The following is a 51,401-nucleotide window of genomic DNA, read 5'->3' as shown; positions in this document are numbered from 1 at the left end:
GTGCAGTGATGTATTGAGCTGAGCGATACTAATAGCCCGAGGCTTTGGACAATTATGCACTAGTGAGTTAGTTATTAGGGGTGAGGATAATGAGATGGGACACACCCAGATCCATTCCGAACCTGGCCGTTAAGCCAACTCATGCCGATGGTAGTACACTTATTGTGTGCAAGAGTAGGTTTCGCCCCTTCAATACTTCAAGAGTCAACCCACAAGGTTGACTCTTTTTTGTTGTTTGTTGATAGTTGTTAAGATTTTTCTTTCAGAAAAATCGTTGTTAGTAAACTGGGCCCCTCTTAATGAGGGGTGCTGCTTTTTGCAGGGTGTTTAGGGTTTTAGCTTTTAGCAAGTAGGTTTTCAGATTTTTTACTTCCAACAACCAACAACTAACAGCCAACAACTAACAACTAGCAACTAACAACCAACAACTAACAACCAACAACTAACAACCAACAACTAACAACTAACAACTAACAACCAACAACTAACAACTAACAAATAGCAACAGAAATCTCTGATTTCTATTCTTCCATCTGAAATTGTGAAACAATTCATGATATTATAGATATAATATGTTAAAAGTGTAATTTTTTTTAGAAAAATGTTAAAATCAATTTTTAACTCATTTTATGTTAAAATATAAAAGCAAAGGAGTTGATTTTTTCTGAAAATTAATATTTTATCAATTGCTGAAAAATATCCTGGACAAGGTGTTTATTCTGCTACAAAAGATCATAAATTTATTTTAAAAAAATATGGTAATTTTGATATATTTCAAAATAAAATATTTGGAAAATATGACATTATACACGCACATACAGTTAATATAAAGACTTTTTTTTCTTTACTTTTTAACAGAAAAAAGTCAGTAAAAATATTTTCAGCTCATATTGTACCCAATTCTTTAAGGGGAAGTTTAAAATTTAGTTTTATATGGTTACCAATTTTTAGAATTTATTTAAAAATGATATATAATATGTCAGATAGAGTTTTAGCAGTTAGCGAAGAAACAAAAAATGAACTTATAAATGATTTAGGTATAAAAGAAGAAAAAGTAGTTATATTTCGTAATTTTGTTAGAAGAGATATGTTTTATACTGAGTATTCAAAAAAAGAATCTATGAAGAATGATTTAAGAAAACAATATGGTTATTCTAAAGATGATTTTATAATAATTGGTTCAGGTCAAATTCAACCGAGAAAAGGGATTGAAGATTTTTATAAATTAGCAAAAGAGCAAAGAAATAAAAAATTTATTTGGGTTGGGGGGATGCCTTTTAAAAAGGCTACCGAAGGTTATGAAAAAATGAATAAGATTATAAATTCTAACCTTAGTAATTTGAAATTTACAGGAACTATTGAGAGAGAAAAAATGATAGATTATTATAGATTGTCAGATGTTTTTTTCTTGCCATCAATACACGAAACTTTTGGATTGGTTATTATAGAAGCTGCTGGTAGTGGATTACCAATTATATTAAGAGATTTAGAAGTATATAAAAAGATTTTCTCTCCTTTTTATTTATACGGGAAAAATAATGATGATTTTATTAGAATTTTTGAAAAATTAAAAAACGATTCCATTGAATATAGCGAAAATGTTGAAAAATCATATGAATTATTTCGTCAATATGATGATAAAAAGGCTTTTGAGAAATTAAAACAAATATATGAGAAAGAATTAAATAGTAAGGGGGAATAAAAAATAAAAAAGATAAATAAAAATTTATTATATGTCATTATTGCAGTTTTAATAAGTATTGGAATATTTTCTATTATCAGTAGTGTAACTAATAATAGTTTAATAGAAATTATAAAAAATATAAAAATAAAACACATTTTTATTTCTTTTTCTATTTTTGCTAGTGGATATTTGATTGATGCATTGAGAATGAAGATAATCATATCAAACTTTAATATAAAAACAAATTTTTTAGATTTGACCTATAATAATGTTATGGGCTTTTTTTTCACCGCAGTAACTCCTTTAGCTGCAGGTGGGCAACCTTATCAAATATGGCATTTAAATGAATCACTTGGCGTTGATTATGAGCATGGAATGAATATTATGGTTTCAAGGTTTTTAGAAACTATGTTTACTAATTTTTTTGTTGCTATATTTTTTTATAATTCAATTATAAGTTCCCTTAGAGGGGGGAGGATTTCTGTAAGGCTAATCCAGTTAGGATTAATAACATCATTAATAGTAACTTTGTTTATACTTGTTCTTTTTGTAAGAAGCAGAATTATTATAAAAATAGTTCGATTATTAGAAAAAATAAAATTTTTTAGAAAGAAAAATTGGAGTTTGAAATTAGAAAATTGGATAGTTGAATTGAAAAAAAGTATTAGATTTTTATGGAATGAAAAGTTATACATTATGATATTAGATATATTATTAGGAGTGGGTTTACTTATAGTTCAAGCCTATTCTTTATATTATTTTGTTGATGTTTTTACTCCTGATTTAAACATATCTTATTGGAAAATTTTTGGAGGTATGGCTATTTTAAATATGGTAGTCTTTTACTTACCAACCCCAGGTGCGAGTGGTTCAATGGAGGGAGCTTACCATATTTTTCTAAGTTCACTTACAGGGAATTCAAAAATAGCTCTTACAGCTGTTTTTGGGTGGAGGTTTTCTTCATATTATATGCAAATAATATTTGGAAGTTTATTATTGTTTATTAACAATGCTTTTATTAAAAGAAGGTGAATTAAAATGAATATAGCTATGTTTTCAGATACTTATGTGCCTCAGAAAAATGGTGTTGCAACGGCAGTAAAAATATATAAAGATGAAATGGAGAGACTTGGGCATAATGTATTTGTTTTTGTTCCAGAATACGATAGTAATCACAAAAGAGAGGAAAGAAATGTATTCGAATTTCCAGCAGTCACTTATTTCAAAGAAAAAGAGCAGAGATTTGCTTTACCTTTCTCAAAACAATTGTTTAAAATAAGAAATTTGAATTTGGATGTTATTCATTCTCATGCTCCTTTTTCAATGGGAATTATGGCTAGGTTGATTTCTTCTAATCTAAATCTTAAACATGTTGGAACTCATCACACAATGTATGAATATTATAGGCATTATGCCCCTTTAATTATTAGACCGTCATTAGAACAATCTAAAAAGCTAATTAAAAACTGGTGTATGAAGCTTGATAAGGTTATAGTTCCAACTAATAATATAAAGGAAGTCTTAATAGATTACGGAGTACCTCAAGACCACATAGTAGTTATACCAACGGGAATCGATATGTATTCTTTTGATAAACCTATAAAATGGGATTTACGAAAAGAATATAATATACATGAAGAAGATAAAATATTGCTTTTTGTTGGTCGTATAGCAAAGGAAAAAAATATTGATTTTTTAATAAAAGACGTTTTCAAAAAAGTAGTTGAAGAAGAAGAAAATGTAAAATTTGTTATTGTTGGTGATGGAAACGAAAGAGAAAATCTCGAAGAAGCTGTTGTTAATGAAGGATTGCAACAAAAGGTTATATTCACTGGTGGTCAAGCACGTGGAAAGGTAATAGATGCTTATAAGCAAGCTGATCTTTTTATTTTTGCTTCATATACAGAAACTCAAGGGTTAGTTGTTTTAGAATCGCTGGCTTCAGGGACTCCAGTAATAGCCCTTGGTAAGATGGGGGTCTATGATATTCTTTCAAGAAAGAACACTGGTGGAATAATGATTCCAGAATTAGTAGCTGATGATTTTATTCATAACATTTTAAGACTTTTAAATAATGAAAGTGAATATAATAAACTATCATCAATGGGAAAGACTTTCGTAGAAAACAATTTTTCTCTCACAGTTAATGTAGAGAAATTAATAGAAGTGTATAAAAATTTGATTTAATGGGGAATTTTTTATGAATGTAGAAGAGTTTTTTAAAACAAATAAATTAGCTGATTTTAGAGAAATACCTATAGATAATTTTGCTTATATTGGAGATGCTGTTATGGCGTTAAAATATAAACTTTTGATCTTGAAAGATGGAAGGAAAAAGCCTTTTCATCTTAATGAAAGATCAAAAGATTTTTTAAGCGCTAAAGCACATGATGATTTTGCACTTAAAATATTTCCGCAATTATCTGAAAAAGAAAAGAATATTTATAAAAGAGGTTATAATTCACGCGGTGCAGGGAAAAGAGGAAATGACTTGAGTTATAGAAGATCTACAGGATTGGAATCATTAATAGGCTATCTTTATTTAGCTAAGGAATTTGATCGTTTAAACGAAATTTTTGAGGTGATTGATAAATGTATGTTCAAGGAAGAAATGTCTTAAAAGAAATTTTAGAGAATAATTATAAAGTAAAAAAAATATATTTTTCAGATAGCAAAAATGTAGATAAAAGTTTAAAAGATTTATACGAAGAATCTTTAATTAAGGGATACAACTGCCAATTGGTTGATTCAAAAAAATTAAAAAATTTATCTGATACTTCTAAGAATCAGGGTGTTGTGGTAGACATTGGTAAAGAATTCAACTATTCTGAAGAATCTATTCTTTATGAAAAGGAAGAGCCATTTTTTGTCATATTGGATCAAGTACAAGATCCCCATAATTTTGGTGCTATTGTTAGGTCAGCGGTTGCGAGTGGGGTTGATGCTATAATAATCCCCAAAGATAATTCTTGTGGAGTGACTTCTACGGTTATTAAGGTCTCTTCGGGGCAAATATTTAAATTACCTATTGTCCAAGTTACTAATTTATCGAGGACTATAGATAGATTAAAAGATAATAATATATGGGTTTATTCTGCTGATATGAATGGCCAAAATTATTTTGATATAAATATGCAGGGTGGTTTTTGTCTTGTAATGGGAAATGAGGGTAGTGGAGTTAGAAAGAACATAAAAGATCATTCAGATGGAATTGTTTCTATTCCGATGTTGAATAATGTTGAATCTTTGAATGTTTCTGTAAGTGCTGGAGTTATAATGTTTGAAGCTTTAAAACAGAGGCGATTAAAATGAGAATAAAAAAGTTACCAGATGATATTATAGTAAAAATAGCAGCAGGTGAGGTTATTTCTGGTACTTATAATGTTGTTAAAGAGTTAATCGAAAATTCAATAGATGCTGGTGCTGATAAAATAAGGGTTGAAATTATCGATGGGGGTAAAAGTAAAATCGTTGTTGAAGATAATGGTGATGGTATGTCTTTAGAAGAGATGAGAATAGCTGTAAAACCTCACACAACGTCGAAAATTGATAAATTTGATGATTTATACAGTATAAACTCATTTGGCTTCAGAGGCGAAGCATTAGCCTCTATATCTGAGATTAGCAGAATGAGTATTAGTTCAAAAAAAGAAAATGATTTAACAGGTTATGAGATATTTTATATTGGTGGAAAAGAAGTGGAAGTTAAAGAAGTCACAAAAAATAAGGGAACTAAAATAGAGGTTAATGACCTCTTTTTTAATATTCCCGCAAGAAGAAAATTTTTAAAATCATCATCATCAGAATCAAGAAAAGTAACTGACATAGTAGAAAAATTTATTTTATCAGAAAATATAGATTTTGAATATATCAGGAATGGAAAAGAAATATACAAATTTTACAAGAATGATAAACATACAGATAAAATAATAACTTTATTTCCAGAGTTAAAACTTGAAGATTTAATCGAAATTAATCAAAATATTGGTTGGGGTAGTATCAAGGGTTTTATCTCAAATCCAAAAACGACAAGAGGAAATAGATCTGCTCAAATATTTTTTGTAAACAAAAGATACGTGAAAGAAGGAGACCTTTTTTCTGTTTTTGAACGAAGTTATGGAGAAATGCTTGATAAGGGGAGACATCCTTACGGGGTCCTTTTTATAAATGTTTTGCCTGATAATGTTGATGTAAACGTGCATCCTCAAAAATTAGAAGTGAAATTTTCCGATCAAAATATAATAATGAAGGATATGAAGAACATATTGAGAGAAAATCTGGTGGAAAAAACTAAATTTAATCTCAACTTTGAAAAGATAGAGAAAAATCAAAATATTGAAAATCAGAGTGGTGAAAGAAAAAGAGACTTAGTTTTTGATAACTCTGATTACAAATCCAAGTCAAATTTTGAAAATGGCTATAATACGAGTTTATATAACAATGAGGGCCATCAAGAAAAAATTCATATAAAAGAACCAATAAAAGATTATGGATACTCAAATGAATTTTTTGAGAAGAAAAAAGTTAATGATACAATCTCCACTAATTTTCAAATTGAAAATAGTGATAGTAGAACAAATAACAAAAGAATTATAGGAGTTGCAAATACAAGGTATCTTATTATAGAAGACGAAGATCAAATAATAATAATGGATTTTCATGCAGCCCATGAAAGGGTTATTTTTGAAAAGTTGAAAAAACAGTTTTTTACTGAAAAAAGAATCAAAAAGAACAAGCTATTAATCCCAATTGAAATAAGAGTGTCTTTTGAAGAAAAAGAAGAAATAAATGAGCATAGGGAAATTATTAACCAAATAGGTTTGAATTTTTCTTTTGAGAATGAAATAATGAAAATAGAAACGCTACCTTTGGGGATTAAGGTAAAAAATCCAAAAGCAATGATAAGAGAAATATTGGATACTTTAAAACTTAAGGGAATAGAGTCTTTGGAGAAAATTCACGAAGATGCACTGGCCACTATGGCATGTAGAAGTGCTGTAAAAACTGGAGACGATGTTGTAGGACTTGAAAAGTTAGTGAGTGATGTTTTTGAAATGAAATTAAAGACATGTCCTCATGGCAGACCCATAATGATGAATATGCCTTATAAAAAATTGGATGATTTTTTTGGCCGCTGATTATGTTTTTTATTTCAGCCAAAAAATTCAAATTGTGATTTTTATCTGATTCTAGAATAATCGAAATTAAAATCAATAATACTACATAGAAGCTTTCTTCCATTTCTTCATTTGGTTATTTAGATTAATTATCACAAAAATAAATTACTGGAGATGATTTCGGTGAAAAAATATCTTTTATTTTTTATAGCTTTAACTTTATTTACATTTTCGTTCGCTGAAAAAATTTCAATTAAAGAAGCAAGAAGCAAAGATATTTTGAGCACTGTTACTGTAGAAGGATATGTTACCTTAGAGCCAGGACTTTTTGCAAACAACTCATTCTTTATAGAAAAAGATGGATATGGAGTAAACATCTACACTCAAGGAAAAGATATATCTGAGCTGAATATAGAAAGAAATGATTTGATAGAAGTAACCGGCTACACATGGAATCATAAATCAAATTTGGAAGTAGTACTTGAAACTGATAATAAAAAGCATGAAATTAAGATACTTCAAAAGAATGCAAAAAAAATAGAACCAAGAGAAATTAATGTTGAGGATATCAAGGATGAAGAACTTGAAGGCTCTTTAGTCCATCTCGATGCTAAAATTATAAAAAATATGGGACAAGAAATAATCATAGGAGATGAAACCGGAGAAGGTATTCTATGGATCAGGGAAAATACAGATATAATTCCAGATTATCTAAAGGAAGGTCTGGATATAGAAATTACAGGTATTTTAGCTCAATATCTATCTAAAAAGGAGATCCAACCAAGGGATATTAACGATTTAGTTGTGGATGATATATTCCCCCCAGAAGTTCAATTTTATTCCATTACAGGTGAAAAACAGGTAAAAATTCTCTTTAATGAATCTATCGATAGGCAAATAATTGCCGGCACGAACGTTAAAGTCTTAAAAAATGAGATAAACAGCATGGAATTTTCTTTTGAAGACAGAATCTTGACTGTTAATACAATAGAAAAAATCGATAATAACAGATTATTTTTGAGATTTATTAGAGATAAAGAAGGTAACACCTTGAAAATGCTCGTTTTAGAGTTAAAAGATCAAAATAGAAAAGAAAACAACTTAATTTTTGATGAATCACACGGGCAAACAGCCGGGAACGCTGATTGGGTTTTAGATGGAGGATATTCTGAATTAAAAACAATAGCGAATAATTTAGGATTAAACATATTTTCGTTAAAAGAAAGCATAAACAAAGATATTTTATCCCTCTTTGATACTTTTATAATTATAGAACCAAACGTTAGGTACTTGAAAGAAGAAATAAGGTCAATAATGGATTTTATTGAAAATTCTGGAGAAATATTCTTAGTTTCTGATCATGGTGGAGCTGACAGAAATGGTGATGGTTGGGATTCAGTTAGAATAATAAACGAATTATTGACAGAATATCCCTTAAGGTTAGTAGGAGATAACATAGAACAAGCCCCAATTAAAAATATTGAAGAACACATATTAACAAAAAAAGTTAATGAGATTGGAGTTTGGAATGGAACATCAATATCACATAATAATAGTTTTAAATCATTAATAAAAGACGATAAAGATAACCCATTATTAGTCATAAATGAAGAACTTGAAATGATTATATTTTCTGATTCATCAACTTTTGATGATGGTACCGGAAATCCAGGAGATATATTGCATGATGGTTTAAGTTGGGGAGATAACGAACAATTACTTACAAATATATTATATTATTTAAAAACAAATTAATTATTGACAGAATAAGATTTTTATAGTATAATCATTCTTGGATTAAGCCGAGGTGGCGGAATTGGCAGACGCGATGGACTCAAAATCCATTGGGGCTAATACCTCGTGCGGGTTCGAGTCCCGCCCTCGGCACCAAAGAAGGATAGAATAATGTTCTATCCTTTTTTATTTATATCTTTTTATTTAAATTGACAAAACACGAAGTATTTTACAAAAATTTTCATCATTATGTTATTATATAATTATAGAGGAATTATTAAATTATAAACTAGTCAGGAGCAATTCTATTCAAGAAAAGTGTACATTTCACAAAATAAAATTTTAATACTAAGTAATTTTTATTGTTATAAAATTTTTGATTAAACATCTTGCTTCTAATTGTTTACTAATTAGGCTGAATTTTAGGAATTAAATCTGTATGTTCTGGTTTATAAATCATATAAAATATGTTTCTGTTATGTTAAGTTTATTGATTGTTAAATTACTTGAAAAGAATTATATAGATTGACTTCTTAACGGGGTGATTTTATGGAGGGTTTATCATTTCCAAAGGATTTTTTGTGGGGGGTAGCTACCGCAGCACATCAGATAGAAGGGTTTAATTACAAATCAGATTGGTATGAATGGGAGAAAAAAGGTAAAATAAAAGATGGTTCAAGTTCAGAAAAAGCCTGTTTATCTGAAAATAGATATCTTAGAGATATCGATAATATTAAAAATCTTAATCTTAATTCATATCGTTTTTCTGTTGAATGGGCTAAAATAGAAACTGAAAAAGGGAAATATAGTAACAAACAGATCAGAAGATATAAGGATATGATTTTGGAGCTCAAGAAAAATAGCATAGAACCAATAGTTACACTTTTTCATTTTTCATTGCCATCTTGGTTTTCTGAAATAGGTGGTTTTTCTAAAGTTGAAAATATCAAATATTTTACTAATTATGTAAATAAGGTTGTTAAAGAATTCAAGGGCTTAGTTCAGTACTATATTATTATAAATGAACCAATGGTTTATTTGACTCAAGGATATCTTTTTGGAGAATGGCCACCAGGTGAAAATAGTATTGAGAAAACATATGAAGTAGGTAAAAATTTGTTGATAATGTATGATAAGACCTATAATTTGATAAAAAAAATTGATCCTTATACAAAAATCTCAATAGCAAAACATACTTCTGTTTATGAACCATATAATAAATTATCGCTAAAAGATAGATTGGCAACAAACAAAGTCAGAAATTTATTTGATCATGTTTTTGTTGATTCAATACTAAAACAAAAAATATTGCCACCTTTTGGGAAAGAGGAATTGTTAAACCATAATTCTGATTTGGATTTTATAGGAATAAATTATTATACAAAGCGATATATAAAATATGATAATGAAAAGAATTTTGATATTAAAACGAAATCAAACCATTTGACTGATATTGGACGGGAATTCTATCCAGAAGGAATAGAAAAAGTATTAGATAGATTTTCAAAATATGACATTCCAATAATGATAACGGAAAATGGAATTGCAGATGAGGAAGATAGATATAGAACAAGGTATTTATTAATAACATTAGAAAAAATACATGAATCTATGAAAAAAGGGATAAAAATAATAGGTTATATGCATTGGTCTTTAATGGATAATTTTGAATGGGTAGAAGGAACGTCAATGAGGTTTGGATTGTATAGGACTGATTATAATAATCATTTAATGACATTGAGAAACTCAGGAGAGATTTATTCAAAAATAGCCAAAGAGAATTCTATATCTGAGTCATTTTTGAAATTTATAAAATAAATGGAGCTTAAAGCTCCATTTATTTATTTATGATATCTTTTACAAAGGTAGGTAATGAAAAACATCCAACATGGATTTCTGCATTGTAATATTTTAGTTCTTTATTAAAATTTTTTACTTTTAAAGGGTCGAAATCTTTAATAGGATCTAAACCTTTTGAAGCGAAAGTCCAAGACCATGTTCCGGGGGGATATTGCGGGACAAACCCCATATATAATTTAGTGTTTTTAAAAACATTACTAATTCTATTATAAGAAAGTTTCATCCAATCTTTGTGAATGAAAGGATCTTCTGTTTCTGCAGAAAAAACTCCTTCATCATTCAATGCATCATAACATGATTGATAAAATTCTTCTGTGAATAGTATTCCACCCTCACCTTCGGTTGGATCAGTAGAATCTATTATTATGACATCAAAGTACTTTTTATATTGTTTTATAAACTTGGCTCCATCCTCAGCTATTAATTTTAATTTAGGGTTATCAAATTCTTTCGAAGTTGTAGGTAGATACTCTCTTGCTACTTCCATGACTCTTTCATCTATTTCACACATTATAACTTCTTCTACAGAGTCATGTTTTAAAACTTCCCTAGCTGTACCTCCATCTCCACCACCTATGATTAAGACTTTTTTTGGATTTTTTGAAATAAACATTGGAATGTGGGTTATCATTTCATGGTATATAAACTCATCCACTTCTCTTGTCATGGTAAGACCATCCAAAGTAAATACCCTACCGAATTCAGGAGTTTCAAAAACATCTATTCTTTGATACTTGGTTTGTTCTGAATGTAAAAATTTATTTATTTTATAGAATACACCAGAAGTGTTTCCAGGATTGTATTCATTAAACCAAATATGTTCTCCTGGTTTTAACTTCATTTTACCACCTCTGTTTTATGTGAAGAATTTTCTGGAATGCCTATATCTTTATATATGCCTCTTTTGTGCTCTTTAACCTCAGTTCTAATTGATTTAAAAGCATTTTTAAGGTAATCAAATGCCAACCAGGGATCCACTTCATCACCACATGTAAATAAATCTATTGATGCATAGCCGTATTCAGGCCATGTATGAATGGCTAAATGAGATTCTGAAACGATAACAGCACCACTAACCCCATGAGGTAAAAATCTATGAAAAGTGGAAGTTACTATTGTTGCTCCTGTAGTGATGGCGGCTTTTTTCATGTGGTATTCAACATCTTCTACAATGTCTAAAATTTCTTTATCACAATTATAAAATTCTGCTATTAAATGTCTTCCTAATGATTTATTCATTTTTTTGCCTCCTGACTTATTAGTATATTTCGATCCAGATTATTTCTGATGTGTTGTTTTTTTGATTATTTTTTATATAATGTTTTTTATTTGATTTAAAGAAGAAGCATTCCCCTTCATTAGCTTTGTATTTTGAATCATCTAAATACAGTTCAATATGACCTTTTATAATGTAACCAAATTCAAAACCCTCATGAGATTGTTCAATATCGGTAGAAGCACCAGGTTTTATAGTTAATATTGAGGGCTCTATTTTTTTTGGTTCTGTTGCTGTCATCAAAAGTTGTTCTTTAACTCCTTTAGGACTATCGTAAATTGGAATTCTTTCATTTTTTTTGTAAACCACTTTTTCCTGTTCGTTTAAGCTTGAAAAAAATCCAACAAGGTCTGTTCCTAAAGCTCTTAAGATTAATTCAAGATTTTCTATGGTTGGAGAGCTTAAATTTCTCTCCAATTGAGAAATATAGCCTCTTGTTAGATCAGACCTTATAGCCAATTCTTCTTGAGTCATATTATTCAGGATTCTTAAACTTTTTAATTTTTGACCTATATTCATTAGTTACCTCCAATGCGGATTACAAAAGGGAAAAATAAAAAAATGTATTATATATTAAACATATCGTTTAAAATTATATACTTTTTATTTTTTATTGTCAATAGATAGATTTTAAAATTGTGTTTCTAAATTTTCAAATTTTACTACATGTGATATACTATTAATGAAATTTATTGTTTTTATTGGATCCAAAAGGAGGACAAAAATGAGAACTTATTTGGGTATTGATTTGGGGACAGCTAATACATTAGTTTATTTAAAAGGAAAAGGTATTATTATAAATGAGCCTTCTGTTATTGCTATAGATCAAAATAACGGAAAAATATTACACGTAGGAATAGAAGCGAAAAAGATGATAGGGAAAACACCAAGCAATATTATAGCTATTAGGCCTCTAAAAGATGGGGTAATTGCAGATTATGATGTTGCCCTTGTTATGATGAAGCATTTTATAACCTCTTCAATTGGAAAATTAAACTTTCTCAAGCCGACTGTTGTTGTGGGAATTCCCACCGATGCAACAGAAGTAGAAAGAAGTGCATTAAAAGAAGCTGCTTTAGATGCAGGAGCACATAGGGCGTTTTTAATCGAAGAGGCTATGGGTACTGCTATTGGAGCTGGTCTTGATGTTGAAGAAGCTTCAGGGAATATGATCGTTGATATTGGTGGAGGTACAACAGAAATAGCTGTAATTTCTCTTGGAAATATAGTTTTATCAAAATCTATAAGGATAGCTGGTGATGAAATAGATGAAAGTATTATGGAATATATTAAAGACAAACACAATATTTTAATTGGAGAAAAAACAGCCGAAAGAATAAAAATGGAAATTGGTAATGTTTTTGCATCAAAAGATTATGATGAGCTTAAAATGGATATAATAGGATTGGATGTTTTAACGGGCTTACCAAAAAACATAGAATTAAACGGTGAAGATATTAGAGAAGCTATCGAAAAGCCCGTTATGAAAATTGTTGAAAACATTAAAATTGCAGTAGAAGCAACTCCACCTGAACTTTTATCGGATATAGTTAACAAAGGAATCTGCTTAGCTGGTGGGGGCGCTATGCTCAAAGGAATGAAAGAGTTAATAGAGAAAGAAACTCTTATAAGAGTGGTAATAGCAGAAGAGCCTCTTACATGTGTTGCAAGAGGAGCGGGCATGGTTATCGATAAGATAGATATCCTTGAAAATTTAGAAAAAAATAGATAAATATGAAAAAGAGTTTATTTTACTTAAATATTTTAGTCTTTATAATTATTATAGCAAACATATATAAACCCATTGAGAGATATTTTCAATGGGTTGTTTTTCCATTTGAAATAGTCTTTTCAGAAGTTCATGAATATATAGAAACTTCTAAAATAAATATGGAAAAATTTCAAGAAATAGAAAAAGAATTATTAAATTACGAGATAGAAAAGAAAAATTCAATTCTGGTTGATGTTAATACTAAACCAGGTGTTATTTTGTTTGAAAATGGAAAGTATTTGAGGGTAAAAACGGTAAATAAGGTAGATGAAAATTCTATAGTTATTGATTCCAAAAAACATTTAGTTGGATTTGTTGAATCTGTTTTAAGCGATATTGTATTGGTTAAGAAATTGGGATGGAGTGAAAATCATTTTTTCGCATTAATGGATAACAACGATATATTGGTTGAGGAAAAAAATGGATACTTGTATTTAGAGTTGCCTGAAAATATAGAAGTTAAAAACAAAGAAGTTAAAATTGAAACCCCTTTTTATTTAAAAGAAATTCCTATTACTTTAGAAGGTAAAATCACTTCGAAAATAGGAGATAAATTTATTTTTGAGCCTTCTAAAATTGACTCAAGTACAGTCTTTATAATGGAGGTTGATTAAATGGTTTTGATGATTTCTATGATAATAATAACCTTGATTATCGCATCATGGGATAGTTGGGTTGGAAGTCAAATTCTGTTTTTGTTCCCAATTTATTCCATATATTTAAAATTTTTTAACGAAGAGGATCATGACCTTATATTCACGATGGTATATGTTTTGATATTTTTTTCAACAAGATATGATTTGGGATTTACCGCTATTTTATTTTATGTAACTTATGTTATTTTCAGGAAAGTTTTCCATAATCTACCAAACAACTTTTATGGGGTGATTTTATATTCTCTTCCATATTCTATTTTTTTAAGCTACATTACATACTCATACTTTAGCTTTATTATTACTAATATACTCGTTTTAACTCTTTATTTTTTAAATATGAGGTTGATTTTTAATGAGAGATAATAGAGTTTTATTTTTATTTATTTTTATGATTTCAGCTTTTAGTATTTTAATAGGAAGGGCTTTTTATTTACAAGTAATAAACTGGCAAGACTATAGACTAAATGTTCTTGATATGAGTACAAGAGTTTATAAAATCCCCGGAAGAAGGGGAGATATTTACGATAAAAACGGTAACTTGTTGGCATGGAATGAAAAGAGATACAAGCTCAATTTAACGAGTGAAAATCTTGATTCAAATGAAGAAGAGAAATTAAAAGGAATTTTAAAATATTCAAATGTCGACATTAATAATTTGTTAGATGATTTGAATTTTAACAAAGAAGCTGACTTAAAAATTTCCAGTACAACTGCAAAAAAGGTCGACTCAATGGACAATATTGTTGTTTATGAAAATTATATAAGAAAATATTCTCATGATTCGCTTTATCATATATTGGGTTATGTTGATAATGAAGGAGTACCCAGAACGGGTATTGAAAGAGAATTTAACGAGTTATTAAAAGGAAAAGAAGGTTATAAAATAGTAACCATTTCTCCATCAGGTTATATAGAAAGTACCATAGAACAAGTCCCTTCTATAAAAGGAAATGATATATATTTAACTTTGGATATAGAGCTTCAGAAAAAAATATATGATTATATGGAAGAACATAACCACGTTGGTTCAGTTATAATTTCAGAACCATCAAATGGTTCTATATTGGCCATGGTTTCTTACCCCGCACCAAATCCCAATGATTTTTCAAGAGGACTTTCTAATATAGAGTTTAGAAGGATATTGAATGATGCAAAATCTCCTCTTTTAAACAGAAGCATATCTGCTTCATTTGCTCCAGGATCTGTTCTAAAACCATTTATAGCTTATTCTGCTTTGGAATATGGGATTTCACCAGAAGCTACGATTAATACAACTGGGAGATACAATCTTTATAACTCTTCAGGAAATAGGATAGCAACCTTTGATGATTGGAACTTAATTGGTCATGGAGTCGTTGATCTTGTAAAATCACTGAGAGTTTCTGCAAACTCATATTACTATTCTCTTGGAGAAAAGATTGGTATAGATTTTCTTTATCAACAAGCAGAAAAATATTCTTTAACAGAAAAAACAGGGGTTGACCTACCCGGCGAAATCACAGGAGTTTTTCCAAGCGAAGAATGGAAGAGAGAAAGATTTGGTGAACCCTGGTATCCTGGTGAAACTGTACAGGCTTTTATAGGACAAAGCTATATTCAAATGACACCTATTCAAATACTTAGATATTATAATATTTTGGCTGAACATGGGCAATATTACAATTTTCATGTTTATGACAAAACAAAAAATTCTTTTGATGAAGTAATAAATGAATATGATAAAAAGTTAAGCACCAGCTATGAACTTGACGAAGAATACTTATCGTATATTTTACAAGGCTTGAATGAAGTAACTTCCTATCCAGGTGATTCCCAGAATGGAGGTACTGCATACGAATATTTTAAGGATGCTGATTATAAAATAGCTGGTAAAACAGGTACTGCACAGGTTTCAGGGGGTAAAAGGTCTCATGCTTGGTTTGCTGGATTTACGCAAGAACCAGAAAAAAATTATTCTATAGTTGTTTTTGTTGAAAATGGAGGATTTGGTTCATCAGTAGCTGTACCAATTGCAAGGGAATTTTTAGATATGGTTATGGTTGAAAGTAGATGATAGTTTTTTGCCCGTTTTGGTAGCAGCAATTCTTTCTTTACTTATTTTATTAAGTTTTCAAAACCAAATTTAATTTCAAAGTTAACTATTTCGCCAAATCCACCAAAATTTGAATACTTCATCTTTCCCTTTACTGGAGGTTTTATTTTGAAAGCTGCAATTATAGATGGATATTTAGATGAACCTGCTGCTTTAGGTGTTCCACCATATATCTCTCCTCAAGTTAGATACGCTGCAGGAGCATTAATGTATAATGATATAGAAGTTAAATATTTTACAATAGATCAAATTAGAAAAGATGATTTATGGCAATCACTTGATCATTATGAATATATAATAATTATAGCGGGCACAACAGTTCCTGGCCACTATCTAAGTGGAAAGCCAATAAACATTGATGAAATAAATAAAATATTCAAATTAAATAGCTCTCCACTTAGGGTTTTAGGAGGGCCTATAACAAAAGGTTACACATTGACTGGAGGTAAAAGCGCCTCTATATTAAAGGATCTTTTAAAGGACAATTTTGACTATATAGTTGAAGGAGCCGTTGAAAATTTTTTATTAAAATATCCAATTAATGATGAATGGGATATAAAAGAGAGAGAAAGTTATGATGTAATAAATAAAATAGCTCCGTTAGGAGCTCATATCGTTCGTCAACATCCAAGGTTCCCAGATGTTATAGCAGAAATTGAGCTTTCAAGAGGGTGCGACAGAAAAGAGGGTTTTTGTAGTTTTTGCACAGAACCAGTTATTTATGGATTGTATAAAGAAAGAGAATTAAAAGATGTAATAGAAGAATTAAATAGTTTATCAAAAAATGATGTTAAAAATATTAGGTTTGGTAGAAGCTCAAATTTTCTTGCCTATGGAATTAGTTTTAACGACGATAAAATAAATACTCAAATTTTTGAAGATTTATATAAAGAGATTCATGATAAATTTGATTTAATTCACACAGATAATGCTAATCCAAATTTTATAATAGATAATTATTCAGAATCTCAAAAAATCATAGAAACTATTTCAAAATATAATACGTCTGGAGATATTTTATCTTTTGGAATTGAGAGTTTTGATGAAAATGTTTTGAAAAAAAACAAAATTTCTGGAAGCAAAGAGAGTTTTATCAAGGCTATTGAATTGGTAAACGAAATAGGGGGTAAAAGAGATGAGAATGGGATACCAAAGCTTTTACCTGGTATAAACCTTTTATTTGGACTTATTGGAGAAAGCAAAAGAACGTATGAAGTTAATAAAAGGGTGTTGGAAGAAATATATGATGATGATCTCATGTTGAGAAGGATAAATGTAAGACAGGTAATGGTTTTTCCTAAAACTTATCTATCTCTTACTGATGAAAAGCACAAAGTCAACAAAAAAGAGTTTAAAAAATTCAAAGAGTTTATGAAATATTACGATCATAAAATGCTTGAAAAAGTATTTCCTCTTGGGACTAAAATGAAAAATCTTATAGTAGAAAAAAATGAAAATTATATGTCTTATTCAAGACAATTGGGTACTTATTCTGTAATTTGTGGCTATCCAAAAGAACAAGAATTATACACAAAATACGATGGTGTTGTGGTTGACCACGGTTCAAGATCTTTAACGATTTTAAAACACCCTATAAATCTTAACAATTTAGATCGAAAAGAACTTTCAATGATTAAGGGTATTTCAAAAAAAACTGCAGATAAGATTATATTCAATAGAAGTTTTGATTTTTTAACTTCTGAACAAAAAGAAAACCTAAAAAAAATTCAGGGATAAAATCCCTGAATTTTTAATGAATTTTCTCTTCCATTTCTACTTGAATTAAAAACTCTTTGAATCCGTTATCTAAAAGAGCTTTATATAATAAGTCATCTTCTGGTACTGCTACAACAGAAACAGAATCATATTTTTCGGTAACTCTTTTTACAACATCTGAGATAAATTCTTTAAAAGGAGTTTTATCGTCTATTGGAGAGGCATCCACTATGTATGCATTGTCAACATTTTCACCCCACACAACATATCCAATAGTATACCCCCATTCAACAACTTTTTCTATCCTATATCTATCTTCACTTTTTTCTAAAGTTTGAGGATGCCTTTGCCAGTTAGGTTTTCTATCAAGATTTGTTTTTGCTTTAAAGGCATTTTCTTTAAGCCATATATTATCTTCTTCAACGTATTTGTAATCATATTTTTCTTTAGAATCAGTTTTCAAATTTAAAGATATGAGTTTTCTTTTTTCTTTAAACCCGTGTTTTTTATAAAAATTTATTGCTCTTTTCTCATTTTGTTCTACCTCTAAAATTATTTTTTTGATACCTTTCCACTTTAAAGTTTCTATAGTCCTGTAAATTATTTCAGAAGCAATTCCTTCACCTCTGTATTTTGGTAAAACCCCTATTGAATCAATTCTACCAAGTTCTCCCCTATGAGACACAATTGAAAATCCGATTGGAGTTCCATCATCATAGCAAATAAAAGAATCGTTTAATGAAATGGAATATTCTTTTACGTCTTTTTCAAAGGATTTTAAATTCCAATCTATCGGAACGATATAATCTTTAAATACGTCGTTAACCAATCTTATTACTTCTACCGGGGAAACATCTTTCAGTGACCTGTAAGAATACATACAATCCCTCCTCTCAATTTAATTATACTATATATTTTCAATATGATAAAATTTCTCATTTTTTAATAAATTAGACCTAATATCATATATATGTAATTATTTGTTATATTTAATTTTAATTATAAATATTTGGGAATAATTAAAAAAATGATATAATATTAACGAAAAGAAAGGAGGAACTTTAATGGCAAAAAAAATAAAGAGTATGGGTGGAAGATCTTTTAAAAAGAGTGCACCCAAGAAATCAGGTAATATGAACAAACTATTGCAACAGGCACAACAAGCACAACAATCTATGGAAAAAGAAATGGAAGAAATGGAAGCTGGACTTGTAAATAAAGAAATAGAAGCTACTTCCGGAGGTGGAGTAGTGAAAGTTATTGTAACAGGTGACTTGAGAGTAAAAGATATTCAAATTTCTGATGAGTTAGAAGATGAAGGTATGGATATTATTAAAGATATGATTATAGCAGCAACAAACGAAGCTCTTGAAAAAGCTAAAAATTACAAAGATGAAGAGAGTGAGAAAATCTCAGAGAAATATTTAGGTGGATTTGAAGGAATGGGGTTAGGATTATAATAAAATTAACCTATGTTTTGCATTAATTTATAATTTTAGGAATATAATATAGTTAGAGAAAAAAATAACTATTGCTCATATATCTTTAGGAGGTGCACAAATGGTAAAAGTTGCTATTAACGGATTTGGAAGAATTGGGAGATTGGCTTTTAGACTTATGTTTGATAACCCAGAATTTGATATCGTTGCTATTAATGACTTATCTGATTCAAAAGCATTAGCTCATTTATTGAAATATGATACTCCACATGGAAGATTCAAAGGAACAGTAGAAGTAAAAGAAGGAGCTTTCAGTGTAAACGGCAAAGATATAAAAGTTATTGCTGAGAAAGATCCTACTAAATTACCTTGGAAAGAATTAGGCGTTGACGTTGTTTTAGAATGTACTGGTGTATTCAGAACAAAAGAAAAAGCAGCTATGCATTTAGATGCTGGGGCTAAAAAAGTAGTAATATCTGCTCCTGGTAAAGGAGATATACCAAGTATTGTGTACAACGTAAATCACAAAATTTTATCTGGTAACGAAGATATTATAGATGGAGCTTCTTGTACAACAAACTGTTTAGCTCCAGTTGCAAAAGTTTTAAATGATAATTTTGGAATAGTTAAAGGTTTTATGACAACTATCCATGCTTTTACAGCAGATCAAAATACTGTTGATGGAGTACATAAAGACTTCAGAAGAGCAAGAGCTGCTTCTCAAAATATTTCACCTACAACGACAGGTGCAGCTGTAGCGGTTGGAAAAGTTTTACCTGAATTAAACGGTAAATTAGATGGTATAGCTATGAGAGTCCCAGTAGTTACTGGATCTGTAGTTGATTTAGTTGTTGAACTTGAAAAAGAAGTAACAGCAGAAGATATAAATAAAGCAATGAAAGAAGCTTCAGAAGGTGAGTTAAAAGATACATTAGGCTACACAGAAGATCCAATAGTATCAAGTGATGTAATAGGCAGTTCAAACGGTTCATTATTTGACTCATTAATGACAAATGTTATGACTGTTGATGGAAAACAGTTAGTTAAAGTTGTTTCTTGGTATGATAACGAAATGAGTTATACAACACAATTAGTTAGATTGGTAAAACATTTAGCATCATTAATTAAATAATAAAAAGTAAATAAATGGGAGACCTAAACGTCTCCCTTTTTTTAAATAAACCCGGGGGTGAAATAATGAGTAAAATGACGATAAAAGATATTGATTTAAAAGACAAAAAAGTAATTATGAGAGTTGATTTTAACGTACCAATAAAAGATGGAAAAATTACAGATGAAACAAGAATAAAAGCAGCTATTCCGTCGATTAACTATGTTTTAGAAAAAGGTGCTAAAGTAATACTTCTTTCTCATTTAGGCAGACCAAAAGGTGAAAGAACACCAGAATTTTCTTTAAAACCAGTTGCAGAAAGATTAAATGAAATAATAGATAATGAGGTTAAGTTTGTCGATGATACAAGAGGTGAAAAAGTAGATAAAGCTGTAGAATCTTTAAAATCTGGAGAAATTTTAGTTTTAGAAAATACAAGGTTCGAAAAAGGTGAAAAGAAAAACGATGAGGAGTTATCAAATTATTGGGCTTCTTTAGCTGATATTCATGTGAATGATGCTTTCGGTACAGCTCATAGAGCTCATGCTTCCAACGTTGGGATTGCATCTGTTATCCCATCTGTAGCAGGTTTTTTGATGGAAAAAGAGATAAAGTTTATTGGGGGAGTTACAGAAAACCCAGAAAAACCTTACGCTGTTATACTTGGAGGAGCAAAAGTATCAGATAAAATAGGTGTAATAAAAAACCTAATGAACGAAGCTAATAAGATATTCATTGGTGGAGCAATGATGTTTACGTTTTTGAAAGCTCTTGATAAAAAAATAGGTTCTTCAAAATTTGAAGAAGACAAGATAGATTTGGCAAAAGAATTGATAAAAGAAGCGAAAGAAAAGAATGTTGAGCTTATATTACCAACAGATGCAGTAGTAGCTCAAAAATTAGAAACAGGTGTTGAAAAGAAAATAGTTTCTATTGATGATGGAATAGAAGAAGGATGGATGGGGTTAGATATAGGCCCTAAGACTTTAGAGTTATTTAAAAACGAACTATCAAATATGAAAACAATAGTATGGAATGGTCCTATGGGGGTATTCGAAATAGATGATTTTGCTGAGGGGACAAAACAAGTAGCTCAATTGATAGCCGATCTTACAGATAAAGGAACTACCAGTATTATTGGTGGTGGAGATTCAGCTGCGGCTGCTGAAAAATTTGGATTAGCTCAAAAATTCTCACATGTTTCCACTGGAGGTGGGGCTTCATTAGAATACCTTGAAGGAAATGAATTGCCTGGGATAAAATCAATCGCAAATAAAAAAAGATTGGGAGAAAGAAATTTTATCCTTGCAGGTAACTGGAAGATGAACAAAACAAACACAGAAGCTTCCGCATTTGTAAACAAATTAGTTGGTCAAATTGGAAATGAGAATAAATTCGAAATAATATTGGGAGTCCCTTATACAGCGTTAGATAGAGTTGCTGATATAACAAGAAGTTCAAAAATAAAAGTAGCAGCTGAAAATATGTATTTTGAAGATAGCGGAGCATTTACAGGTGAAATATCAGCAAAAATGCTTAAAGATATAAATACAGAATACGTTATATTAGGTCATTCAGAAAGAAGGAATATTTTTAAAGAAACAGATGAAGAAATAAACAAAAAAGTTAAAAAAGCTTTATCAAATGAATTAAAAGTTATATTATGTGTTGGGGAACTTCTTGAAGAAAGAGAAGATGGCTTAACACTTAATGTAGTTGAAAGACAGATAAAAAAAGGATTAAAAGGTGTAACTAAAGAAGACATGTCAAATGTTGTAATTGCATACGAACCTGTTTGGGCAATAGGCACCGGGAAAGTTGCAACTCCTAAACAAGCTCAAGATACACATGAATCCATAAGAAGGTTAATATCAGAAATTTATGACCAAGATGTTGCAAATTCGACGTCAATATTATACGGAGGTTCAGTAAAACCTGAAAACATATTTGGACTATTTAGCAAGCCTGATATTGATGGGGGATTAGTTGGAGGAGCCTCATTAAAAGAAGATTTTATAGAATTAGCAAATATTATGAGAGATATAATCGTGTAAAAATTATTAAAGGCATCTGAAAAATGATGCCTTTTTTTATAAATATGATATAATTCCTTTGAGGTGATAAAAATGGATGAAAATAAAAACGAAAATCAAGAATTTGAAGAATTAGTAAACGAAGAAAATTACACCAAAAATAATAAAAGAGAAAAAATAATACTTTTTTCTTCCATAGGAATTATTGTAGTATTTACTTTGATAATGATAATACTTTTTACGGTTTTCAATAAAAAATACGAGCTTACAATTAACTATGACATACCTGAATCTTCAGTACAAGAAAATCTTAACAGCCTTAACGTGGTTTTAGAAGGAAATGACACCTACTCTTTTGATTTCACTCTTGATCAAAATGTTTTACTCGAAAACATAAAAGATGGAAATTATGAAGTGACTTTAAATGTACTGAATGACGATGCTTTAATTACTTACAGCGGGACAAAAGAAGTTTATTTAGATGATAATAAAACCATAGAAATTCCTCTTTCTAAAAAAACTATTAAGTATTCAATAAACTATTCTTGGATTGGAAATAATTTAAGTTTAGAAATGCCTGAAGGATATGATAAATATCTTGTCTACAAAAAAGATGGGGAAAAGTATTATAAATTCGCTTCATTTGATGAAAATACTTTTACTCTTGAAAATTTAGGACCTGTAAGCAATTTAAAATTTTCTGTAGTAGAAAATGGTAAAATGTTTGAATATACGGAAGGTTATGAAATTTATAACAACACTCCGCCGAGTGAACCTATGGTTAGTGGTTTATCGAGTGGAGAAACAGTCGATCCTTTAAACACAATTAGCCTATCTTTTAAGTCAAATGATAAAGAAAACAATGACATCCTTTACACTGTTGATTTGAAGAAAAATGGAAATATAAAAAATATCCAAACAAGATCTAAAAATACAAATATTATTTTAGAAGGTTTAGATTATGAAAGTGAATACACTATAACTGTTACAGCTTTCGATGGAAATTCAGAAAGTAAAACAAGTATTGATTTTAGGACAAAAAAATTACCAGATAAAACTTATCTTTATTCACCTTCTGGTAGAGATGGAGTCACTGTGTATGAAGTTGTAGATCCAAGGAATCCCACAGAAATAACCAATATCAAAGTGGGTGGAACAGTTAAAGAAGTAGTTAAAGATGGTAATTATTTATTTATTCTTAGAGATTCTGAAGGCATTAATATAGCAAATATATCCAATCCAATGAACCCTAATATAATAAAATCGATGGAGCTGGATGATATTGATAAAATAACAATAGCAAAAGATTTCCTTTATGTAAGATTTAATGATGATAGAGTTGGTGTTTATTCTATTAAAAATTTGGGAAATCCAGAATTTTTAGGATTTACCGAAATAAAATATTACGGGTCAGAAAATCCAGAAATAAGATATATAAATGCCAATCAAGAGTTCAAATCAGAAGTTATAACTTCTGATTATCAGATTTGGGCGAAAGATCAAAGAATAACTGTAGAGGAGTATATAATAGTAACTAACGCTTCATCGATCAAACAATTCTTTGATAATAATTATTCAAAAGTTTTTGATAACCTTAGGTTAGTTTCATCAATGCATAATTATGAAGATTTTAAAACTGTTAGTGGAATGGAAAAAATAAAAGAACAGTTAAATACAGCTTTAAAAGAAATGTACGGAAAAGATGATGGCTCTGAGATAAAAAATATAATTCTAAAAATTAAATAGAATCAAAAAATAACTCCTGTAAAAATTTTTTACAGGAGTTATTTTTTTAAGTTTTATTAATCTTTATTTAATAAAAATAAGTTATCATATATTTATACCCCCCACAGGGGGATAAGGAGGTGTGAATATGAATGAGGATTATAAAATAAATTTTTCAGTAGAGGGAATGACCTGTGCTGGTTGTGTTAGAAATGTAGAGAGGGCGTTAAAAAAAATAGAAGAAGTAAAATATGTTTCAATAAATTTAGCTACAGAGAGGGCATTCTTGATATCTTCGAAAGAGATTCCTTTTGAACAAATAGAAAGGCAAATTAAAAATGTAGGGTATAAGGCAGTAAAAAAAAGAATATCTAATGATGTCTTAGAAGAAAAGTATAAGAAATCGAAAAATAATTTAATAATAGCCTCTGCTATAACAATACCCTTAATGATACTGATGGTTTTAAATATGTTTGGTATAACAATACCCTTTTTTCATTACATCGAATTAGTTTTTTCTTCAATTGTACTTTTTTATTCTGGGAGAAAGACTTTAAAAGGTGCTTATATTGCAGTATCTCATGGTCACACCAATATGGATACTTTGGTAAGTTTGGGTGGAATATCCGCTTGGATTACAAACCTTTTGGCTATTACAAGTTTTGATATTTTATCATTTGGTACTTTAGCAGCTATGCTTATTAATTTACACATACTTGGCAGATTTATTGAATCTAAATTGAAGAGAAATGCCTCTAAAGAAATAAAAAATTTATTAGAATTGCAATCAAATTATGCTTTTGTTGAAACTGAAGGAAATGAACAGATTGAAGTACCAGTTGATTCAGTAAAAAAAGGTGATATTATAGTAGTAAAAAAAGGCTCAAAAATACCTTTAGATGGAGAAATAATTTATGGTGGTGCCAGTATAAATGAATCTATGGTTACAGGTGAACCAGTTCCCGTTTATAAAGAAAAAGGTGAGGAAGTTATTGGTGGTACGATTAATGAAAACGGTATGATAAAAGTTAAAGTTGAAAAAGTTGGAGAAGACACTTTTTTGAGTCAAATGATTAAGTTGATAGAAGAGTCTCAATCAGCTAAGATTCCTATCCAGGCTTTTGCAGACAAAATAACAAACTATTTTATTCCGATAGTTTTTGGATTGGCAGTTTTTAGTGCGTTGTTTTGGTATTTTAATTTTGAAAATTTAGCTGGTTATCAAGAGTTTCTATCAAATAATCTGTTCTGGATAAAAGATGAGATTAATGTTCTTTCTCAATCAATTTTTGTGTTTGTAGCAACACTTGTTATAGCTTGTCCTTGTGCTTTGGGATTGGCAATACCTATGGCATTGGTATCTGGAAGTGGAGTAGCTGCAAAAAAGGGATTGATTATTAGAAATGGTTCTGCCATTCAAACTTCAAAAGACATTGACACAATTTTATTTGACAAAACAGGAACAATAACAGAGGGCAATCCAAAAGTTGTTTATCATAATATTAAAGAAGATGTTTTTAGTGTTATTGCTTCTTTAGAAGAATATTCAAATCATCCCCTTGCTAACGCCGTTATAAAATATTCCAAAGAGAATAATTTATACAAAAAAATAAAATTTGATAATATTGAAGAAATTACATCAAAAGGAATATCAGGTGTCTATAATAATGATAAATATTTTGTTGGAAAACCAGAAAATTCTGAAAATTATAGAGATATTCTTAATGGTAAAAATACAATTATAGAAGTAACTAAAAATGACGAAAAATTGGGTATAATTTCAATAGAAGATCCAATTAAAAGCGATGCAGTTGACACGATTAAAAAATTAAAAGAAATGGGATTAACTACATATATTTTAACTGGAGACAATAAAGTTACTGCACAAAAAGTTGCTGAAATTGTTGGCGTAGACTATTATGAAGCTGAAATGAAACCAAAAGATAAAGTCGATATAGTAAATAAATTAAAAATGCAAGGTAAAAAAGTTTGTATGGTTGGAGACGGAATAAATGATGCAGCAGCTTTAAAAGCAGCAGATTTATCTTTGGCTATAGGTACGGGAACAGATTTAGCTATTGAAAGTGCAGATATAGTTTCTATTAAAGGAGATATTCAAAAAATAGTAGATTCAATAGATATATCAAAAGTGACTTTTTCTAAGATAAAACAAAATTTGTTTTGGGCTTTTGCTTACAACTTGATAGCTATACCTCTTGCAATGAGTGGTGCCTTACATCCAGCTATAGCTGAAATTGCTATGATTTTTAGTTCAATCAATGTTATAATTAATTCAAATAGTATAAAAAATAAATTTTAAAGGAGGGGATAAAAAGTGAAATATACATTTGATGTTCCAGATATGTCTTGCGAGCATTGTAAATCAACTATAGAAAAGGCTTTGTCTTCTAAAAAGTCTATAACTGGATTTGAGGTAGATTTAGAGGGTAAAAAAGTTCATGTTGAAACTGAAGAACCAGCTGAGATGGTTCAAAAATTGTTGGATGATGCAGGATATCCTGCCCAAATATACATGTAAAAAAAAAGAGCCTTCAGGGCTCTTTTTTTAAGGTGTATCAATTAATGCCATGTAAAGATTTTCCGCTTTGTTTTGTTTTATAATTTGTTCAACAAAATCTTTGGTATCTACATGCTCAAAATCATTACCGTTAAAAAAAACTATTTTCCATTCATTAGGAAATTTATAATAACCTTTTTCAAATCTAATCAAATTATCTTTCATTTGGTTTAATATAAAATCGTCTTCAGGAACTTTGCCTTCAAATTTTTTTATTAAACTTTTATTAGCTTCTATAAGATCTCCATACATTTCAACCATTTTTATGGCGATACGTTTAAAGAGTTTTGGTTCTTCACTGTAGTTTATAATAGAAGAAACGTTATAATCACCGTATCTTTCAGCAGCTTTGCTTGATTTCATAAAAGCATCATCATCATCATTTGCTATTATAATCATTGCATATGAATTCATAAAATCACCTCATAATTATTTGCATGTATAATTATAGTATATTTAAATAAAAGGGACCAAGAGGCCCCTTTTATTATATTATAACCATTCTCTCTCAAAATAATGTGTGTGCAAAAGCTTGTGTGACTTATCTGATCCTGGTTTATCTAAATATTCTTCGTACAATTTTTTGATAGAAGGGTTTTCATGTGATTTTCTGATAGTTGAAGTCCTGTCTACATTATTTATTGCCTCAATTCGTTTTTTAATAACATCAAAATTACCGTGGTGGTAAGGTTGCCCACCTCCACCAACACACCCGCCAGGACATGCCATAACTTCTATTAAATCAACCTTCTCTCTTCCATCTCTAATATCTTCTAAAAGTTTTCTCACGTTCCCAAGTCCAAATGCGACACCAACTCTTATAGGTGTCCCTTTTATGTCTACTTCTGCTATTCTGATAGAATTATATCCATGCAACCCTTCGAATTCAACTTCTAACAGTTCTTCACCTGTAATCCATTCATAGGCAGTCCTTAAGGCAGCTTCAGCAACACCGCCAGTTCTGCCAAATATAGCAGCTGCTCCAGTTGACTCTCCCAATGGGTTATCATACTTAACTTCAGGAATAGAATCAAAGTTAAAACCAGATTCTTTTATCATTTTTGCCAATTCCCTTGTGGTTATAACATAATCAACATCTTTGTATTCTTCACTGAAATTTAATTCATCTCTTCCAGCTTCATATTTTTTAGCCAAACAAGGCATTATTGATACTACAGTTACATTTTTGGGATCAATATTGTTAGCTTCTGCATAATACGATTTTGCAATAGATCCGAACATTTGTTGAGGAGATTTTGCAGTTGAAGGACTATCAATTAATTCAGGAAACTGATGTTCTAAAAATTTAACCCAACCTGGGCAACAAGAAGTCAACATAGGCATAGTTCCACCATTTTGTAATCTATCGACAAATTCGGTAGCTTCTTCCATAATCGTTAAATCAGCTGCAAAGTTTGTATCAAATACTTTGTCAAATCCCATCATTTTTAAAACACCAACGAGTTTTCCTGTTGAGATAGTTCCTGGCTTGTGACCAAACTCTTCTGCTAATGCGACTCGAACCGCAGGGGCAGTTTGCACTACAACGTGTTTTTCTTTATCTTCTATTTCATCCCATACTTCTTGAATATAATCGTTTTCAACTAAAGCAGCTGTTGGGCATACTGCAACACATTGACCACAAAAAGTACAGTTAGTATCTTCCAAAGACCAATCAAATGTTGGCTTAACAACTGAATCAAAGCCTCTTTCTACTGCCGACAAAACTCCAACTGTTTGATATTCATTACATGCAGTTTCACATTTCCTACACATAATACATTTGTTTGGGTCCCTAATAATTGCTGCTGAAATATCTTTATCATACATAGATTTTTTACCCATGTATGGATTCCTTGTGATGTTTAATTCTGAAGCTATACTTTGCAATTCACAATCTCCATTTTTAGGACATTTCAAGCAATCCTGAGGATGATCAGAAAGTAAAAGTTGAACCACAGTTCTTCTTGCATTTATTGCTCTTCTTGAATGAGTATTTATTTTCATACCTTCAAATACTGGAGTGACACAAGCAGGGGCTAAGTTTTTTCTTCCTTCCACCTCAACTACACAAACTCTACACGATGAAGGTTTGTTTTCTATTCCTATTTCTTCTAAATTCATATAACATAAAGTTGGTACATAACCGCCAGCTTTATTCACAGCTTGTAAAACTGTTGAGTTTTCCGCAACATCTATCTCTATATTATTAACAAATACCTTAGGCATCTATTATATCCTCCCTTCGGAATTATATTTTACTGATGGCACCAAATCTACAAGTCTGATAACAAGCACCACACTTAATACATTTTTCTTGATCTATTTCATGAGGTTTTTTAATTTCTCCTTTAATAGCTTCAACTGGACAAACTCTAACACAAGCTGTACATCCAATACATTTTTCGGAGCTAATTAAATATTTAACTAAGCTCTTGCATGCTCCTGCAGGACATGATTTATCGTCAACATGAGCTATGTATTCGTCTTTGAAATAGTGGTAAGTTGATAATATTGGATTTGGGGCTGTTTGACCTAATCCACATAAAGAAGAATCTTTGATAACTGACCCTAAATCTTCTAAGGATTTAAGATCTTTATGTGTCCCTCTGCCAGAGGTTATTCTTTCTAAAATTTCTAGTAATCTAACATTTCCAATTCTGCAAGGAGTACATTTCCCGCATGATTCTTCAACAGTAAAATTTAAATAAAATTTTGAAACATCAACCATACATGAATTTTCATCCATAACGATCATACCACCTGAGCCCATCATTGAACCAATAGCAGAAAGACTATCAAAATCAATTGGTGTGTCTAAATATTCAGAGGGGATACATCCTCCAGATGGACCACCTGTTTGAACAGCTTTAAATGCTTTATTGTCTCTAATTCCTCCACCAATTTCAAAAACAATGTCTCTTAAAGTTGTTCCCATTGGTACTTCAACAAGACCAACATTGTTTATAGCTCCAGCTAAAGCAAAAACTTTAGTACCAGGTGATTTTTCAGTTCCAATTTTTCTAAACCATTCAGAACCTTTTAATGTTATCAAAGGAACACTTGCAAGAGTCTCAACGTTATTTATCAATGTAGGTTTTCCCCAAAGTCCACTGTTAGCAGGGAAAGGCGGTTTTGTAGTAGGCTCACCTCTGTACCCTTCAATAGAGTGCATCAAAGCAGTTTCTTCGCCACAAACAAAAGCACCAGCACCTAATCTAATATCAATATCAAAGTTAAAATCAGTACCAAAAATATTTTCTCCCAAAAAACCGTATTCTTTTGCATCATTTATAGCTGTTTTCAATCTTTGAACGGCTAAAGGATATTCAGCTCTAATATAAACAATGCCTTCATCAGCACCAACAGCGTAACCAGCTAACGCCATACCTTCTATTACACTATGAGGATCTCCTTCAAGAACAGATCTGTCCATAAAAGCCCCAGGGTCTCCCTCATCAGCATTACAAACTACGTACTTTTTATCACCCTTGGCTTTTTTTGTGAATTGCCATTTTAGTCCTGAAGGAAATCCTCCTCCGCCTCTACCTCTTAAGCCTGATTCAAGAAGATTTTCAATTACTTCGTCCCTTGACATTTCTTTTAAAGCCTTACCAAGAGCTAAATAACCATCATTAGCTATATATTCATTAATATCTTCTGGATTAATAGCTCCGGCATTTCTTAATGCCATTCTAACTTGTTTTTTGTAAAAAGGCATTTGTGTCGATTCTTCAAGCTTTTCTTTATTTTCTGGTTCTTCATATAATAACTTTTTCACCCTTCTACCTTTTATAACGTGTTCTTCTACAATATTTTCAACGTCATTTTCAGTGACTTTTACATAAAAAGTATTATCTGGTAAAAACTTTACTATTGGACCTTGTTCACAAAATCCAAAACATCCTGTCCTAACTATTTGAACAGAATCTTTCAAATCTTTTTTTTCTAAAACTTCGTTAAATTTATCTATAATATCTCCACTGCCAGAGGAAACACAACCTGTTCCCCCACAAACGAGGATAAACTGTTTGTAATTAGCCATTAGATTAATTCCCTCCTATCTTATTCAGCTCTTTGGTGAGTTTCACCTATTATTGAATCTTGTAGTAATTCTTTTTTTATCAGATGTTTTTCAACTAATTCTTCCACTCTTGATTCATCTATATGCCCATATAAAATTGGGTCTTTTCCAGGTTCATTTATTTCTACCGTTGGTTCAGCGTGGCAATAACCCATACAACCTGTTTGTATTACTACAACATTTTCAAGGTTTTTTTCATCTATTACATCAATAAGCTTGTTAAAAGTTTCTTTTGCTCCAGACGAAATTCCGCAAGTTCCCATTGCTACTTTTAAAATAATTTTTTCTTGTTTGCTTGCAGCGTTTCTAAATTTTATGTTTTGTTGCGCTTTGTCTTTCATTTTCATAAGTTCTTCAATACTTTTGATTTTAGCCATAAATTAGAACCCTCCTTAAATAATCCCTTCTTCTTTTGCCTTTGTTTTGTAATTTTCTATAATCTTTGGAAGATCTTCTTTTTTAACCCTTCCGTGAACTTTTTCACCAATCATAAGTACGGGTGCCAAGCCACATGCGCCAACACATCTCACTGAATGTAGAGAAAACAATCCATCTTCAGAAGTTTCGTTATCTTCAAGGCCTAAAAGATTCTTAAGCTCTTCAAATAACTCTCCTGAACCTCTAACATAACAAGCTGTTCCCAAACAAACAGAGATTGGAAATTTGCCTTTGGGTTTCATTGTGAAAAAATTATAAAAAGTTACAACACCATATACTTGAGACGCATGAATTCTTAGTTTTTCAGCAATCAATTTTTGAACTTCAATAGGTAAATAACCCACTATTTGCTGAGCTTTGTGTAATGCCCTTATCAAATAACTTCTTCTTTCTACCTCGTCTTTGTCGTTAAGGTTTAAGCTGTCTAAATATTCTTCTACTTCCTTCATTTGAACATCAAGAGAATCTGTCATTTTTTTCCCTCCCAAATTGGATTATTTTTATCATAATTGATATTAATTTCACAAGTTCACTATAAATTTAAAAAAATATAATCATAATAAAACAAAAGTCAACTTACATTAATTATTAAAACACATTATATTTAATAACAAAAAAACTATGTTTAACAATAAGTGAAAAAGTCTTTAAATTTGTATATTCCTAATCCTTATTCAATTTTATCAAAATTATTATGTAATAACAATTCTCTTAATTATTATATAAAGTCAGCAAAATATGTTCTAACGAAAATAAGCTAAAATATCAAAAGAAAACATACAAATGATATTTTTTTCACACGATAAAAAATAGCTATAATTGATTTTACTTTGAAAGTTAAATCAATTATAGCAAAGTGAAAAAAATTTCATTCTTCAATTTTTTCGTTATCAAAAAGCTTTTCATATTCTTTATCTATTTTTTCTTTTTCTTCTTTTAGCAAATTCAACTTACCTTTTGCTTTTGATAGTATTTCCAAGGATTTTTTGTAAAGTTCAAGTGCATTTTCAACATCCATATCGCCGTTGTCGTTTTGAAATAAATCATTTATTTCCTCCAAATATTCCATTTGTTGATTAAAGCTCAAATTTTCTATTTCTTTTTTTGTCAATTTTAAAATTTCTTTCATATTTAATCCTCCCATTTTTCTATATTTAATATCTTATTATTTGATTTACCATCTTTAAAAATAACCTCAACATTTTCATCTTTTTGTATTTTTGTTATTGAATCTATAATTTTTCCGTCTTTTTTAACTATAGCTCCTTTGTTTAAAAATGAAGCAAAAGGACTATTTGCAGTAATATCTTGATAAATATTTTTCAAAAAATTATCTCTTCTTTCAAAATAATTATTCACATTAATTTTGTTAACTTTTGTATATCTTATTACTTCATTCTTTAATTGTTCTAAATCTTTTTCCAAATCTCTTCTGATTCGAGATAATCTAAATGACTTTAAATAGTCTTCTTTTTGGTTTATCTTGATATTAATTTCTCTTGATACTGTGTTCTTGTAATTTTTTAAAATGTTGTCATTATTGCCTATTTTTTTAGTTATTAAGCTTGATAAAAAACTAATTTGTTTTAAGCTGAAATTATTTTCCATATTACTGAAAAGTTTTGAAAAATATAGATATATGTTTTTTGAATACAGTTCCAAGTTTTCGTATTTTTTGTTTATTGAATTAGTAATATCTTTTGAAACTTCTGTTGGAGTTGAATAGCTTTTCCATGCGACATAATCAGGAATGGTTTTGTCTTGTTCGTGACCTATTCCAGACAAAACTGGAATTCTTTCATTCATTTTTGAAATATAAAACCCAATTTCTTCATCATCAAAGTACATAAGATCGGATTTTGATCCCCCGCCTCTTATTATAACAACTAAATCATAATCAATTTTTGATTTTATGATATTTCTTAAGGCATTTTTCATACCTGGTACAGTTGAAGCACCTTGCATAGGTGATTCGTATAAATGTATCAGTGGTTTAATTTTTGCATCATCAAGATTTTTCTTGAAATCACCGAACCCAGCGGCAGTTGGAGAAGTTATCACAGCGATTTTTTTGATAGGTTCAAGCTCATCTAAATTATGTTCTTCTTTTTGAAGGAGATTTTTTGAATCCAATAATTTAAGTATTTTTTTTCTTTTCAATTCAATTTCAGAATCTCCTAATGAACTCAAACTCAGTCCGTTGATTACATATTTCGCAGATGATTTCCACAATGATATTTTCCCTTTTATATTCCATCTTTTGTTTATCAAATCTTTAGTTTCATCTATATTTATATTTTTGAAAAGATATTTAACCATTCCATTAGGGAAAAAAACTGTTATGGAATAATTAGTATTTTTAACTTTTTGAGAAATTTCAATAAATAAATCTTTTCTTTTACTGAACTTAGCAGATGTGATATCTCCAGTAACCAAGATTTCTTTTCCATATAATTCGGTTTGTTTAAAATCATCATATAATTTATCTAATAAAGATTTGATGTTCTCAAATTTAGGAAAATGGTTTTCGTTTTGAAAAAGCAACGGTTATCTCTCCTTTTAAAGGGTTATTGTTAAAATGCTCAATTACTTCATCGGTAGTTCCTTTAAAGAATTCTTGGTGTAATTTGGTTATTTCTCTAGCAATAAAAACTTCTACGTCTCCTATTATATTTTCTAAATCTTTTAGAGTTGATAAAAGTCTGTTTGGAGAATCGAAGAAAATATAAATTTCACTTTCTAAATTGTCTTTAATTTTTCTAAATAGTCTTCTCCTGTTTTTATCTCTTGGCAGAAAGCCCAGAAATGTAAATTTTGATCCTGGGAATCCGCTTGCCGCTAAAGTAGCTATTGGAGCAGAAGGGCCTGGAATAATATCTATTTCTATATTTTCTTTGTAGCATGAATCTATTAAATTCGAGCCAGGATCTGATATTACTGGCATTCCTGCGTCACTAACAAGACATACTCTTTCGTAAGTTTTCAGTAATTCAAGGACTTGATGAATTTTTCTTTCAGAATTTACCTGATTAAAAGTAAAAAGATTTTTTTCGCCTATTTCTAAAGCATTTAATAGTTTTATTGTCACTCTTTTGTCTTCAGTTAATATTAAATCAGCTTTTTTCAAGGTTTTTAGAGCCCTAATGGATATATCCTCGAGATTCCCAATTGGAGTTCCAACTATATACAATTTACCCATTAAAATCATCCTCACAATAAATTATAAGTTTTTCTGCCTTATCTTCAAAAGTTCCTGCAAAATCTCTATTTGAAAAAACATTTTCTTTGTCTATCTGTTTTAAGTATTTAAAATCATCTTTTAAATAAGATTTTAAATACTTATTTAAATCTTCTATTTTGTTACTCTTTTCTTCTATTTCTAACAAGTATTTTATTTTATCAAATGGTAATTTATATTTGATTAATCTAAAAGGGTTTAGCAGTCTATCTATAACAATTTCGGGGTCATCAAGAATAAAATATCTAATTTTTGCAACTACCTCAAGATTATTTAATTCTTCGAGATTTGGTTTTCTGATAACCTCTTCTTGTTCATGTCGTATTTCTGCAGAAATATATTTTTTTGTTGTTTTTACCCAAGTTTCAACTCCACTATAAGATTTAACTCTTCTAATTCTTTCACCGTTATATTTGTACCATTGAATTAGCAAAGATTTTCTGATATAATTTTTTTTGAGTTTTAAATAACCATCGTAATCATTAATTAGATACTTTTTTTCTCTTTCAAACATAAAAACACCTCTAGTTAATTTTTTTTTGTTTTAAATATATAATAAAATATAGTATAATGATATTAGAATTACTTCCTTTAAATTATATCATTAAAAAGTCGGGAGGGCATTGAGATGGCTACGGACATGAAGATAGTAACATTTAATTTAGGAAAAGAAAAATTTGGGTTAGACATTATGAAGATAGATGCTGTAACTGAATATGAAGAAGTAACAGTCATCCCTCATGTTGCAGATTATCTTGAAGGAGTAATAAACTTTAGAAAAGAAGAAGTTTTACCTTTAGTTAATATGAGAAGAAAATTTAAATTTCCTGATTTTCAAGAAAAATCAAAATGTAAAGTTATTGTTATTAAAGTTGGTCAAAGAAAAATTGGAATAATGGTTGATGATGTAAAAGAAGTTAAGACTATTTCTACAGATTTGATAGAAGAAAAACCCGATGTTGGTGGAATGAACAATGTAAACTTTATATCTGGGATTGCAAGGTTAGAAGATGAAATGCTTATAATATTAGATGTAGACAAGCTGTTGAATTCAGAAGAAAAAATGTCCTTAGATCAAGTTATGGAAGAAGCATAAATTGAAGGGCGCTTAGGCGCTCTTTTTATTTAGTTGGGGTGAACCTATGAATAAAAAAAAGTATATTAGAGGATTTATCCTTTCATTAATACTAACTTTTGGTATAATATCCGTTTTTACATTTAGCACAGGGATTGAGGAAAACATTCAAAAATTAAAAACTTTTATAATTTATTTTGCTTTTTTGGGTATTTTAATGATGGTTGTGAAATGGATAGCAGAAACCTGGATTTTGAAAATCTCTCTTTTCGAGCACAAGGATAAATTTGGTTTTTTTTCTCTTATGAGAATAGTAATTATAGGTAATCTATTTAATTACCTCACACCTTTTTTTACAGGAGGACAACCTGTATTGGTATACTATTTATCTCAAAAAGGTATAAAACCAGGCGAAACAACTGCAAGTATAATATATAAATCAATGATATTTCAAATTGTAATGACTGTATTTGGAATAACAGGTGTTGTTTATTCTTATATATATCTTAACTTGGAATCGACTTTAATTATTTTAGCAGGTACTTTGTTAAATGGATTTGTAATTTTTTTAATACTACTCTTTTCATTGAGCAAGGAAAAATCTTTAAAAATCGTAAAAAGTGTTACCATGCTGTTAAAAAAAATAAAAATAGTAAAAAAACCTGAAGATATGATGGAAAAAATTGTGAATAATGTCGAAGCTTTTGTAAATATGTTTAAAACTAACTCAAAAAAAATACCACAATTTTTATCAGTTTTTGCTTTGAGTAGTGTTCAAGTGCTTACGTATATTTTTTCTATAATTTTTGTGCTAATGGGCTTTAAAATTGATTTTAACATTGATTTGTTTTTTAAATCTTTAGTTTTAGATATTGGTGCTGCAATTGTTCCTACACCGGGTACTGCTGGAGCAGCAGAAGGATTTTATTATTTGATATTTTCAGAAACAGCAGATATTTTTACGATAAATACGTCTGTTTTCATATGGAGACTAGTTACATATTATTTTGTAATTTTTGTAGGTATAATTCTGTTTATATTGAGGCCAAAAAAAACAGGAGACTCTTAATGTCTCCTGTTTTTGGTGCCGAGGGCGGGACTCGAACCCGCACGAGCTCAATTGCCCATATGGCCCTCAACCATACGTGTCTACCAATTCCACCACCTCGGCAAATTTTCTAACTGAAAGTTATTATACAATAGAAAAATTATTTTGTCAATTAAGTGTTTATGTATACATTCTTAATTTCTTCTTCTATAGTTTCATCTACCATACCTTTTATAGTCTTTTTATTAAGTATTCTGTATCTTATATCTGTTGAAGATATTTCTATTATAGGGGCGTTTAATTTAATATGAGGGATAACACTTTTTTCTGTATTATATCCTAATCTTGGATAAACAAGCAATTTAGAAATTTTCAAAATTTCCTCGTATTTATACCATTTATAAAAGTTAAAAAGGCTATCTTCTCCAATCAAAAGAAAAATATCATCGTCCTGAACTTTTAAATGTTCCAATGTTTTTAAAGTATAAGAAGGTTTTGATAGAGATTGTTCTATATCACTTATTTCGAAATTATCTCCAAAAGTTGCTTTACAGAAAAAGATTCTTTTTTTTGTGTTCAGAATACAATCATTTTTTTTGTGTGGTGGATTTGGTGTTGCTGAAATTATGAATCTATTAGGTTTTAACTCATCATAAGCAATATTAGCTATGATTTTATGGCCCACATGTGGAGGGTTAAAAGATCCCCCAAAAAAGATAATCATAAAATCACCTCAAGGTATGTAATCAAATGCATAATCAGCAATGTAGATGGTGTCCCCTTCCTCAACACCAGCTTTACCAAGTGTTCTGCTTAAACCATTTCTTTCTAATATATTCAAAATCTTTCTCCTTGAATCGGTTTCGCTTATATCGTATTTTTTTAAAAGGAGATCTATTCCTTCACTATGAATTTCGTATTCATGGTCAGAAATTTTGGTTACTTCTATATTGAAATATTCATACACTTCATTTACAACAGGCTCAACCTTAAGTTTTTTAAAGTCTTCATAGGTTCTCTTGATTTTTTCTATGTTCTTGAGTTCATCTTCTTTATAATCTTTTATCATATTCCACATTTTCATAATTATAGCGTCTAAATTTTTATTTGAATATGCTGAAATAGGGGTAATTTCTATGTCAAGTTCCCTTTCAAAATTTTGAATATTCTTTTCTAATTCTTCTTCAGTTATTATATCTATTTTGTTACCAGCTATGATTTCATCTTTTTCAGCCAAAGTCGTCGAATACTTTTCCAATTCTTCTCTTATTTTTTTATAGTCTTCTATAGGGTCTCTCCCTTCAACTCCAGATATATCAACGAGATGTAAAATTCCATAACATCTTTCTATATGCTTTAAGAATTGATCCCCTAAACCTGTACCTTCATGGGCGCCTTCGATAAGGCCTGGAATGTCTGCAACAACAAAAGATTTAGCTTCATCAACTTTCACGACTCCCAAATTTGGCGTTAAGGTTGTAAAATGGTAATTTGCGATTTTTGGTTTTGCTTTTGATATTCTTGATATTAAAGTTGACTTACCTACATTTGGGTAACCTATAATTCCTATATCTGCAACTAACTTCAGTTCAAGGTGTAGTCTATTAAACTCTCCATCTGCACCATTTTCAGAGATTCTTGGTGCTTGTAAAGTAGAATTGGCAAACTTAGAATTACCCCTTCCACCTTTTCCACCTCTGGCTGCGATATAATAATCTCCAGGGTTTTTCAAGTCAGTTAATAAATCATTAGTTTCTGAATTAAAGATCATAGTTCCTAATGGTACATCAATTATTAGATTTTCACCTGCTTTTCCATACATGTTTTTTGCTTTGCCATTTTCTCCGTCTTCTGCAAAATATTTTCTTTTGTATTTAAATTCTAACAGAGTGGTTTTGTTTGGAGTGGCTCTTATAATTACACTGCCACCATTGCCTCCATCTCCGCCATCTGGGCCACCTTTTGGTACATACTTTTCTCTTCTGAAGCTGATTGCTCCATCTCCACCTTTTCCACCTTTTACTAATATATTCGCTTCATCTAAAAAATCCAATTGCATATTATTAACCTCTCATTCTCCAAAATATTTATTTATTTGTTTTTTATCAAGCCCATAACCTTCATTTTCATCATTTTCAAATGGTTCTGTATGTATTACAACATCTTTTATATAATTATTCAATTCTTTAATTTTATTTTCATATTTTTCTGTTATTTTATTAGCCTCTTTTATAGTCATTTCAGGGTCCAACTCTATGTGTAAGTCAACAAAATAAACATATCCTGATTTTCTAGCCCTTATTTTATGGGGGTTTTTGATGCAATCAAAATTGTCTGCTGCTTCTATTGTTATTTTGTAAATTTCTCCCAGTTCTTTAGAACCATCCATTAATTCATTAGAAGTTTCTAAGAACATTTCTATTCCTATTTTAAAGATAATTATCGAAACAAAAATAGCTATTACTGAGTCTAACCAGTCTATGCCTGTTAAATAAAATATAAGAATTCCCACAGCTACACTCAGTGAAGTGAGAACATCATTCCTCATGTTCATCGCATCTGCAATTACAGATGAACTATTTATTTTATTTCCAATATTTTTTTTGTAGAAATATAAAAAAAGTTTTGTTAAAACAGATATTATAGATATTATAAAAATCAAAAAAGGTTGTTCAATAGTGACTTGTTCACTAAAGAGCCTTGAAAGAGCGTTATATAAGACTTGGTAACCAGCAAAAAGAATAACAATTGAAAGAATTTTTGTGATTATAGGCTCTATTTTTTCATGTCCATAAGGATGCGATTCATCAGCCGGTTTGTTTGCTATTTTTGAAGCTATCAAAGTTAAAAAAGAAGTGATAATATCTGTTACGGAGTCAATTCCATCAGCCAAAATAGCTAACGAATTAGTAAAAAAACCAATAGATACTTTTACAATTCCCAAAAAACTATTTAAAATTATTCCCACAATAGAGGATTTTCGTGCTTCTTTTTCTCGATATGAAATTTGCTCTGTCATAATTTTACCCCCAAAATAATTTAAGTCAAAAACAATTATAGCAAATATTTGTTAATAAAAAGGTTTTTTAGTTATAAAATATATTTAAATAAATGAGCATATACTTATAATATATACCTATTAAATCCATTTTATTTTGGAAAAATATATCTATTAAGGTATAATTGTATTAGGAAAAAACAAAACGGAGGTGCAAAATGCTTGTACCAATTACAAAAGATTCTTATATAACAGCGGAAAGAGTTCATTCAATTTTACCTCAAGAATATATACAATTCAGAAAGGTAAAAAAAATTTTCCAGGGTAATGATGTTTTAACAGAAGAAGAAAAAAAAGATGAAAATAATGAAGTAAAAGGAAATACATCTTTAATAGATATTACCTATGGAAGAAGTGTTGAAACAGTAATATTTATGGATAGTGGGCAATTAATTTTATCATCTGTGGATACAAAAAAAGTTATAGAAAAAGTTAACAAAGGTAGGAGGTTTTAATAATGAGTATTCCAATGCCAGTAGTTATTGAAAGTGATGGAAGGTATGAAAGATCTTATGATATTTATTCAAGGTTATTAAAAGACAACATAATATTTTTAGGCACAGAAGTAAATGATACAGTAGCAAATGTAATAATAGCTCAAATGCTATTTTTAGAATCAAAAAATCCAGAGAAAGATATTTATTTATACATAAATTCTCCTGGTGGTTCAATTACTGCAGGCTTAGCAATTTATGATACAATGCAATATATCAAAAATGACGTCTCAACAATTTGTTTAGGTCAAGCTGCTTCAATGGGTGCTGTTTTATTAGCTGCTGGAGCAGAAAAAAAGAGATTTGCCTTACCAAATTCAAGAATAATGATCCACCAGCCCTGGGGTGGAAGTCAAGGCACAGCAGTTGATGTAGAAATTCAAACTAAAGAAATTTTAAGGATGAGAAAAGAACTAAATAGAATTTTAAGTCATCATACCGGACAACCAATTGAAAAAATACAAAAAGATACAGACAGAGACTTTTTTATGTCATCAGAAGAATCAAAAGAATATGGATTAATAGATAAAGTTATAAATTCAAAGGAAGAAGCACAAAAGTCATAATAAATTGGGCGCTATTTAGCGCCCTACTTTTTTAAAGTAGGAGGGCTATCATGGCTGAATATACACCAATGATGAAGCAATATTTGGAGATAAAAGAAAAGAATAATGATTCAATTTTACTTTTTAGGCTTGGAGATTTTTATGAAACATTTTTTGAAGATGCAAAAAAGGTATCTGAAATACTTCAAATAGTTCTAACTAAGAGAAACAATCATCCTATGGCGGGGATACCTTATCATGCTTTAGATAACTATTTAAAAAAGTTATTAGATAATGGTTTAAAAGTGGCTATTTGTGATCAAGTTGAAGATCCTTCTGAAGCAAAGGGTATTGTGAAAAGAGAAGTCACAAGGGTTATTACTCCAGGAACAATAATAGAAGAAAATATGCTGGACGAAAACAATAGATTCAGCATTTTAGTGGATTATGATGAAAAAGATGAAGAATTTTTAATAGTTTTATTTGATTTTTCAACTGGGGAATTATATATAGATAGATTTGATATTTCTCAAAATGAGTTGTTGGACATGATAATTTCCAATAATTATTCTCAAGTGCTTTTAAGTTTTAAACTTAGATATTTGAAAAATGAAATAAAAACATTATCATCCAAAATTTATACAGAAGTTTTAGAAGAGTGGTATTTCTCTTCAAATTACGAAGAACATATAAAAGAATCTTATGATATTTTAACTTTAGGTCATCTTCCGTTTGACCAAGAAGAGTTAAAAAGTCTGGACGCAGTTTTGAAGTATTTGGAACTAACCCAATTCAAAAAAATAAAGCATTTGAACATACCAAAAAAGTTAAAATCAAAAGAATTTATGTACATAGATATAAATACCTTAAACAATTTGAATATAGTTTCAAATGAAAATAGAGGGAAATCTGTATATGATATTTTGAGAAAAACAAAAACACCTATGGGGCATAGAAAGCTAAAAGACTTTTTAAGTAGACCTTTGATTGATGAAAAACAAATCAATCAAAGATTAGATCTTGTTGAAGTTTTTTTTGAGAACAATTTTTTATCAGAAGAAATAAAAGAATACTTATCATCAATAAAAGATATCGATAGAATTATATCAAGAATATCGCTCTTAAAATCTACTCCAAAAGATTTAATTGCCCTAAAAGATTCTTTAACTCAAGTTCCATATATTAAAGAAGCTTTAGAAACCAATGAAAAAACTCAAGGGTTTTTTTCTAATGTTAATATAAGAACTGATTTGAAACAAAAAATAGAAAAACATATATTTGATGAACCTTCTAATGAACCTGGTGATGGAAAAGTTATAAAAAAAGGTATTTCTAAAGAATTAGACGAATACAGAAGTCTAATAACAGATATAGATACTTTTTTAGAAAATATACAAAAAAGAGAAAAAGAAAAAACAGGAATAACCACACTGAAATTAGGAAGAAATAAAATATATGGTTTTTATATTGAAATATCAAAAGCTCAATCAAAAGAAGTTCCAGATGAGTATATTAGAAAACAAACTTTAACTAATACAGAAAGGTTTATCACTGAAGAGCTTAGAGAACTTGAAAAAAAAGTTATCATAGCAGAGGAAAAGGTTAAAAAAATTGAAAAAACGATTTTTTTAAATTTCATAAAAGACTTATCTGATTCCGTAAAAGATTTGAAAACTATATCTGAAAAAATATCATATTTAGATGTAATACGGAGTTTTGCTGAAATTAGTAAAACAAATAGATATACAAGACCTTATTTTGTAAAAGGGAATAAGGCCAAAATCGAAAGTTCGAGACATCCTGTTGTTGAAAAATTTGTTGATAATTTTACACAAAATGATTTTGAAATAGAAGACAAGAATTTTATAGTTTTAACTGGCCCTAACATGAGTGGTAAATCTACCTATCTTAGGCAAATTGGAATTTTGAGTATACTCGCTCAAGCTGGATGTTTTGTCCCAGCAAAAAAAGCACATATACCTTTGTATGATAGAGTGTTTACAAGAATAGGTGCAAAAGATGATATTGTAACTGGTAAATCAACTTTTTTAGTTGAAATGATGGAAATGTCAACTATTCTAAACCAAGCAACTGAAAGATCATTGGTTTTGCTTGATGAAGTTGGTAGGGGGACGTCAACATTAGACGGAATATCAGTAGCATGGGCTATTTCTGAATATCTTTTTCAAATTCTAAAATCTAATACGATTTTTGCCACCCATTATACTGAGTTGACAATGCTTTCAGAAATATATGATAATGTTATTACAAAAAGAGTTCAAGTAAAAGAAACAAAAGAAGGTGTTCTTTTTTTGCATAAAATAGAGAATGGTGTCAGTGATAACAGTTACGGCATAGAAGTAGCAAGGTTAGCAGGTTTTCCAAGTGAAATAGTCGATAGGGCTAAAGAAGTTCTGGAAAATCTTTCTGATAAAGTGGATTTAGAAAACAGATTGAAGAAGATGCGAAATATAAATAGAAAGAAATATAAAACTCCACAAGGACAATTAAAAATGTTTTAAAGTATGATATAATTTTAGGTGGAAAGAAAACATATAAGGGAGGTATTAAAATGCCTATAAAAGAAGAAAATAATTTTGGAGAAATCACAATTTCTGAAACAGTATTAAGAGACATAACTTACAAAACTGTTGAAAAATTCATGAAAGAAGAAAAAATATACAATGAAAAAATTGAAAAAGACCTATCAAAAAATATAAAGATCGTTCATAACGAAGATGACAGTTTGAGTTTAAATTTAAAAATACCTGCAAAATATGGAGAAAACATAGTCGAATTTTCAAAAAAAGTACAAAAATCAATAAAAGAAGAACTTGAAAAAATGTCAGAAATATTTATTACCAATGTTGATATCACCATAGAATCTTTAGAATATATCAACATGGGAGAAGAAATAGAAGAAAATCCAGAAAATGATTATTCTGAAGAATATGAAGAAGAAAAAGATGAAGAAGATGATCAGAAAGGATCTGAATAATGGATATATCTCCTGTTAGAGAATTTTCTTTTACAATTCTATTTCAGTTAAACTATAGAGAACTTAACGAAGAAGATATTGAGTTTTTAATTGAAGAAAATTCAAAAGATGCCAAGTTAGATCAAAAAAGCATTAACCAATCAAAAAAATATATACAAGATCTACTTAGTAAAAGAGAAGAAATAGATAACAATATAAAAAAACAACTTAAAAATTGGAAATTCGAAAGATTAGGTTTTGTAGAAAAAACTTCTCTAAGAATGGGATTTTACGAGCTTGAATTCAGAAAAAATGTCCCTTTTAAAGTTGCAATAGACGAGAGTATAAAACTTACTAAAAAATATGGAGAGGAAAAATCTATAAAATTTGTAAACGGATTATTAGATAGATTTGCAAAAGGAATTTATAGCAGCAATGAAGGATGATTATATGAAAGAAAAATTATATAAAAAAATAAGAGAAATGAATTATACTCAACTCTATGAATTTTCTGATGAAATAAGAAAATATATTTACGATGTGGTTTATTCCAATAACGGACATTTAGCATCAAATTTTGGAGTTGTTGAATTAACTTTAGCTCTCTATAGAGTGTTTGATCCATATGAAGATGTAGTTATATGGGATACTTCTCATCAAGCGTACGTTCATAAATTACTAACTGATAGATGGGATGAATTCAAAACTCTGAGGCGCTATAACGGTTTATCTGGATTTACGAATATAAAGGAATCTGAGGCAGATAAATTTGGAGCAGGACATGCAGGAACCTCCATATCTGCCGCTTTAGGTTTTACTTTAGCTGATAAGATAAAAAAAAGAGATAGAAATATTATATCAATAATTGGTGATGGGTCTTTTACTTGTGGTATGGCATTGGAATCGCTTAACCAACTTAAATTTCAGAAGACAAATGTTAAAATTATATTAAACTCCAACGATATGGCTATTTCTCCAAACGTTGGAACTTTTTCGTATTTATTTTCAAAAATTAGGATGAAAAAAAATTATAACTCCTTGAAAAAATTGGTAAAAGATATTTTAGGAGATTCAGAATTAGGCCAAGATTTAGAAAACATGATCAAAAAAATGAAAGAAGGATTCAAGCACACAGTTTTTTCTGAACCCATAGGTTTTTTTGAAGACTTGGGTATAAAGTACATAGGACCTATTGATGGTCACAACATAAAAGAAATGGAATTGTTTTTAAATTATCTAAAACAATATGACGAAGGTCCTGTTGTTTTACATGTCTTGACTAAAAAGGGTAAAGGTTATATAAACGCAGAAAATGAACCCTCTAAATTTCATGGAGTATCTAAGCCTATTGAAAAAAAAGGTATATCTCATTCTAAAATCGTAGGTAATGTTTTAGCTTATTTATCTGATGAAAACTTTCTGGCTTTTACAGGTGCTATGGCTGATGGAACTGGTTTGAATATATTAAAAGAAAAAGATCCTGAAAAATTAATCGATATGGGTATAACAGAAGCCAGTATAGTGACTGCTGCAGCTGGTTTATCGTTAGGAGGGGTACTCCCTGTTGTTGACTTGTACTCTACTTTTATGCAGAGGGCATTTGATTCAATAATTCATGACGTTGCCTTGCAAAATATACCTTCTCTTTTCCTATTAGATAGAGCGGGTTTAGTTGGAGAAGACGGACCAACACATCACGGTGTTTTTGATATTTCATATTTGAAATTGATTCCGAATATCGAGTTAATCACTCCTTTAGATGGTCAGGATTTAGCTAACACTATTTATACGTGTGTTAAAAAAGGAATAAAAAAACCAACTTTTATTCGTTTTCCTAAAGAAAATTACGAGAAAGACAAAGATTATATAATTGATAATCTTGAATATACTGATTTATCTTGGAAAAAATTAAAAGTTTCAGATAGCTCAGCTTATGTTTTATCGGTAGGAACAATATCAAAAAACGTATTGAAAGCTACAGAATCAATGGACATTAATGTAATAGGAGTTAGAACGATAAAAGAATTAGATAAAAAAATAATAGAAGAAATTAAATCAAAAGCAGAAAAGATAATTACCGTGGAAGAAGGGAGCTTGAGTGGTGGGTTTGGAGAGACAATACACTCCATTTTCTCGAATAAAGAGATTTACTCATTTGGAATAAAAGATGAATTCATAACTCACGCTACAAGAGAAAAACAGTTAGAACTTTGTGGTTTGGATGTAAAAACATTAAATATCAAAATTGAGCAGATCATAAATAATTATAAAAGGGTGGTATAGGTGCAGAAAAATATACTTTTATTTTTAACTATAACAATTATTTCGTTGGTGAGTTTTTCATCGGAGATATTTATATCTCCCTCTTATTCATTAACTCAGCAAGCAACTTCTCAAGTTGTCACTGAATTAACATCGGGAAACTACCCATTTGATTATTTGGGAGGTAGAATATCTTATCTAATAGATACCGAAGATACCGGCGAGATAAAATATGGACCTTATGTTGGTTTATCATATATACAGGGTTTTGAAAATACTTATTTGGCAGCTTATAATGAGGATTTAAAATCAATAGGTTTATCTTTAGGGCTTAATGTAAAATATACTACCCCAATATTCAAAGAAATCTATTTTGTCGTGAATGCTTATGGTGGTGTCAATTCACCAGATTATTTGAAATCTTTTTCAACAGAAATCTTAGTGCAAGCAGGATTATCATACAGTAACATATATGTTCTCGCTGGTTATGAAACAAGGTATTATAAGTTGACAGATGAAGCTGAGGACAGTTACGTCAAAGTTAACCAATTTCCAATTTCAATGGGGGTGGCGTTCCAATTTTAGAGAAAACATACAGAGATCTTGAGATAGACAAAGTACTTGGAATTATAGGTAGCTATTCTCATAGTGTATATGGCAAAAGATATTTAAAATCAAAAATACAATTTTATAAAAATTTAGAAAATTTACAGCGGGAAATAGAAATTTCCCGAAGTTTTTTTATGTTAAAGAACAACCAGTTACTGTTTAACATTAAAGGAATTCCAGATATAAAAGAAACTTTAGAAAAGTTAAAATCAAACTCTATATCGGAAACCAAAGACTTTAGAAGAATAGCTGAATTTCATGAAGTCGTGTACAGAGAATATAAGGAAAACAACAATAATTTTGACAAAAATGTTACAGATGTATTTATTAAGTTTTCTTTTTTAAGAGATATGGCAAAAGAAATATTCAACGCCATAGATATAGATGGAGAAATAAAAGATACAGCTTCAGAACTTTTGAGAAATTTGAGAAGTCAAATAAAAAAAACAAAACAAAAAATAGATTCTTTATACAGTTCTTACACAAACAAATACTCAAAATATCTTAGTATTGAAAAACCTGTTTTTAAAAACGGTAGGCTCTGTTTAGCTGTAAAGGCAGAGAACAGAAAATATATAAAAGGTATTTTTGTAGCAAAATCTGATTCTGGAGCGACATATTTTATAGAGCCCGAAAGAATAAGTGCCTCAAATGAAGAGTTGATAGATCTTCAAAACAAAGAAAGAAATGAAATATCGAGAATATTGTCTGAGTTAAAATTAATGATAAGCCGAAATATTGAAACAATATACAAAAACATAGATGTTGTATCTTATATAGATTATCATATTGCAAAGGCAAATTATTCTTTTTATAGGAAGGCGGACTATTTCATTCCAAAAAAGCACCATAAAAAAATATATTTTAAAGATTTAAAACATCCTTTGTTAGGAGATGGCTCTGTTCCTTTAGACATAGATTTAGAAAACAATGGGATGATTATAACAGGACCAAATACCGGAGGTAAAACAGTCACTCTTAAGTCAATAGGAGTTGCCTTTTTCCTATCACATGTAGGGTTACCAATTTTGAGTATGAAAGCAGAAATGCCTTTTATAAATTCTATATATACTGATATGGGTGACGAGCAGAGCATAACTCAAAATTTGAGCACTTTTTCTGCACATTTGGTAAATATAAACGAAATCATAAAAAATGCTGATGAAAATAGCTTGGTTTTAATAGATGAACTTGGGACTGGAACTGACCCAATTGAAGGTTCAGCTTTAGGAAAGTCTATAATAGACTATCTCATCAAAAAAAACGTGAAGCTTTTTATTACATCACATTTATCTGAAATAAAGCTTTATTCTATAGAAAATTCTAATTTAACATCTGCATCTATGTCCTTTGATATGGATACTTTAAAACCGACCTATCATCTTATGATGGGGGTTCCAGGCGCATCACATGCCATAGAAATTGCAAGCAGAATGGGTTTTATAAAAGAAATAATAGAAAAAGCAACTGAATATATTTCATCTGAACATTCAAACAGTGAAAATATATTCAGCAAAATTTCAAAGACTTATGAAGAGATGCAATCAAATAAAGAGTTTCATGAAAATAAAAGAAAACAACTTGAAAAAAAGGAAAGAGAGTTCAACAAAAAATATGAGTTATTAAAGGATAAAAAAATTGAGGAATTAGATAATGAAATAGGAAACTTAAACTCTCAAATAAGAGAAGCAAAAAAAGAAATGGAAAACTTGATAAAAAATATAAAGTATTCTAAAAACCTTGAAGATGCGAAAAATTCTTTAAAAAAATTAGAGAATATTCAGAATAACTTCAAAAGTAGAGATATGGATAAAGCGAAAAACAAGAAAATCAAATATAATTTTGAAAAAGGTATGAAAGTATTAGTACAAGGGAATAAAAAAGGAGAGATTTCTGAAATAAGAGGTAAAAAAGCAAAAGTCAATTTAGAAGATTCTCCAATAGAGATTACGTATGATCTTTCAGAACTAAAACCAGTTAAAAAAGAAAACAATAGAAAGACAAGTTTATCCGATAAAATGACCTATACTCCAACAAAAAAGGTAATACCTGAAATTGATTTGAGAGGATATACTGTCCAAGAAGCAATTCCTGAAATAGAAAAGCTTCTATCAGACATCATGTTAAATGAGATGGACGAAGGATATATTATTCACGGAAAAGGTTCAGGTAAATTAGCAGAAGGAATTTGGGATTATTTAAGGAAGAACAAAGATATTAAAAACTTTAGATTGGGTAAAACTGGTGAAGGTGGAAGTGGAGTAACTGTTGTGGAGGTGTAATAATGGTTTTTTCATTGGATTTAGGTACAAGAAATTTGGTTGGTATACTTGCAGAAATAGATGATGATGAAAACATCATAATAAATCATTCTTTTGAAAAAGAACATGAAAACAGAGCCATGATGGATGGTCAAATTCATGATGTAAATAAGGTTGCAAAAGGTGTTAAAAGAATATTGGAAAGTATAAACGAAAAAACTGGAGAAACTCCACATGAAGTTGCAGTAGCTCTTGCAGGAAGATTTTTAATCACAACAACTGGAGAGTATGAATTAGATATAAGCTCTCAAGGTTATGTAGATAGACCTCAAGTTAGAAAAATTGAATTAGAAGCTGTAAAAGAAGCTACAGAGAAGTTAGATTATTCAAAAGGTATGTATTGTGTAGGTTATTCTGTTTTATATTATGAAGTTGATGATGAATGGATAAAGCATTTAGAAGGCCAGAAAGGTAAAAAAGCAAAAGTAAAGGTAATAGCTGCATTCTTACCAAAAAATGTTGTAGAAGCAATGTTAACTGTTTTGGAAATGAATGGATTGAATCCAATTCATATAACTTTAGAACCAATAGCGGCTATGAATTTAGTAGTACCTGAAGATTTGAGAACATTGAATATAGCTATGGTTGACGTCGGAGCTGGCACATCAGACATAGCAATTTCAAATGAAGGCACGATTACGGGCTATGGAATGGTTCCTTTAGCTGGGGACGAAATAACAGATGCTATAACAAAAGAACTGTTAATAGATTTCAACTCAGCAGAAAAAATAAAAAAAGATCTTATAAACAAAGATTCATTTAAATACAAAGATATTTTAGATTTTGAACACGAAATTTCAAAAGAGAAGATAATGGAAATAATAAAGGAACCAATTGATAAGATAACTTCTGAAATCTCGAACAAAATATTAGAACTCAATGGTAAATCACCTGTAGCCGTAATGTTAGTTGGTGGTGGAGGCAAAGTGCCATCATTTAAAGAAAAAATAGCGGAATATTTAGAGCTCGAAGAAAATAGAATAGCTCTAAAATCAACAGATAGCTTAACAAAAATAAAATTTGAAGAAGAAAAAATGTTTGGAAGTGAATACATCACTCCAATTGGAATAGCGAACTCTGCATTGAAAAAAGAGGGAAATGTTTTCAACTCTGTTACAGTTAATGGAACTGTTGTAAACATGATGATGATAGGAACTGATTTATCTGTAATGCAAGTATTATTACAAATGGGATACTCGCCAAATCAGTTAATTGGGAAACCTTCTAAAGCCATTACGTATGAGCTTAATGGAGAATTTAAAATAAAAAAAGGGAACTTGGGTAAAGAAGCCATGATAAAAATTAACAATCAAAAAGCCAATTTAAAGTCAAAGGTCAAACCTGGGGATAAAATAGAATTATACCCTCCTGAAAAAGGAGAAGATGTAGAGGTAACTTTAAAAGAAATAATTAATTCAATTAACTATTTCTTAAACGGTGAACCAAAAAAAATATATCCAAAAGTTATTATAGATGATAATGAGGTCTCAATAAATACACAATTAAAAGATGGGCAAAAAATAAAAACAGTTACTCCAAAAGTAAAAGATATAGTTGAAGAACATTCAGAATCTATTTATTTCACTTTGGATAATGTTCCTTATGAAATTCCTGGGGAATTTACAATAATAAGAAATGACCAGATAGTAGATGAAGAAGAAATAATTAAAGATGGCGATAGTTTTCAAGTTAAAAGGTTAAAGTTGCCAAAAATAAAAGAATTTATTGATACAGATGTAAAAACATTTGAAGTTACTTACAATGGGAAAAAAATAAATTTGGAAAAAGAGAAGATATATATAAAAAATGGCTCTAAAAATACAGATTTAGATTCTCAAGTTAAAAGTGGATCAAACTATAAAATAATAAAAGAAGAATACAAGCCAAATATAATTGATCTATTTTCGCATTTAGATATAGACACAAAAAACATCAAATCGTTCGATTTGAAAATAAATGGGGAAAAGGTGACATCTTTTATGCAAAAAATACCAGAGAATTCAACGATCACTTTTAAATACAATGGTTAAAGGTATAGGTACTGATATAGTAAAAATAGAAAGATTAAATGGAAGGGTAATAAACAGAATACTATCTGATTCAGAGTTGAAAATATATCATACCTTTTCAAATGAAAATAGGAAAAAAGAATTTGCAGCAGGTAGATTTGCTGTAAAAGAGTCATTGTTCAAAGCGCTTGAAACATCTTTTGATTTCAAAAAGATAGAAGTTTTAAAGAACGATAAAGGAGAACCTTATTTAAGTGATAAAACAATAACATATTTAAAAAATGTTATTGGAGATTTTAATATTAAACTATCAATAAGTCATGAAAAAGAATATGCAATAGCCTTTGTGATAGTAGAGGGGGTTGATTGATATTTCAACAGAAAATATAAAAAAAGAATATGAAAATTTAAAAAAAGAAATACAAAAACATGATAAACTTTATTATGTTGA

At 29.6% G+C, this 51,401-nt stretch carries 48 protein-coding genes, 2 tRNA genes and 1 rRNA gene (1 of these 51 cut by a window edge); 34 read left to right on the top strand and 17 right to left on the bottom strand.

Annotated features, from left to right (window positions below; translation table 11 throughout):
* The first annotated feature begins 76 nt into the window (after window positions 1-76).
* The 10 genes from rrf to BLS00_RS07495 all read left to right on the top strand — a co-directional run bounded on the left by rrf (window position 77) and on the right by BLS00_RS07495 (window position 10,353).
* Window positions 77-190, top strand: a 5S ribosomal RNA gene (gene rrf / locus BLS00_RS07540).
* A gap of 474 nt (window positions 191-664) precedes the next feature.
* Entirely contained in the window at window positions 665-1,702 is a 1,038-nt protein-coding gene (locus BLS00_RS07535; RefSeq protein ID WP_311044514.1) for a glycosyltransferase, read from the top strand.
* A 3-nt stretch (window positions 1,703-1,705) separates the two neighbouring features.
* Window positions 1,706-2,716 carry a lysylphosphatidylglycerol synthase transmembrane domain-containing protein gene (locus tag BLS00_RS07530; RefSeq protein ID WP_091404365.1) on the top strand — a complete coding sequence of 337 codons (1,011 nt, stop codon included), beginning with the start codon at window positions 1,706-1,708 and terminating at the stop codon, window positions 2,714-2,716.
* Between the two features lie 6 nt (window positions 2,717-2,722).
* Window positions 2,723-3,871: a glycosyltransferase gene (locus BLS00_RS07525; RefSeq protein ID WP_091404362.1), complete on the top strand. Its 1,149-nt coding sequence runs from the start codon at window positions 2,723-2,725 to the stop codon at window positions 3,869-3,871.
* 13 nt (window positions 3,872-3,884) lie between these two features.
* Window positions 3,885-4,304 (top strand): Mini-ribonuclease 3, encoded by a 420-nt coding sequence (locus tag BLS00_RS07520; protein ID WP_091404359.1) that lies wholly within the window; start codon window positions 3,885-3,887, stop codon window positions 4,302-4,304.
* The gene (rlmB, locus tag BLS00_RS07515) at window positions 4,277-4,996 is read left to right on the top strand and encodes a 23S rRNA (guanosine(2251)-2'-O)-methyltransferase RlmB (protein WP_091404357.1); all 720 of its coding nucleotides are present in this window, start codon (window positions 4,277-4,279) and stop codon (window positions 4,994-4,996) included. The genes BLS00_RS07520 and rlmB overlap by 28 nt, the downstream gene beginning before the upstream one ends.
* Complete coding sequence (mutL, locus tag BLS00_RS07510; RefSeq protein WP_091404354.1) at window positions 4,993-6,822, top strand: DNA mismatch repair endonuclease MutL; 1,830 nt, start codon at window positions 4,993-4,995, stop codon at window positions 6,820-6,822. The genes rlmB and mutL overlap by 4 nt, the downstream gene beginning before the upstream one ends.
* Window positions 6,823-6,984: 162 nt before the next feature.
* On the top strand, window positions 6,985-8,556 hold the full coding sequence (locus BLS00_RS07505) for a hypothetical protein (protein ID WP_091404353.1): 1,572 nt from the start codon (window positions 6,985-6,987) through the stop codon (window positions 8,554-8,556).
* A 46-nt stretch (window positions 8,557-8,602) separates the two neighbouring features.
* A tRNA-Leu gene (locus BLS00_RS07500) sits at window positions 8,603-8,691 on the top strand.
* Between the two features lie 393 nt (window positions 8,692-9,084).
* Window positions 9,085-10,353 (top strand): glycoside hydrolase family 1 protein, encoded by a 1,269-nt coding sequence (locus tag BLS00_RS07495; protein ID WP_091404351.1) that lies wholly within the window; start codon window positions 9,085-9,087, stop codon window positions 10,351-10,353.
* Window positions 10,354-10,372: 19 nt separating this feature from the next.
* On the opposite strand, the gene speE is transcribed toward BLS00_RS07495, so the two are convergent.
* The 3 genes from speE to BLS00_RS07480 are packed head-to-tail and all read right to left on the bottom strand — an operon-like array spanning window position 10,373 to window position 12,190.
* Window positions 10,373-11,236 (bottom strand): polyamine aminopropyltransferase, encoded by an 864-nt coding sequence (gene speE / locus BLS00_RS07490; protein WP_091404349.1) that lies wholly within the window; start codon window positions 11,234-11,236, stop codon window positions 10,373-10,375.
* Entirely contained in the window at window positions 11,233-11,634 is a 402-nt protein-coding gene (gene speD / locus BLS00_RS07485) for an adenosylmethionine decarboxylase (protein ID WP_091404347.1), read from the bottom strand. The genes speE and speD overlap by 4 nt, the downstream gene beginning before the upstream one ends.
* Window positions 11,635-11,653: 19 nt before the next feature.
* A complete protein-coding gene (locus tag BLS00_RS07480; RefSeq protein ID WP_091404344.1) occupies window positions 11,654-12,190 on the bottom strand; it encodes a helix-turn-helix domain-containing protein in 537 nt (178 codons plus the stop codon).
* 205 nt (window positions 12,191-12,395) lie between these two features.
* Here BLS00_RS07480 and mreB point away from each other — a divergent pair, with 205 nt between their 5' ends.
* The 5 genes from mreB to BLS00_RS07455 all read left to right on the top strand — a co-directional run bounded on the left by mreB (window position 12,396) and on the right by BLS00_RS07455 (window position 17,927).
* Window positions 12,396-13,403, top strand: coding sequence for a rod shape-determining protein (mreB, locus tag BLS00_RS07475; RefSeq protein WP_091404342.1), 1,008 nt, complete (start codon window positions 12,396-12,398; stop codon window positions 13,401-13,403).
* A 2-nt stretch (window positions 13,404-13,405) separates the two neighbouring features.
* Complete coding sequence (locus tag BLS00_RS07470) at window positions 13,406-14,056, top strand: hypothetical protein (RefSeq protein WP_091404340.1); 651 nt, start codon at window positions 13,406-13,408, stop codon at window positions 14,054-14,056.
* Window positions 14,057-14,461, top strand: coding sequence for a hypothetical protein (locus tag BLS00_RS07465; protein WP_091404337.1), 405 nt, complete (start codon window positions 14,057-14,059; stop codon window positions 14,459-14,461).
* Complete coding sequence (gene mrdA / locus BLS00_RS07460) at window positions 14,451-16,151, top strand: penicillin-binding protein 2 (RefSeq protein ID WP_091404336.1); 1,701 nt, start codon at window positions 14,451-14,453, stop codon at window positions 16,149-16,151. Before BLS00_RS07465 ends, mrdA begins: the two co-directional genes overlap by 11 nt.
* 147 nt (window positions 16,152-16,298) lie before the next feature.
* Window positions 16,299-17,927, top strand: coding sequence for a radical SAM protein (locus tag BLS00_RS07455; protein ID WP_091404334.1), 1,629 nt, complete (start codon window positions 16,299-16,301; stop codon window positions 17,925-17,927).
* Between the two features lie 13 nt (window positions 17,928-17,940).
* On the opposite strand, the gene BLS00_RS07450 is transcribed toward BLS00_RS07455, so the two are convergent.
* The gene (locus BLS00_RS07450; RefSeq protein ID WP_091404331.1) at window positions 17,941-18,786 is read right to left on the bottom strand and encodes a GNAT family N-acetyltransferase; all 846 of its coding nucleotides are present in this window, start codon (window positions 18,784-18,786) and stop codon (window positions 17,941-17,943) included.
* Between the two features lie 184 nt (window positions 18,787-18,970).
* Between BLS00_RS07450 and BLS00_RS07445 the strand changes: the two genes are divergently transcribed.
* From BLS00_RS07445 to BLS00_RS07420, 6 genes are all read left to right on the top strand, one after another.
* Entirely contained in the window at window positions 18,971-19,366 is a 396-nt protein-coding gene (locus tag BLS00_RS07445; protein WP_091404329.1) for a YbaB/EbfC family nucleoid-associated protein, read from the top strand.
* Window positions 19,367-19,466: 100 nt separating this feature from the next.
* A complete protein-coding gene (gene gap, locus BLS00_RS07440; RefSeq protein WP_091404327.1) occupies window positions 19,467-20,477 on the top strand; it encodes a type I glyceraldehyde-3-phosphate dehydrogenase in 1,011 nt (336 codons plus the stop codon).
* A gap of 65 nt (window positions 20,478-20,542) precedes the next feature.
* Window positions 20,543-22,510 (top strand): triose-phosphate isomerase, encoded by a 1,968-nt coding sequence (tpiA, locus tag BLS00_RS07435; protein WP_091404324.1) that lies wholly within the window; start codon window positions 20,543-20,545, stop codon window positions 22,508-22,510.
* A 72-nt stretch (window positions 22,511-22,582) separates the two neighbouring features.
* Window positions 22,583-24,235, top strand: coding sequence for a hypothetical protein (locus tag BLS00_RS07430; RefSeq protein ID WP_091404322.1), 1,653 nt, complete (start codon window positions 22,583-22,585; stop codon window positions 24,233-24,235).
* A gap of 127 nt (window positions 24,236-24,362) precedes the next feature.
* Window positions 24,363-26,534, top strand: a complete 2,172-nt coding sequence (locus BLS00_RS07425; protein WP_091404319.1) for a heavy metal translocating P-type ATPase — start codon at window positions 24,363-24,365, stop codon at window positions 26,532-26,534.
* Between the two features lie 15 nt (window positions 26,535-26,549).
* A complete protein-coding gene (locus tag BLS00_RS07420) occupies window positions 26,550-26,753 on the top strand; it encodes a heavy-metal-associated domain-containing protein (protein WP_091404317.1) in 204 nt (67 codons plus the stop codon).
* A 27-nt stretch (window positions 26,754-26,780) separates the two neighbouring features.
* Here BLS00_RS07420 and BLS00_RS07415 read toward each other — a convergent pair whose 3' ends face one another.
* The 9 genes from BLS00_RS07415 to BLS00_RS07375 form a co-directional block, all read right to left on the bottom strand.
* On the bottom strand, window positions 26,781-27,206 hold the full coding sequence (locus BLS00_RS07415) for a hypothetical protein (protein WP_091404315.1): 426 nt from the start codon (window positions 27,204-27,206) through the stop codon (window positions 26,781-26,783).
* A gap of 78 nt (window positions 27,207-27,284) precedes the next feature.
* Window positions 27,285-29,021 carry an NADH-dependent [FeFe] hydrogenase, group A6 gene (locus BLS00_RS07410; protein WP_091404312.1) on the bottom strand — a complete coding sequence of 579 codons (1,737 nt, stop codon included), beginning with the start codon at window positions 29,019-29,021 and terminating at the stop codon, window positions 27,285-27,287.
* A gap of 22 nt (window positions 29,022-29,043) precedes the next feature.
* Complete coding sequence (locus tag BLS00_RS07405; RefSeq protein ID WP_091404311.1) at window positions 29,044-30,837, bottom strand: NADH-ubiquinone oxidoreductase-F iron-sulfur binding region domain-containing protein; 1,794 nt, start codon at window positions 30,835-30,837, stop codon at window positions 29,044-29,046.
* A gap of 20 nt (window positions 30,838-30,857) precedes the next feature.
* Window positions 30,858-31,253: a (2Fe-2S) ferredoxin domain-containing protein gene (locus BLS00_RS07400; protein ID WP_091404309.1), complete on the bottom strand. Its 396-nt coding sequence runs from the start codon at window positions 31,251-31,253 to the stop codon at window positions 30,858-30,860.
* A gap of 15 nt (window positions 31,254-31,268) precedes the next feature.
* Window positions 31,269-31,787 (bottom strand): NADH-quinone oxidoreductase subunit NuoE family protein, encoded by a 519-nt coding sequence (locus BLS00_RS07395; protein ID WP_091404306.1) that lies wholly within the window; start codon window positions 31,785-31,787, stop codon window positions 31,269-31,271.
* 395 nt (window positions 31,788-32,182) lie between these two features.
* Entirely contained in the window at window positions 32,183-32,443 is a 261-nt protein-coding gene (locus BLS00_RS07390) for a hypothetical protein (protein WP_091404303.1), read from the bottom strand.
* Window positions 32,444-32,445: 2 nt separating this feature from the next.
* A complete protein-coding gene (gene xseA / locus BLS00_RS07385) occupies window positions 32,446-33,858 on the bottom strand; it encodes an exodeoxyribonuclease VII large subunit (protein WP_091404300.1) in 1,413 nt (470 codons plus the stop codon).
* Window positions 33,827-34,513, bottom strand: coding sequence for a 16S rRNA (cytidine(1402)-2'-O)-methyltransferase (gene rsmI, locus BLS00_RS07380; protein WP_091404295.1), 687 nt, complete (start codon window positions 34,511-34,513; stop codon window positions 33,827-33,829). Before rsmI ends, xseA begins: the two co-directional genes overlap by 32 nt.
* Complete coding sequence (locus BLS00_RS07375; RefSeq protein ID WP_091404291.1) at window positions 34,506-35,066, bottom strand: hypothetical protein; 561 nt, start codon at window positions 35,064-35,066, stop codon at window positions 34,506-34,508. The genes rsmI and BLS00_RS07375 overlap by 8 nt, the downstream gene beginning before the upstream one ends.
* Window positions 35,067-35,180: 114 nt before the next feature.
* Here BLS00_RS07375 and BLS00_RS07370 point away from each other — a divergent pair, with 114 nt between their 5' ends.
* Window positions 35,181-35,648 carry a chemotaxis protein CheW gene (locus BLS00_RS07370; protein ID WP_091404288.1) on the top strand — a complete coding sequence of 156 codons (468 nt, stop codon included), beginning with the start codon at window positions 35,181-35,183 and terminating at the stop codon, window positions 35,646-35,648.
* Window positions 35,649-35,694: 46 nt separating this feature from the next.
* Complete coding sequence (locus tag BLS00_RS07365) at window positions 35,695-36,696, top strand: lysylphosphatidylglycerol synthase transmembrane domain-containing protein (protein ID WP_091404286.1); 1,002 nt, start codon at window positions 35,695-35,697, stop codon at window positions 36,694-36,696.
* 13 nt (window positions 36,697-36,709) lie between these two features.
* Here BLS00_RS07365 and BLS00_RS07360 read toward each other — a convergent pair.
* The 4 genes from BLS00_RS07360 to BLS00_RS07345 form a co-directional block, all read right to left on the bottom strand.
* Window positions 36,710-36,798: transfer RNA gene (locus BLS00_RS07360), tRNA-Leu, on the bottom strand.
* A gap of 49 nt (window positions 36,799-36,847) precedes the next feature.
* A complete protein-coding gene (gene nadD, locus BLS00_RS07355; protein ID WP_091404284.1) occupies window positions 36,848-37,399 on the bottom strand; it encodes a nicotinate (nicotinamide) nucleotide adenylyltransferase in 552 nt (183 codons plus the stop codon).
* A 9-nt stretch (window positions 37,400-37,408) separates the two neighbouring features.
* Window positions 37,409-38,734, bottom strand: coding sequence for a GTPase ObgE (gene obgE, locus BLS00_RS07350; RefSeq protein ID WP_091404282.1), 1,326 nt, complete (start codon window positions 38,732-38,734; stop codon window positions 37,409-37,411).
* A 12-nt stretch (window positions 38,735-38,746) separates the two neighbouring features.
* Window positions 38,747-39,694, bottom strand: a complete 948-nt coding sequence (locus tag BLS00_RS07345) for a cation diffusion facilitator family transporter (RefSeq protein WP_091404278.1) — start codon at window positions 39,692-39,694, stop codon at window positions 38,747-38,749.
* 197 nt (window positions 39,695-39,891) lie between these two features.
* Here BLS00_RS07345 and BLS00_RS07340 point away from each other — a divergent pair, with 197 nt between their 5' ends.
* The 11 genes in view from BLS00_RS07340 to ligA are tightly spaced (at most 50 nt apart) and all read left to right on the top strand, a layout consistent with a single transcriptional unit that may run on beyond the window.
* Window positions 39,892-40,188, top strand: a complete 297-nt coding sequence (locus BLS00_RS07340; RefSeq protein WP_091404275.1) for an extracellular matrix/biofilm biosynthesis regulator RemA family protein — start codon at window positions 39,892-39,894, stop codon at window positions 40,186-40,188.
* Between the two features lie 2 nt (window positions 40,189-40,190).
* On the top strand, window positions 40,191-40,793 hold the full coding sequence (gene clpP / locus BLS00_RS07335; RefSeq protein WP_091404272.1) for an ATP-dependent Clp endopeptidase proteolytic subunit ClpP: 603 nt from the start codon (window positions 40,191-40,193) through the stop codon (window positions 40,791-40,793).
* A gap of 50 nt (window positions 40,794-40,843) precedes the next feature.
* Window positions 40,844-43,294, top strand: coding sequence for a DNA mismatch repair protein MutS (gene mutS, locus BLS00_RS07330; protein WP_091404269.1), 2,451 nt, complete (start codon window positions 40,844-40,846; stop codon window positions 43,292-43,294).
* A 50-nt stretch (window positions 43,295-43,344) separates the two neighbouring features.
* On the top strand, window positions 43,345-43,770 hold the full coding sequence (locus BLS00_RS07325) for an Asp23/Gls24 family envelope stress response protein (protein ID WP_091404264.1): 426 nt from the start codon (window positions 43,345-43,347) through the stop codon (window positions 43,768-43,770).
* Window positions 43,770-44,195, top strand: a complete 426-nt coding sequence (gene nusB, locus BLS00_RS07320; RefSeq protein ID WP_091404262.1) for a transcription antitermination factor NusB — start codon at window positions 43,770-43,772, stop codon at window positions 44,193-44,195. Before BLS00_RS07325 ends, nusB begins: the two co-directional genes overlap by 1 nt.
* 4 nt (window positions 44,196-44,199) lie before the next feature.
* On the top strand, window positions 44,200-46,032 hold the full coding sequence (gene dxs, locus BLS00_RS07315) for a 1-deoxy-D-xylulose-5-phosphate synthase (protein WP_091404259.1): 1,833 nt from the start codon (window positions 44,200-44,202) through the stop codon (window positions 46,030-46,032).
* Window positions 46,033-46,596: a hypothetical protein gene (locus BLS00_RS07310; RefSeq protein WP_091404257.1), complete on the top strand. Its 564-nt coding sequence runs from the start codon at window positions 46,033-46,035 to the stop codon at window positions 46,594-46,596.
* Window positions 46,560-48,902 (top strand): endonuclease MutS2, encoded by a 2,343-nt coding sequence (locus BLS00_RS07305; protein WP_143012948.1) that lies wholly within the window; start codon window positions 46,560-46,562, stop codon window positions 48,900-48,902. Before BLS00_RS07310 ends, BLS00_RS07305 begins: the two co-directional genes overlap by 37 nt.
* A gap of 2 nt (window positions 48,903-48,904) precedes the next feature.
* Window positions 48,905-50,971, top strand: a complete 2,067-nt coding sequence (locus BLS00_RS07300; protein ID WP_091404253.1) for a cell division FtsA domain-containing protein — start codon at window positions 48,905-48,907, stop codon at window positions 50,969-50,971.
* Window positions 50,964-51,320, top strand: coding sequence for a holo-ACP synthase (acpS, locus tag BLS00_RS07295; protein WP_091404249.1), 357 nt, complete (start codon window positions 50,964-50,966; stop codon window positions 51,318-51,320). The genes BLS00_RS07300 and acpS overlap by 8 nt, the downstream gene beginning before the upstream one ends.
* A protein-coding gene (gene ligA, locus BLS00_RS07290; RefSeq protein WP_244885742.1) for an NAD-dependent DNA ligase LigA crosses the window boundary here: on the top strand, window positions 51,313-51,401 show its beginning. It continues 1,915 nt past the right edge of the window; 89 of the gene's 2,004 nt are visible here — the first part of the coding sequence; the start codon lies at window positions 51,313-51,315; its stop codon lies beyond the right edge, outside the window. Before acpS ends, ligA begins: the two co-directional genes overlap by 8 nt.

The organism is Geotoga petraea, assembly GCF_900102615.1.
Classification (GTDB): domain Bacteria; phylum Thermotogota; class Thermotogae; order Petrotogales; family Petrotogaceae; genus Geotoga; species Geotoga petraea.
Note: the sequence above shows the minus strand (reverse complement) of the source record. Positions and strands in the feature narration are given on the sequence as shown.

What these genes read in the sequence shown, in the direction of transcription:
- BLS00_RS07465 (WP_091404337.1), top strand. Translation starts at nt 14,057, where the DNA reads ATGGTTTTGATGATTTCTATGATAATAATAACCTTGATTATCGCATCA.
- BLS00_RS07525 (WP_091404362.1), top strand. Translation starts at nt 2,723, where the DNA reads ATGAATATAGCTATGTTTTCAGATACTTATGTGCCTCAGAAAAATGGT.
- gap (WP_091404327.1), top strand. Translation starts at nt 19,467, where the DNA reads ATGGTAAAAGTTGCTATTAACGGATTTGGAAGAATTGGGAGATTGGCT.
- mreB (WP_091404342.1), top strand. Translation starts at nt 12,396, where the DNA reads ATGAGAACTTATTTGGGTATTGATTTGGGGACAGCTAATACATTAGTT.
- BLS00_RS07365 (WP_091404286.1), top strand. Translation starts at nt 35,695, where the DNA reads ATGAATAAAAAAAAGTATATTAGAGGATTTATCCTTTCATTAATACTA.
- BLS00_RS07340 (WP_091404275.1), top strand. Translation starts at nt 39,892, where the DNA reads ATGCTTGTACCAATTACAAAAGATTCTTATATAACAGCGGAAAGAGTT.
- mutL (WP_091404354.1), top strand. Translation starts at nt 4,993, where the DNA reads ATGAGAATAAAAAAGTTACCAGATGATATTATAGTAAAAATAGCAGCA.
- BLS00_RS07390 (WP_091404303.1), bottom strand. Translation starts at nt 32,443, where the DNA reads ATGAAAGAAATTTTAAAATTGACAAAAAAAGAAATAGAAAATTTGAGC.
- tpiA (WP_091404324.1), top strand. Translation starts at nt 20,543, where the DNA reads ATGAGTAAAATGACGATAAAAGATATTGATTTAAAAGACAAAAAAGTA.
- obgE (WP_091404282.1), bottom strand. Translation starts at nt 38,734, where the DNA reads ATGCAATTGGATTTTTTAGATGAAGCGAATATATTAGTAAAAGGTGGA.
- BLS00_RS07300 (WP_091404253.1), top strand. Translation starts at nt 48,905, where the DNA reads ATGGTTTTTTCATTGGATTTAGGTACAAGAAATTTGGTTGGTATACTT.
- BLS00_RS07415 (WP_091404315.1), bottom strand. Translation starts at nt 27,206, where the DNA reads ATGAATTCATATGCAATGATTATAATAGCAAATGATGATGATGATGCT.
- BLS00_RS07370 (WP_091404288.1), top strand. Translation starts at nt 35,181, where the DNA reads ATGGCTACGGACATGAAGATAGTAACATTTAATTTAGGAAAAGAAAAA.
- speE (WP_091404349.1), bottom strand. Translation starts at nt 11,236, where the DNA reads ATGAAGTTAAAACCAGGAGAACATATTTGGTTTAATGAATACAATCCT.
- BLS00_RS07495 (WP_091404351.1), top strand. Translation starts at nt 9,085, where the DNA reads ATGGAGGGTTTATCATTTCCAAAGGATTTTTTGTGGGGGGTAGCTACC.
- BLS00_RS07425 (WP_091404319.1), top strand. Translation starts at nt 24,363, where the DNA reads ATGAATGAGGATTATAAAATAAATTTTTCAGTAGAGGGAATGACCTGT.
- BLS00_RS07470 (WP_091404340.1), top strand. Translation starts at nt 13,406, where the DNA reads ATGAAAAAGAGTTTATTTTACTTAAATATTTTAGTCTTTATAATTATT.
- nadD (WP_091404284.1), bottom strand. Translation starts at nt 37,399, where the DNA reads ATGATTATCTTTTTTGGGGGATCTTTTAACCCTCCACATGTGGGCCAT.
- BLS00_RS07445 (WP_091404329.1), top strand. Translation starts at nt 18,971, where the DNA reads ATGGCAAAAAAAATAAAGAGTATGGGTGGAAGATCTTTTAAAAAGAGT.
- mrdA (WP_091404336.1), top strand. Translation starts at nt 14,451, where the DNA reads ATGAGAGATAATAGAGTTTTATTTTTATTTATTTTTATGATTTCAGCT.
- rlmB (WP_091404357.1), top strand. Translation starts at nt 4,277, where the DNA reads ATGTATGTTCAAGGAAGAAATGTCTTAAAAGAAATTTTAGAGAATAAT.
- BLS00_RS07480 (WP_091404344.1), bottom strand. Translation starts at nt 12,190, where the DNA reads ATGAATATAGGTCAAAAATTAAAAAGTTTAAGAATCCTGAATAATATG.
- rsmI (WP_091404295.1), bottom strand. Translation starts at nt 34,513, where the DNA reads ATGGGTAAATTGTATATAGTTGGAACTCCAATTGGGAATCTCGAGGAT.
- BLS00_RS07405 (WP_091404311.1), bottom strand. Translation starts at nt 30,837, where the DNA reads ATGGCTAATTACAAACAGTTTATCCTCGTTTGTGGGGGAACAGGTTGT.
- BLS00_RS07450 (WP_091404331.1), bottom strand. Translation starts at nt 18,786, where the DNA reads ATGTATTCTTACAGGTCACTGAAAGATGTTTCCCCGGTAGAAGTAATA.
- acpS (WP_091404249.1), top strand. Translation starts at nt 50,964, where the DNA reads ATGGTTAAAGGTATAGGTACTGATATAGTAAAAATAGAAAGATTAAAT.
- mutS (WP_091404269.1), top strand. Translation starts at nt 40,844, where the DNA reads ATGGCTGAATATACACCAATGATGAAGCAATATTTGGAGATAAAAGAA.
- BLS00_RS07400 (WP_091404309.1), bottom strand. Translation starts at nt 31,253, where the DNA reads ATGGCTAAAATCAAAAGTATTGAAGAACTTATGAAAATGAAAGACAAA.
- BLS00_RS07375 (WP_091404291.1), bottom strand. Translation starts at nt 35,066, where the DNA reads ATGTTTGAAAGAGAAAAAAAGTATCTAATTAATGATTACGATGGTTAT.
- BLS00_RS07325 (WP_091404264.1), top strand. Translation starts at nt 43,345, where the DNA reads ATGCCTATAAAAGAAGAAAATAATTTTGGAGAAATCACAATTTCTGAA.
- BLS00_RS07345 (WP_091404278.1), bottom strand. Translation starts at nt 39,694, where the DNA reads ATGACAGAGCAAATTTCATATCGAGAAAAAGAAGCACGAAAATCCTCT.
- nusB (WP_091404262.1), top strand. Translation starts at nt 43,770, where the DNA reads ATGGATATATCTCCTGTTAGAGAATTTTCTTTTACAATTCTATTTCAG.
- BLS00_RS07410 (WP_091404312.1), bottom strand. Translation starts at nt 29,021, where the DNA reads ATGCCTAAGGTATTTGTTAATAATATAGAGATAGATGTTGCGGAAAAC.
- dxs (WP_091404259.1), top strand. Translation starts at nt 44,200, where the DNA reads ATGAAAGAAAAATTATATAAAAAAATAAGAGAAATGAATTATACTCAA.
- clpP (WP_091404272.1), top strand. Translation starts at nt 40,191, where the DNA reads ATGAGTATTCCAATGCCAGTAGTTATTGAAAGTGATGGAAGGTATGAA.
- BLS00_RS07430 (WP_091404322.1), top strand. Translation starts at nt 22,583, where the DNA reads ATGGATGAAAATAAAAACGAAAATCAAGAATTTGAAGAATTAGTAAAC.
- BLS00_RS07520 (WP_091404359.1), top strand. Translation starts at nt 3,885, where the DNA reads ATGAATGTAGAAGAGTTTTTTAAAACAAATAAATTAGCTGATTTTAGA.
- speD (WP_091404347.1), bottom strand. Translation starts at nt 11,634, where the DNA reads ATGAATAAATCATTAGGAAGACATTTAATAGCAGAATTTTATAATTGT.
- BLS00_RS07395 (WP_091404306.1), bottom strand. Translation starts at nt 31,787, where the DNA reads ATGACAGATTCTCTTGATGTTCAAATGAAGGAAGTAGAAGAATATTTA.